This window comes from Thalassobaculum sp. OXR-137 (assembly GCF_034377285.1).
Taxonomy (GTDB): domain Bacteria; phylum Pseudomonadota; class Alphaproteobacteria; order Thalassobaculales; family Thalassobaculaceae; genus Thalassobaculum.
In genome coordinates this window covers 114358-170414 of sequence record NZ_CP139715.1, presented here as the reverse complement: position 1 = coordinate 170414, position 56057 = coordinate 114358, and the positions used below count along the sequence as shown (strand labels likewise).

52 protein-coding genes and 1 other RNA gene (2 of these 53 only partly in view) are annotated in these 56057 nt (G+C 67.7%); 31 read left to right on the top strand and 22 right to left on the bottom strand.

Annotated features, from left to right (window positions below; all coding sequences use genetic code 11):
* The 3 genes from T8K17_RS00790 to T8K17_RS00780 all read right to left on the bottom strand — a co-directional run.
* Positions 1-1801 carry the 5' portion of a tetratricopeptide repeat protein gene (locus tag T8K17_RS00790; protein ID WP_322332629.1) on the bottom strand. The gene continues 65 nt to the left of window position 1, outside the view, so the window shows 1801 of its 1866 coding nt (coding positions 1-1801); its start codon is at positions 1799-1801; the stop codon falls past the left edge of the window.
* Positions 1802-1871: 70 nt separating this feature from the next.
* Positions 1872-2135, bottom strand: a complete 264-nt coding sequence (locus tag T8K17_RS00785; protein WP_322332628.1) for a hypothetical protein — start codon at positions 2133-2135, stop codon at positions 1872-1874.
* 108 nt (positions 2136-2243) lie between these two features.
* On the bottom strand, positions 2244-3245 hold the full coding sequence (locus tag T8K17_RS00780) for an MDR family oxidoreductase (protein ID WP_322332627.1): 1002 nt from the start codon (positions 3243-3245) through the stop codon (positions 2244-2246).
* Between the two features lie 62 nt (positions 3246-3307).
* Between T8K17_RS00780 and T8K17_RS00775 the strand changes: the two genes are divergently transcribed.
* A complete protein-coding gene (locus T8K17_RS00775) occupies positions 3308-5002 on the top strand; it encodes an acyl-CoA dehydrogenase family protein (protein WP_322332626.1) in 1695 nt (564 codons plus the stop codon).
* 150 nt (positions 5003-5152) lie between these two features.
* Here T8K17_RS00775 and T8K17_RS00770 read toward each other — a convergent pair whose 3' ends face one another.
* The 5 genes from T8K17_RS00770 to T8K17_RS00750 form a co-directional block, all read right to left on the bottom strand.
* Complete coding sequence (locus T8K17_RS00770; protein ID WP_322332625.1) at positions 5153-5716, bottom strand: GNAT family N-acetyltransferase; 564 nt, start codon at positions 5714-5716, stop codon at positions 5153-5155.
* Position 5717: 1 nt separating this feature from the next.
* The gene (locus tag T8K17_RS00765; RefSeq protein ID WP_322332624.1) at positions 5718-6884 is read right to left on the bottom strand and encodes an acetyl-CoA acetyltransferase; all 1167 of its coding nucleotides are present in this window, start codon (positions 6882-6884) and stop codon (positions 5718-5720) included.
* A gap of 266 nt (positions 6885-7150) precedes the next feature.
* Positions 7151-7666 (bottom strand): adenine phosphoribosyltransferase, encoded by a 516-nt coding sequence (locus tag T8K17_RS00760; protein WP_322332623.1) that lies wholly within the window; start codon positions 7664-7666, stop codon positions 7151-7153.
* Positions 7667-7871: 205 nt separating this feature from the next.
* Positions 7872-8909 carry a 5-methyltetrahydropteroyltriglutamate--homocysteine methyltransferase gene (locus tag T8K17_RS00755; RefSeq protein ID WP_322332622.1) on the bottom strand — a complete coding sequence of 346 codons (1038 nt, stop codon included), beginning with the start codon at positions 8907-8909 and terminating at the stop codon, positions 7872-7874.
* Positions 8910-8994: 85 nt separating this feature from the next.
* Positions 8995-9729 (bottom strand): carbonic anhydrase family protein, encoded by a 735-nt coding sequence (locus T8K17_RS00750; protein ID WP_322332621.1) that lies wholly within the window; start codon positions 9727-9729, stop codon positions 8995-8997.
* 261 nt (positions 9730-9990) lie between these two features.
* On the opposite strand from T8K17_RS00750, the gene T8K17_RS00745 reads away from it, so the two are divergent.
* The 5 genes from T8K17_RS00745 to T8K17_RS00725 all read left to right on the top strand — a co-directional run bounded on the left by T8K17_RS00745 (position 9991) and on the right by T8K17_RS00725 (position 16041).
* Positions 9991-11130, top strand: a complete 1140-nt coding sequence (locus tag T8K17_RS00745; protein WP_322332620.1) for an MlaE family lipid ABC transporter permease subunit — start codon at positions 9991-9993, stop codon at positions 11128-11130.
* Entirely contained in the window at positions 11127-11942 is an 816-nt protein-coding gene (locus tag T8K17_RS00740; protein ID WP_322332619.1) for an ABC transporter ATP-binding protein, read from the top strand. The genes T8K17_RS00745 and T8K17_RS00740 overlap by 4 nt, the downstream gene beginning before the upstream one ends.
* A gap of 3 nt (positions 11943-11945) precedes the next feature.
* The gene (locus T8K17_RS00735) at positions 11946-12923 is read left to right on the top strand and encodes an MlaD family protein (protein ID WP_322332618.1); all 978 of its coding nucleotides are present in this window, start codon (positions 11946-11948) and stop codon (positions 12921-12923) included.
* The gene (locus T8K17_RS00730) at positions 12920-13549 is read left to right on the top strand and encodes an ABC-type transport auxiliary lipoprotein family protein (protein ID WP_322332617.1); all 630 of its coding nucleotides are present in this window, start codon (positions 12920-12922) and stop codon (positions 13547-13549) included. The genes T8K17_RS00735 and T8K17_RS00730 overlap by 4 nt, the downstream gene beginning before the upstream one ends.
* A 161-nt stretch (positions 13550-13710) precedes the next feature.
* Entirely contained in the window at positions 13711-16041 is a 2331-nt protein-coding gene (locus tag T8K17_RS00725; protein WP_322332616.1) for a xanthine dehydrogenase family protein molybdopterin-binding subunit, read from the top strand.
* A 5-nt stretch (positions 16042-16046) separates the two neighbouring features.
* Here T8K17_RS00725 and T8K17_RS00720 read toward each other — a convergent pair whose 3' ends face one another.
* Entirely contained in the window at positions 16047-16673 is a 627-nt protein-coding gene (locus T8K17_RS00720; protein WP_322332615.1) for a glutathione S-transferase family protein, read from the bottom strand.
* 293 nt (positions 16674-16966) lie between these two features.
* On the opposite strand from T8K17_RS00720, the gene T8K17_RS00715 reads away from it, so the two are divergent.
* Positions 16967-18304: an aspartate aminotransferase family protein gene (locus T8K17_RS00715; RefSeq protein ID WP_322332614.1), complete on the top strand. Its 1338-nt coding sequence runs from the start codon at positions 16967-16969 to the stop codon at positions 18302-18304.
* Between the two features lie 154 nt (positions 18305-18458).
* Here the strand turns inward: T8K17_RS00715 and T8K17_RS00710 are convergent, their stop codons facing one another.
* Together T8K17_RS00710 and T8K17_RS00705 are read right to left on the bottom strand one after the other, a co-directional pair.
* Positions 18459-19286 (bottom strand): SDR family NAD(P)-dependent oxidoreductase, encoded by an 828-nt coding sequence (locus T8K17_RS00710; protein WP_322332613.1) that lies wholly within the window; start codon positions 19284-19286, stop codon positions 18459-18461.
* A gap of 116 nt (positions 19287-19402) precedes the next feature.
* Entirely contained in the window at positions 19403-19870 is a 468-nt protein-coding gene (locus tag T8K17_RS00705) for a DUF393 domain-containing protein (RefSeq protein WP_322332612.1), read from the bottom strand.
* 313 nt (positions 19871-20183) lie between these two features.
* Between T8K17_RS00705 and T8K17_RS00700 the strand changes: the two genes are divergently transcribed.
* From T8K17_RS00700 to T8K17_RS00680, 5 genes are all read left to right on the top strand, one after another.
* Positions 20184-21167, top strand: a complete 984-nt coding sequence (locus T8K17_RS00700) for a TAXI family TRAP transporter solute-binding subunit (protein ID WP_322332611.1) — start codon at positions 20184-20186, stop codon at positions 21165-21167.
* Positions 21168-21293: 126 nt separating this feature from the next.
* Positions 21294-23927 carry a TRAP transporter permease gene (locus tag T8K17_RS00695; protein ID WP_322332610.1) on the top strand — a complete coding sequence of 878 codons (2634 nt, stop codon included), beginning with the start codon at positions 21294-21296 and terminating at the stop codon, positions 23925-23927.
* 11 nt (positions 23928-23938) lie between these two features.
* Entirely contained in the window at positions 23939-24367 is a 429-nt protein-coding gene (locus tag T8K17_RS00690) for a universal stress protein (protein ID WP_322332609.1), read from the top strand.
* 101 nt (positions 24368-24468) lie between these two features.
* Complete coding sequence (locus T8K17_RS00685) at positions 24469-25626, top strand: DUF2336 domain-containing protein (RefSeq protein ID WP_322332608.1); 1158 nt, start codon at positions 24469-24471, stop codon at positions 25624-25626.
* Positions 25627-25752: 126 nt separating this feature from the next.
* Positions 25753-26040 carry a hypothetical protein gene (locus T8K17_RS00680; protein ID WP_322332607.1) on the top strand — a complete coding sequence of 96 codons (288 nt, stop codon included), beginning with the start codon at positions 25753-25755 and terminating at the stop codon, positions 26038-26040.
* A 9-nt stretch (positions 26041-26049) separates the two neighbouring features.
* On the opposite strand, the gene T8K17_RS00675 is transcribed toward T8K17_RS00680, so the two are convergent.
* Entirely contained in the window at positions 26050-26673 is a 624-nt protein-coding gene (locus tag T8K17_RS00675) for an alpha/beta family hydrolase (protein WP_322332606.1), read from the bottom strand.
* A gap of 82 nt (positions 26674-26755) precedes the next feature.
* Between T8K17_RS00675 and T8K17_RS00670 the strand changes: the two genes are divergently transcribed.
* Both T8K17_RS00670 and T8K17_RS00665 read left to right on the top strand, forming a co-directional pair.
* The gene (locus tag T8K17_RS00670) at positions 26756-27340 is read left to right on the top strand and encodes a LemA family protein (RefSeq protein WP_322332605.1); all 585 of its coding nucleotides are present in this window, start codon (positions 26756-26758) and stop codon (positions 27338-27340) included.
* Positions 27341-27346: 6 nt separating this feature from the next.
* Positions 27347-28378, top strand: a complete 1032-nt coding sequence (locus tag T8K17_RS00665) for a DUF3137 domain-containing protein (protein WP_322332604.1) — start codon at positions 27347-27349, stop codon at positions 28376-28378.
* Between the two features lie 4 nt (positions 28379-28382).
* Here T8K17_RS00665 and T8K17_RS00660 read toward each other — a convergent pair whose 3' ends face one another.
* The 4 genes from T8K17_RS00660 to ssrA all read right to left on the bottom strand — a co-directional run bounded on the left by T8K17_RS00660 (position 28383) and on the right by ssrA (position 31432).
* The gene (locus T8K17_RS00660) at positions 28383-28757 is read right to left on the bottom strand and encodes a glyoxalase superfamily protein (RefSeq protein WP_322332603.1); all 375 of its coding nucleotides are present in this window, start codon (positions 28755-28757) and stop codon (positions 28383-28385) included.
* Positions 28758-28764: 7 nt separating this feature from the next.
* Complete coding sequence (locus T8K17_RS00655) at positions 28765-30375, bottom strand: fumarate hydratase (protein WP_322332602.1); 1611 nt, start codon at positions 30373-30375, stop codon at positions 28765-28767.
* Positions 30376-30442: 67 nt separating this feature from the next.
* A complete protein-coding gene (locus tag T8K17_RS00650) occupies positions 30443-30928 on the bottom strand; it encodes an SspB family protein (RefSeq protein ID WP_322332601.1) in 486 nt (161 codons plus the stop codon).
* A 131-nt stretch (positions 30929-31059) separates the two neighbouring features.
* Positions 31060-31432: a transfer-messenger RNA gene (gene ssrA, locus T8K17_RS00645) on the bottom strand.
* 73 nt (positions 31433-31505) lie between these two features.
* On the opposite strand from ssrA, the gene T8K17_RS00640 reads away from it, so the two are divergent.
* Complete coding sequence (locus tag T8K17_RS00640; RefSeq protein WP_322332600.1) at positions 31506-33077, top strand: tetratricopeptide repeat protein; 1572 nt, start codon at positions 31506-31508, stop codon at positions 33075-33077.
* 5 nt (positions 33078-33082) lie between these two features.
* On the opposite strand, the gene T8K17_RS00635 is transcribed toward T8K17_RS00640, so the two are convergent.
* Positions 33083-34621, bottom strand: a complete 1539-nt coding sequence (locus T8K17_RS00635; RefSeq protein WP_322332599.1) for a tetratricopeptide repeat-containing glycosyltransferase family protein — start codon at positions 34619-34621, stop codon at positions 33083-33085.
* A gap of 69 nt (positions 34622-34690) precedes the next feature.
* Between T8K17_RS00635 and T8K17_RS00630 the strand changes: the two genes are divergently transcribed.
* A complete protein-coding gene (locus T8K17_RS00630) occupies positions 34691-35179 on the top strand; it encodes a dihydrofolate reductase (RefSeq protein ID WP_322332598.1) in 489 nt (162 codons plus the stop codon).
* A gap of 144 nt (positions 35180-35323) precedes the next feature.
* On the opposite strand, the gene T8K17_RS00625 is transcribed toward T8K17_RS00630, so the two are convergent.
* Positions 35324-36439, bottom strand: coding sequence for an Mrp/NBP35 family ATP-binding protein (locus T8K17_RS00625; RefSeq protein ID WP_322332597.1), 1116 nt, complete (start codon positions 36437-36439; stop codon positions 35324-35326).
* A gap of 309 nt (positions 36440-36748) precedes the next feature.
* On the opposite strand from T8K17_RS00625, the gene hflK reads away from it, so the two are divergent.
* The 5 genes from hflK (at position 36749) to T8K17_RS00600 (ending at position 41243) form a co-directional block, all read left to right on the top strand.
* On the top strand, positions 36749-37780 hold the full coding sequence (gene hflK / locus T8K17_RS00620; RefSeq protein WP_322332596.1) for an FtsH protease activity modulator HflK: 1032 nt from the start codon (positions 36749-36751) through the stop codon (positions 37778-37780).
* Positions 37780-38670: a protease modulator HflC gene (gene hflC / locus T8K17_RS00615; RefSeq protein WP_322332595.1), complete on the top strand. Its 891-nt coding sequence runs from the start codon at positions 37780-37782 to the stop codon at positions 38668-38670. The genes hflK and hflC overlap by 1 nt, the downstream gene beginning before the upstream one ends.
* Before the next feature lie 48 nt (positions 38671-38718).
* Positions 38719-38904, top strand: coding sequence for a DUF2065 domain-containing protein (locus T8K17_RS00610; protein WP_322332594.1), 186 nt, complete (start codon positions 38719-38721; stop codon positions 38902-38904).
* 176 nt (positions 38905-39080) lie between these two features.
* Complete coding sequence (locus T8K17_RS00605; RefSeq protein WP_322332593.1) at positions 39081-40610, top strand: DegQ family serine endoprotease; 1530 nt, start codon at positions 39081-39083, stop codon at positions 40608-40610.
* 156 nt (positions 40611-40766) lie between these two features.
* Positions 40767-41243, top strand: a complete 477-nt coding sequence (locus tag T8K17_RS00600; RefSeq protein WP_322332592.1) for a rhodanese-like domain-containing protein — start codon at positions 40767-40769, stop codon at positions 41241-41243.
* 6 nt (positions 41244-41249) lie between these two features.
* Here T8K17_RS00600 and serB read toward each other — a convergent pair whose 3' ends face one another.
* On the bottom strand, positions 41250-42146 hold the full coding sequence (serB, locus tag T8K17_RS00595) for a phosphoserine phosphatase SerB (protein WP_322332591.1): 897 nt from the start codon (positions 42144-42146) through the stop codon (positions 41250-41252).
* A gap of 29 nt (positions 42147-42175) precedes the next feature.
* On the opposite strand from serB, the gene miaA reads away from it, so the two are divergent.
* The 9 genes from miaA (at position 42176) to rodA (ending at position 52978) form a co-directional block, all read left to right on the top strand.
* Positions 42176-43141 (top strand): tRNA (adenosine(37)-N6)-dimethylallyltransferase MiaA, encoded by a 966-nt coding sequence (miaA, locus tag T8K17_RS00590; RefSeq protein ID WP_322332590.1) that lies wholly within the window; start codon positions 42176-42178, stop codon positions 43139-43141.
* Between the two features lie 197 nt (positions 43142-43338).
* Positions 43339-45084, top strand: coding sequence for an acetolactate synthase 3 large subunit (locus T8K17_RS00585; protein ID WP_322335004.1), 1746 nt, complete (start codon positions 43339-43341; stop codon positions 45082-45084).
* A gap of 119 nt (positions 45085-45203) precedes the next feature.
* Entirely contained in the window at positions 45204-45770 is a 567-nt protein-coding gene (ilvN, locus tag T8K17_RS00580; protein ID WP_322332589.1) for an acetolactate synthase small subunit, read from the top strand.
* A 121-nt stretch (positions 45771-45891) separates the two neighbouring features.
* Positions 45892-46911 (top strand): ketol-acid reductoisomerase, encoded by a 1020-nt coding sequence (gene ilvC / locus T8K17_RS00575; RefSeq protein WP_028795428.1) that lies wholly within the window; start codon positions 45892-45894, stop codon positions 46909-46911.
* A gap of 371 nt (positions 46912-47282) precedes the next feature.
* The gene (locus T8K17_RS00570) at positions 47283-48326 is read left to right on the top strand and encodes a rod shape-determining protein (RefSeq protein ID WP_028795427.1); all 1044 of its coding nucleotides are present in this window, start codon (positions 47283-47285) and stop codon (positions 48324-48326) included.
* 52 nt (positions 48327-48378) lie between these two features.
* Positions 48379-49299, top strand: coding sequence for a rod shape-determining protein MreC (gene mreC, locus T8K17_RS00565; RefSeq protein WP_322332588.1), 921 nt, complete (start codon positions 48379-48381; stop codon positions 49297-49299).
* 53 nt (positions 49300-49352) lie between these two features.
* Positions 49353-49808, top strand: a complete 456-nt coding sequence (gene mreD, locus T8K17_RS00560) for a rod shape-determining protein MreD (RefSeq protein WP_322332587.1) — start codon at positions 49353-49355, stop codon at positions 49806-49808.
* A gap of 6 nt (positions 49809-49814) precedes the next feature.
* Positions 49815-51821 (top strand): penicillin-binding protein 2, encoded by a 2007-nt coding sequence (mrdA, locus tag T8K17_RS00555; protein WP_322332586.1) that lies wholly within the window; start codon positions 49815-49817, stop codon positions 51819-51821.
* Positions 51821-52978 carry a rod shape-determining protein RodA gene (rodA, locus tag T8K17_RS00550; protein WP_322332585.1) on the top strand — a complete coding sequence of 386 codons (1158 nt, stop codon included), beginning with the start codon at positions 51821-51823 and terminating at the stop codon, positions 52976-52978. The genes mrdA and rodA overlap by 1 nt, the downstream gene beginning before the upstream one ends.
* 8 nt (positions 52979-52986) lie before the next feature.
* On the opposite strand, the gene T8K17_RS00545 is transcribed toward rodA, so the two are convergent.
* The 3 genes from T8K17_RS00545 to T8K17_RS00535 all read right to left on the bottom strand — a co-directional run bounded on the left by T8K17_RS00545 (position 52987) and on the right by T8K17_RS00535 (position 55039).
* Positions 52987-53364 carry an STAS domain-containing protein gene (locus tag T8K17_RS00545; RefSeq protein ID WP_322332584.1) on the bottom strand — a complete coding sequence of 126 codons (378 nt, stop codon included), beginning with the start codon at positions 53362-53364 and terminating at the stop codon, positions 52987-52989.
* Complete coding sequence (locus T8K17_RS00540; protein ID WP_322332583.1) at positions 53361-53816, bottom strand: ATP-binding protein; 456 nt, start codon at positions 53814-53816, stop codon at positions 53361-53363. Before T8K17_RS00540 ends, T8K17_RS00545 begins: the two co-directional genes overlap by 4 nt.
* A gap of 110 nt (positions 53817-53926) precedes the next feature.
* The gene (locus T8K17_RS00535) at positions 53927-55039 is read right to left on the bottom strand and encodes a hypothetical protein (RefSeq protein WP_322332582.1); all 1113 of its coding nucleotides are present in this window, start codon (positions 55037-55039) and stop codon (positions 53927-53929) included.
* A gap of 348 nt (positions 55040-55387) precedes the next feature.
* Between T8K17_RS00535 and T8K17_RS00530 the strand changes: the two genes are divergently transcribed.
* On the top strand, positions 55388-56057 hold the 5' portion of the coding sequence (locus T8K17_RS00530; RefSeq protein ID WP_322332581.1) for a DUF4239 domain-containing protein. Its footprint extends 122 nt past the window's final position; the window shows 670 of its 792 coding nt (coding positions 1-670); the start codon lies at positions 55388-55390; its stop codon lies beyond the right edge, outside the window.

Genomic DNA, 56057 nt, shown 5'->3' with positions numbered 1-56057 from the left:
CTTTGGCGGCAATGTCCGCGCGCAGATGGGCCGCGTAGTCGCGGTCGGCGACCATGCGCTCCACGATCGCCGAATAGCCCTCGGCGCTGGTCGCCACCGTCTCCGCCGCGCCGATCTCCCGCAACAGGCCGGCGGTCTGCCGGCCCCTGTAGAAGCCGCCTTCCAGGGTGACCACCGGCGCGACGGCGGACAGAGCGGCGAAAGTGCTGTCTCCGCCCGAGAAATGCCAGCTGTCCAGCACCGCGTCGGCATGGTGGATCCAGCCGAGATAGGCCCGTGTCGACATAAACGGCAGGAACCGGACCCGTCCCTCCACATCGATGCCGCCGGCCCGCAGCCGGGCGACGAACCGCTCGGTGATCGGCCGACGGCCGGCGGGCAGGCCGATGAAATACAGCAGGGCGGTCGGGATCCGCTCGAGGATCTCGCGGAAGCAGGCATCCATGTCCGGGTGGATCTTGAACACCGCCTGGGCGCAGATCAGCGTCGGCCGCGACCAGTCGCGGTCGGGCCGCTCGATCGATGCCGGGTCGGAGACCGACGCGGAATAGTCCAGCGGCCAGAACGCGGCGGGGATGGTGGGCTCGCTGTAATGCTGCTCGTAGCCGGCCGGCTCGAACCGCGGGCACACCACATAGCCGTCCAGCCGGCGGGTGCCGGTGGTGTCCGGGTGGCCCGACAGCGCGATCTGGCGCGGGGCGAGGCCGGTGCAGGCGAGCGCGCCGGACAGCGGCTCCATCCCGATATCGGCGAAGACCAGCACGTCGAGGTTCAGGGCACGGATCTGGCGCACGGCCTGGGGGTAGTCGCGCACCACCGGCACCACGGAGCAGCCCAGGCTCTCCAGATGCGCGCGTCCCGGCTCCGGGATCGCGGTGGTCGGTAGGGCAATCACGTCCAACCCGTCCCGCCGCGCCATCGCCCGCATCAGGCCGCGCGTGTAGCGCAGGACCGTATGCGCGTTGAAGAACGTCGAGAAAACCCCGACCCGCAGTCTTCCGCCGGATCGCGGCGTCTCCGGACGGTCCTCCTGGAACGCCGGCGTCGCCGCGTGCAGGACGGCGTTGAAGCGTTCCGCCAGGGGCCGGTCGTCGAGACCGTGATAGGCGAGATAGAACGGCGTCCGTCCGATCTGAAGGGTGGGATCGTCCAGCCGCAGCCCGCTTTCCGCGACCCGCTCCAGGCTGTCGGCGAAGCGCCGGCGGGACTGCTCGATCTGCTCGCGGCTCATCGGCACCGGCGGGAACATCAGACCCGACTTCAGGTCGGCCAGCGGATTGTAGGTGCCGGTCAGGCGAACCGATCGGTCGGCCAGCGGCCAGGCCGCCTCCACATCGCCCAGACGGCTCAGGATCGCGGCATGGGCCATCGCCGAGGCCGGGGTTTCCGCCAGGCACCGCGCAAACCGGGCGCAGCGCTCCGCCCCCGTCAGATCGCCCGCGAGCTCCCGCCGGCCGCCGAGCCAGGTCCAGGAGGCCGTGCTCGCCGGATCGCAGAGGGCCGTCATCCGGAACGCCCGCTCGGCCTCCTCTGCGCGTCCCAGGGTCAGGTGGATTTCGGCCAGGCCCTGACGGTAGCTCGCCGTGTCTGGGGCGAGGCGGACCGCCTCGGCCACATGGGGCAGGGCGCGCTCCGGTTGCCGGGCCGTGAGCAGGGCCATGCCGGACAGGAACTGGGCGGGCGCGTGCGCCGGGTCGATCGCCAGGAGCTGCCCGTACAGCCGGGTCGCCGTCGCCATGTCGCCCTGGCGGTGGGCCCTCAGGGCGGTGTTGAACAGGGCGTCTATCCGAAGATCGGCCATGGGCCTCCGGGCTCCGTGGCGGCGGGAGGGGGCATCGTGGCGCCGTCGCCGCGTCTCTGTCGGCGCGGGGTTAGTTCCGCTTGCCGCCGGTCACCATCGGGCCGACCTTTCCGGCCAGGATCGGGAAGCGGACCGTGCCGTCGGAGGCGTCGTAGATCCACTCCTCGATCGGGCCGGCCTTGTTCAGCTCGTCCGGCTCGCCGAGGGCCGTGCGCAGCTCCTCCACGTTGGAGGCGTTCTCCGCCTTCTTGGCGATCTCCGCCTTGCTGTCCTTGAAACAGGCCGAGAGCATCAGAACGCTGGCGAGAGCCAGGGCGGTGGCGAGGCGGGGCATGCGGGGGCTCCTGAAAGCGAGGCGATGGGGGAGTTTATACGATTCTCCGCAGGGAAGGGGTCTTTGGTCGGCAGAGGCACCCTTCCTCGCTGCAAAGGTGTCGATCGCCTACTCCCCGCCCACCGTCACCACGGCGCGGCCTCGGACCTCGCCCTTCAGGATCGCCTTGCCGAGCACCGGCAGCTCGTCGAAGCCGTGGCTGTGGCTGATCGCGTCGAGCTTCTCCATGGGCAGGGTGCCGGCGATCATCGACCAGACCTTCCGGCGCCGCTCGGCCGGGCACATCACGCTGTCGATGCCGAGCAGGTTCACGCCGCGCAGCAGGAAGGGCAGCACCGTCGTGGACACGTCGTTGCCGCCGGCCAGCCCGACCGCCGCGACCGATCCGCCATAGGCGATCTGGGTCAGCAGGTTGGCGAGCGTCGGCCCGGCCACGTTGTCGATCGCCGCCTGGAAGCGCTCCTTGTTGAGCGGCCGGCTTGGCTGCTCGGCCAGCTCCGCCCGGTCGATGAAGGAGGCGGCGCCGAGGTCCGTCAGATAGTCGTGGGTCTCCGCCCGGCCGGTGGCGGCGACCACGCTGTAGCCCTTGGCGGCGAGCAGGGCGACCGCCACGCTGCCGACCCCGCCGGCGGCCCCGGTCACCAGCACCTCGCCCTTGGACGGGTCCATCCCCGCCGTCTCCAGCGTGTCGACCGCGAGACCGGCGGTGAAGCCGGCGGTCCCCAGCGCCATGGCGCGGGACAGGGACAGGCCGTCCGGCAGTTTCACGAGCCAGTCGCCCTTCACCCGGGCGAGCTCGCCGTAGCCGCCCCAATGCATCTCGCCGACCCGCCAGCCGGTCAGCACCACCTTGTCCCCCGGTTTGAAGCCGGGGTTATCCGACGTTTCCACCACCCCCGAGAAATCCACGCCCGGCACATGCGGATAGCTGCGCACCAGCCGGCCGATCCCGTTCATCACCATCCCGTCCTTGTAGTTGACGGTGGAATAGGCGACGCGGACGGTCACGTCCCCTTCCGGCAGGTCGCTCATAGCCACGTCCTCGAAGGCGCCGGTGACCTTACGGTCGTCGCCTTCGCGCAGCAGGTAGGCCTTGAAGGTATCGGTCATCGCTCGCTCCCGGGTGTAGGCTTCTCCCAGCCCCACAAAGAGGGCCGATACGGGAGGAAGCCATGGATCTGTCGCTCACCGCAACACCGCACGGACTTCAGCCGGACACGCGCGGGGTCAACGCCTTCGACGACGATGCGTCCCTGCGCGCGTTGCTGGGGCTTTACCTGGCGCCGTCCGACCTGGAGGCGCTGACCCCGACGTTCCGGCGGCTCGGCGCCCTGGTGCATGGGCGTCTCGACGCGCTGGCGCATGAGGCGGACCGCAACCCGCCGGTTCTGCGTCCCCGCGACCGCCAGGGCCGCGACGTGCAGGCGATCGACAAGCACCCGTCCTATGTGGAGATGGAGCGGATCGGCTTCCAGGACTTCGCCATGGCGGCGATGTCCCACCGCCCGGCTCTCGGCCTCGACCGGCCGGTGCCCCATGCCGCGAAATACGCGATCCAGTACCTCTTCGCCGAAGCCGAGTTCGGCCTGCTCTGCCCGATCAGCATGACCGATGCGCTGACCCGCACCATCCGCCGCTATGCCGACCCGGCCCTGGTCGCCCGCTACCTGCCGGGCCTGACCGCGGAGCGCCTGGAGGATCAGATCCAGGGGGCGATGTTCATGACCGAGAAGGCGGCCGGCTCGGATGTGGGCGCCACCGAGACGGTCGCCCGACGGGACGGCGACGGCTGGCGGCTTTGGGGCGACAAGTGGTTCTGCTCCAACACCGATGCCGGGCTCGCCCTGGTGCTGGCCCGGCCGGAGGGGGCGCCGGCGGGGATCAAGGGCGTGTCGCTGTTCCTGCTGCCGCGCGATCTGCCGGAAGGCGGCCCGAACCGCTACCGGATCGTGCGGCTGAAGGACAAGCTCGGCACCCGCTCCATGGCCTCGGGCGAGATCACCCTGGAGGGGGCCACCGCTTGGATGGTCGGCGAGCCTGGGCAGGGCTTCGTGCAGATGGCGGAGATGATCAACCAGTCGCGCCTGTCCAACGCGGTGCGCTCCGCCGGGATCATGCGCCGGTCGGTGCGCGAGGCGCTGGCGGTGGCGCGTGGGCGCTCGGCATTCGGCAGCCGGCTGATCGACCTGCCCCTGCAGCGCCGGCAGTTGCTGAAGCTGATGCTGCCGGCCGAGCAGGCGCTGTCGGTGACGCTGTTCACCGCCGACGCGCTGGCCCGGGCCGATGCGGGCGAGGCGGAGGGGTTGAAGCTGCGTCGGATCCTGACGCCGCTGGTGAAGTTCCGGGTCTGCCGCGACGCCCGCAAGGTGGCGGGCGACGGCATGGAGGCGCGGGGTGGGGTCGGCTATATCGAGGAATGGCCGGAACCCCGGCTGGTGCGCGACGCCCATCTCGGCTCGATCTGGGAGGGGACGAGCAACATCGTCGCCCTCGACGTGCTGCGGGCATCCCGCAAGGACGCGGCGCATACCGCCCTGGGCGAGGCGCTGTCACGGCGGATGGGGGAGGCCGGGGTGGAGACCGGTCTGCGGGACCGGCTCGACGGGTTGCTCGCGCGGGCGGTGGCCATCGTGGGTGCCGCGGCCGAGGCGGGCGCGGATGAGCGCGCCCGGACCGTGGCGTCAGGCCTGTACCATGCGGCCTCGGCCTGCCTGCTGGCGGCGGAGGGCGCGCTGCTCGAGGATGCCAGGCGCACGGCCCTGGCCGAGCTGGTGATCCGCCACAAGCTCACGCCGCGGGACCCCCTGGGGGACGCGGGGCGGGACGAGGAGGCCGATCAGGCGGCGGCCGATCTCCTACTCACATAGCTCTCCTCCTCACCCACTCCCCGGATTTATTCCGGGGCAATCGGTCGAGCCTGAACGGGGCGTCGAACTGAGAAGCGAGCTTATGGGATCGCCCCGGAATAAATCCGGGGAGTGAGGGAAGGGGGATTGGCAGTCTCGAGCTGCCGGGGTCTAAGCGACCAACGTCAGCCGCATCGCCACCCGGCTCTCCCGCGGCAGGCCGTGGGCCACCTGATCCACCAGCCTCGGCCCGAGATGGGGGTCGGCGTCCGCGTCGGCGTCCGGGATTTCCGTGAAGCCGAGCCGGGCGTAGTACGGCGCGTTCCAGGGCACGTCGCGGAACGTCGTGAGCGTGATTTCGCCGATCCCGCGGCCCTGGTGGTAGCGGATCAGCGCCGCCAGGAACCCGTCGGTCAGCCGGTGCCCGGCATGGTCCGGATGCACCGAGACCTGGGCCAGGTGGAGCACCGTGTCGCTGTCGGTATGGGTATGAGCGAAGGCGACCGGCGCGCCGTCGCCGTCTGTCGCCACCCAGAGCCGCCAGGCATCCTGCATAGCGGCCAGATCGTCCACCTGCACGGGCGCGTAGGTGTCCACGGCGGCGGCATAGGGCGTGGCCTCGAACCGGCGGTCGGCGGCGATGTCGATCGCCGCCAGCAGGTGCAGTTCATCCGGCCGGGCCTGACGGATGCGGTATGTCGGGGCCCGGTCGCCCACCCTCTCGCCGTCCGTCATGTCAGCGCAGCGGCTCCAGGATGGAGACGAAGTTGGCCACCGCGGCCCCGCCCATGTTGAAGACGCCGGCCATCTTGGCGTCCTTCACCTGCATGTCGGCCGCCTCGCCGCGCACCTGCATCGAGGCCATGATGTGCATGGACACGCCGGTGGCGCCGATCGGGTGGCCCTTGGATTTCAGGCCGCCGGACGGGTTGATCGGCAGCTTGCCGTCCTTCTCGGTCCAGCCCTCCAGGATGGCGCGCTTGCCCTGGCCTTCCGGCGTCAGGCCCATGGCCTCGTACTCGATCAGTTCGGCGATGGTGAAGCAGTCGTGGGTCTCGACCAGGGAGAGGTCGTCCAGGCTCACCCCGGCCTGGGCCAGCGCCTGCTTCCAGGCGACCGAGCAGCCCTCGAACTTCAGGATGTCGCGCTTCGACATCGGCAGGAAGTCGTTCACATGGGCGGCGGCGCGGAAGATCACCGCCTTGTCCATGGCCAGCGCGGTGTCCACGTCGGTCAGCACGATGGCGGCGGCGCCGTCGGAGACCAGCGAGCAGTCGGTGCGCTTCAGCGGGCCGGCGACATAGGGGTTCTTCTCGCTCTCGGTGCGGCAGAACTCGTAGCCGAGATCCTTGCGCATCTGGGCGTAGGGGTTGGCCACGCCGTTCTTGTGGTTCTTGGCGGCGATCTTCGCCAGCGCGTCCATGTTGTCGCCATGGCGCTGGAAATAGGCCTGGGCGATCTGGGCGAAGACCCCGGCGAAACCGCCGTCGATGCCGGCCTCTTCCTTCAGGTAGCTGGCCTTGAGCAGGGTGTCGCCGATCTCCTTGCCGCCGAGCGCGGTCATCTTCTCGACGCCGACGACCAGCACGCGCTTGGCCTTCCTGGCCTCGATCAGGTGGATGCCCTGATGCACCGCGGCGGAGCCGGTGGCGCAGGCGTTTTCCACGCGGGTGGCCGGCTTGAAGCGAAACCGGTCATCGGCCTGGAACACGAGGGAGGCGGTGAAGTCCTGTTTCTCGAAGCCGGCGTTGAAATGGCCAAGATAGACGGCGTCGATGTCGTCCGGCGTCAGGCCGGCGTCTTCCAGGGCGGCGGTGGCGACCTGGACGATCATGCTCTCGGCGTCGTCCTCGGTGCGTTTGCCGAAGGGCAGGTGGGACCATCCGACGATGCAAGCGGTCATGGGTTCTCTCCTCATCCAGGCGCCGCGCCGTCACGAGGGGGAGCGCGGGCGATTGACCGAAGGCGTGTGTCCTTGGGTGTATGCGGTGGGCGGATCTGTAGCAGAAACGCCCGTTGCGATCATGGATAGGGCGCGCACGAGACCCGCGCAAGATCACGCAGGGTCAAGATTCGGGGCGTTCTGTTCTTTATTTCTCTGCTTCTCTCGCTCCCCGAACTTGTTCCGGGGAGTGAGAGTGGAGAAAGGGGATGAGAGGGGCCGCCTTCTCAGTCGTCGTACTGCAGCAGGCTCTCGAAGGGGATGTCGAGCTTGTCGCGGCCTTTCAGGAAGCTGAGCTCCATGATGCAGGCGCCGCCCGCGACCTCGCCGCCGACCTTGCGCAGCAGCTCGACCGAGGCGCTCAGCGTGCCGCCGGTGGCGAGCAGGTCGTCGAGGATCACCACGCGCTGGCCCGGCTGCACCGCACCCTCCTGGATCTCCACCGTGTCGGTGCCGTATTCCAAGTCGTAGGTGTAGGGCACGGTCGGTCCGGGCAGCTTGCCCTTCTTGCGCACCATCAGGAAGCCCAGGCCCAGCTCCAGCGCCAGCGGGGCGGCGGTGAGGAAGCCGCGGCTCTCGATACCGGCCAGCAGGTCGGGCTTGAACGGCGCGATGACCTTGGCGAGGCGGTCGACCGTCTCCTTCCAGGCGGCCGGATGGGCCAGCAGGGTGGAGATGTCGTAGAACAGGATGCCCGGCTTCGGGAAATCCGGTACCTGGCGAATATGCGCCTTGAGATCCACGGGGATGTCCTCCGCTCGGGTTTGCCGTCGGGAGAATCCCTTAGAGGAAACCGGCCCGTCTGAGAAGGGCCGGCTCCATACTCTACCCTCTCACCGACGTCCCGGTCCTGAGCCGGGACCCTGGTCCGACGACGAGGGCACGATCCTGGATCGACCTCCGGATCCGGTCCGGAGGCCGTCCAGGAAGTCGGGGAGCGCGGAGAGTCTAGAGCGTCGCCCGCACCAGGGCCGCGCCATCGGCCATCGCCTTCATCTTGCCGAAGGCCACATCGCGCGGCAGGTATTTCAGGCCGCAATCCGGGGCGACGATGATCTTGTCGGCCGGGTGATGTTCCAGCCCGCGGTGGATGCGCTGGGCCACGGTCTCCGGGCTCTCCACCTTCGGGTCGGAGAGGTCGAGCACGCCGAGGATGATCTTCTTCTGCGGCAGTTCCTCCAGCACCGAGCAGTCGAGCCCGGACTGGGCGGTTTCGATGGAGATCGAGTCCACCGTCGAGCGCGAGAGCTGCGGCAGGAAGGAATAGCCGGCCGGACGTTCGTGGATGATCGCGGCATAGCCGAAGCAGATATGCACCGCCGTCTCGCCCTTCACCCCGTCCAGGGCAGCGTTCAGGCATTCGATGCCGTACTGTTCGGCCTTCTGCGGGCGGGCCTGCATGTAGGGCTCGTCGACCTGCACGATGTCGGCGCCGGCGGCGAACAGGTCCTTGATCTCGGCGTTCACCGCGGCGGCATAGGCCATCGCCAGCTCCGCCTCGTCCTTGTAGTAGTCGTTCTGCGCCTGCTGCGACATGGTGAAGGGGCCGGGGACGGTGATCTTGATCCGCCGGTCGGTATTGGCCCGCAGGAACTTCACGTCCTCGACCTGCACCGCGTGCTTGCGGCTGACCGGGCCGACCACGCGGGGGACCGGGTTCGGGTGGCCGGAGCGGTCCAGCGCGGTGCCGGGATTGTCGATGTCGACCCCGTCCAGCGCGGTGGCGAAGCGGTTGGAGTAGCTTTCCCGGCGGGCCTCGCCGTCGGTGATGATGTCGAGGCCGGCCCTTTCCTGGTCGCGGATCGCCAGCAGCGTGGCGTCGTTCTGCGCCTCCTCCAGGTATTCGGGATCGACCCGCCAGAGTTCCAGCGCGCGGGTACGCGGCGGGAAACGCCCGGCCAGCTTGGCGCGGTCGAGCAGCCAGTTCGGCTGGGCGTAGGAGCCGACCAGCGAGGTCGGGAGCAGGGTATGTCCGTTGGTAGCCATGATGTGTCCTCCCAAGATTTTTTTCTTGGGAGGACGCTACCAACGGGTGCCGCCGCCGACTAGGCGGCTTCTCGTCCGGACCGGCTCAACCGCCGCCGAGCAGCAGGAACCGGCGGTTCAGGGGCTGGACCGGACGGGCGTTCATCGGGAACAGCGTGGCGAAGGCCGCGATCTGTTCGCGCGAGGCCTGGATCGGGGTCTTGAAGGTGACCCAGTTGACGATCTCCGAGCAGGGCGGCGTGGTGAGCGAGCCGGCATAGCGGAAAAGGGTCCGGTCGGCCGGCAGCAGGTCCTTCAGCGCGACCGACACGACGGGGCCGTCGCCCGTGTGCGCGGGCATGGCGGCCCAGATCGGTGCCAGGGCCGCGTTCTCGGCGCCTTCGTCGATCAGAACGCCGAGCACCGCCAGGTTTCCGTCGCTGGAGCGGTGGACGAAATGCGCCTCCATCGCCAGCGGCTTGCCGTCGAGCAGGTGTTCGCTGGGATGGTGGAAATGGAACTGCAGCAGCTCGTAGGTCGTCCCGTCCAGCTTGATCGCGCTGCCGTTGGGGACATTTACCTGGATGGTGTGTCCGTTGTTCGTGACCGCCCCGTCGGTCTCCGTCGGCCAGCGGAACGCGACCCCGTCCAGGTCGGCGGAGATCGGCGCGGACAGGTCGATCGGGGACTGGGCGGCACCCTGACTGCACGCGGCGTACTCCTTGCCGAGCGCGCCCCACTCGTTCGGTCCGGTCGCACCCTCGTAGCTCCAGGCGCTGCCGCCGGACGCGTGCGCGCGGGCGGACAGTCCCCCGCAACAAGCGCAACCGATTGCGGCCATTGCCGTGGACTTCAACATCATGCGCCGATCTAGTTTTCCCATGCCCTGCCCTCCCTGCGATCCGGTCCCGACGCCGGTAAACGAAACTATTCTAGAAACTCTAAAGAATTCTCAACAAATCCCAAGAGCAAGCCATTGCGGCGCGCCGACCGTCGCGGCTGCCCTGCCGTCGGACGACGGCTGCGGAACCGGATCCGCGCTTTCCTGTTCCAGAAGGCGGGGACGCACTAGAATGCGCTTCGCATTCACGCGGGAGGGTATGTGACCGACACTGGAGTTTCTGATCCGCTCGACCTGCAGGAGGAGGGCGGAGCCCTGACTCTGCGGCTGTCGGGGCGCTGGACGCTGGACACGGTTCTGCGTCTGGACGGGGAACTCCGATCGTTGGCCCGTCGCCCGGTAGAGCGGCTGGTGGTCGAGGCCGCGGGCCTGACCGGGCTGGACAGCGCCGGAGCCTGGGCGATTCGCCGGACCCTGGATCAGGCAAAGGCCCGGGGCGCCGACACCGAGCTCAGAGGACTGCCGGACTCCTACCGGCCGATCCTCGAGAAATCCGTCGTCCCCGATCCGACCGCGCCGGTGGCGCCGACGAGCGGCGGCGGCCTCTTCGCGCCGCTCGAAGGCGCGGGCCGCGCCGTGCTGCATGCGGCGACGGTCGCCCGCAACCTGGCCGGATTCTTCGGCTACACGCTGGTGGCGCTGGCGGGCGTGCTGGTGCGGCCCTGGCGCCTGCGGTTGACGGCGACGGTCGCCCAGATGGAGGCGACGGGCCTCAACGCGCTGCCCATCGTCGGGCTGCTCTGCTTCCTGATCGGCATCGTGCTCGCCTATATGGGCGCCCTGCAGCTCAAGCAGTTCGGGGCGTCCGTCCTCACGGTGAACCTGGTCGGCGTGTCGGTGCTGCGCGAAATCGGCATCCTGCTGACGGCGATCATCGTCGCCGGCCGGTCCGGGAGTGCCTTCGCCGCCCAGATCGGGACCATGAAGGTGAACCAGGAAGTGGACGCCCTGGAAACCATGGGGCTGTCGGCGGTCGAGGTGCTGGTTCTGCCCCGGTTGATCGCGCTGGTCATCGTCATGCCGCTGCTGACGGTCTGGGCGGACCTGGCAGGACTTCTTGGCGGGTCGGTGGTCGCCCTGTTCCTGTTGGACATGACCTTCAGCCAGTTCCTGATCCAGCTCGATGCGGCGGTGCGTTTCTGGGATTTCGGCACCGGCATGCTGAAGGCGCCGGTCTTCGCCCTCGTGATCGCGCTGGTCGGCTGCTACGACGGGCTGCGGGTCTCCGGCAGCGCGGAGAGCGTCGGGCGCTACACCACCCGGGCGGTGGTGGAATCCATTTTCCTGGTGATCGTGCTGGACGCGCTGTTCGCCGTGGCCTTCGCGGAGATCGGCATATGACCGGCATCGATCGGGAAGGGAACGGCCCGGCGCAGGACGGCCCGTCGATCGAGGTGCGCGGAGTTGTGACCCGCTTCGGCAGCACCACGATCCATGACGGTCTCGACCTGACGGTGAAGCGCGGCGAGATCATCGGTGTGGTCGGCGGATCCGGCACGGGTAAGACCGTGCTGCTGCGCACCATCATCGGACTGCAGAAGCCGGCCGAGGGATCGGTCACGCTGCTCGGCGAAGAGGTTGCCTGGGACGGCTCGTCCACCGCGGCGCTGGCCGGCCGCTTCGGCATGCTCTTCCAGGACGGCGCCCTGTTCAGCGCCCTGACCGTCGGTCAGAATATCCAGGTGCCGATGCGCGAACGCGGCGACATTCCCTCCCGCCTGATGGACGAATTGTCCCGCCTCAAGGTCTCGCTGGTCGGCCTGCCGCCGGATGCCTGCGGCAAGTTTCCGTCCGAGCTGTCGGGCGGCATGAAGAAGCGGGCGGGCCTCGCCCGGGCGCTGGCGCTGGACCCGGACGTCGTCTTCCTGGACGAGCCGACGGCGGGACTCGACCCGATCGGCGCGTCGGATTTCGACGAGTTGATCCTGGACCTTCGCCGCGCGCTCGGGCTCACTGTGGTCATGGTAACCCATGATCTCGACAGCCTGGCCCGGATCTGCGATCGCATCGCGGTCCTGGTGGACAAGAAGATCGTCGTCGGCACCATGGAAGAGCTCATGCGCAGCGACCACGCCTGGATCCGAAGCTATTTCCACGGCCCGCGGGCCCGTGCCGCCTTCGACCGGCCGGCGGAAGCCGGGGCGCGGGGCTAGGCCATGGAAACCCGTGCGTCCTTCGTGACCGTCGGCGCCTTCGCCATCCTGCTGGTGGTCGGCGGTCTGTTCATGGCGATCTGGTTCGGCGGCGTGGCCATCGACCAGGAAACCAGGCCCTACCGCATCGAGTTCAAGGGGGCGGTCGACGGCCTCAGCACTGGCAGCGCCGTGCGCTATCGCGGCGTGCCGGTCGGAACGGTGAGCGATATCCGCATCGACCCGCAGAACGTGGAACTGATCCGCGTGGATATCGAGGTCGACGCCGAGGTGCCGATCAAGAAGGACATGTACGCGGTCCTCCAGGCCCAGGGCCTGACCGGCATCGGCTTCATCCAGATCGAGGGCGGGACGGATGCGGCCGAGGAGCTGGTGGCGACGGAGGACCAGCCGGTGCCCCGCATTCCGGCCCGGTCCTCCGCTCTCAGCAAGGTGTTCGAGACCGCCCCGCAGATCGCCGACCGGCTTGTCGTGGTGATCGCCCGGATCGAGGAGTTCCTGAGCGACGAGAACGAGCAGAATTTCCGCATGCTCCTGGCCAATCTGGCCCAGGTCAGTGCGGCCGTCGCCGACCGGAGCGACGACATCGAAACCGCCATCACCGGGGCGTCGGAGAGCATCGCGAACCTGCGCGCGGCGGCGGCCGAGGTCGGCCCGCTGCTGGAGGAGGCCTCGGCGACCCTGGCCACGGTGCGGGGCACCGCCGTCGGGCTGGACAGCGAGGTGGCCGCCCTGTCCGGATCCCTCGCCAATGCGGGCGACCGCATCGCCGCGACGGCTGGGGAACTGGAAGGCATGCTGGCCGACGCCCGGCCCGGCATGAAGGATTTCACCAATACCGGCCTATATGAACTCACACAGTTTCTGGTGGAGGCGCGGTTCCTGGTATCCAACATCGACCGCGTCCTGCGCCAGATTGACCGCGACCCGTCGCAGTTCCTCTTCGGAAACCGGGACGGACAGGTGGAGGCCGACCAATGACCGAATTGCGCCGACGCACGCTGCTGACCAGGGGGCTGGCCGTCGCCGGTCTCGCCGGGGTGACCGCGGCCTGCGGCCGGCTGCCGATCGGCAAGCCGCCGCCGCAGATGTACACGCTGACGCCGAAGAGCACCTATCCGGACGGCCTGCCCGAGGCGCCCTGGCAGCTCGCCGTCGAGCGGCCGGATGCGCCGGCCGGCCTGTCCTCGGCCCGGATCGCCGTCGCCCGGCAGCCGCTGACCCTGGACTATTACTCCGGCGTCGCCTGGGTCGACGATGCGCCGAACATGGTGCAGCGGCTGATGATCGAATCCTTCGAGAACTCCAATCGGATCATCGGCGTCGGCCGGGACGGCGTCAGCTTCCGCTCCGACTACACCCTCAAGGTGGAGCTGCGGGAGTTCCAGGCGGAGTATTTCGAGCAGGCGGAGATCCCGACCGTCAACGTCCGCATCAACGTGAAGATGGTGCAGATGCCCCAGCGCACGATCATCGCCTCCCAGGGTTTCGAGGCGCAGCGGCGCGCGCCGTCGAACAAGATGCTGGACATCGTCGAGACCTTCGACGTCGCCCTGGGTCTCGTGTTGCGGGACGTGGTGGTCTGGACCCTGCGGCAGAGCGGCTAGCCCGGGCCGACCGGTGGGGCCGCTCCGACCGGCCCGGTCCCCGCGTTGGGCCAAAACTGACTTTCCCACTTCGCGGGGTTTTCACGGCGCGATCCTGCGCTAGCATTCCTGCAACGACATCGGCCGTCCCAGCAGATCCCGAGCCAAAGAGGTAAGCGGACATGAACGTCCTGCACGAGAGCGACCTTGCGACCCTGAAATTCGGCGTCGGCCAGCCGGTGCCGCGCGGCGAGGACCCGACCCTGCTGACCGGGCGCGGCGAATACACCGACGACGTCAATCTCGACGGCCAGGCCTATGGCTATGTCGTCCGCAGCCAGGTGCCGCACGGGGTGATCAAGGGCATCGACCTGGACGACGCCCTGGCCATGCCCGGCGTGCTGGCGATCTATACGGCGAAGGACCTGACCGGCTTCGGCGGGATTCCCTGCGTGGTGCCGTTCAAGAACCGCGACGGCTCCGACATGCACAAGCCGCTCCGCCCCGGCCTCGCCGGCGACGTGGTGCGCTTCGTCGGCGATCCGGTCGCCATGGTGGTCGCCGAGTCCCAGTCCCAGGCCCGCGACGCCGCCGAGATGGTGATGCTGGACATCGACGAGCTGCCGGCGGTCACCGACCCGGTGGAAGCGGCGAAGGACGGCGCCCCGCAGCTGTATGCCGATGTGCCGAACAACGTCTGCCTCGACTACCACTACGGCGATGCCGAGGCGGCGGAGAAGGCCTTCGCCGGGGCGGCGCACGTCACCAAGCTGACTCTCGTGAACAACCGGGTCGTCGTCGCCTCCATGGAGCCGCGCTCGGCCATCGCCAGCTACGATCCGGCGGAGGAGAAATACACCTTCATCGCCGGCAGCCAGGGTGCCTTCGGGCTGCGCAACGCGCTGGCCAACGCGGTGCTGAAAGTTCCGGCCGAGAAGGTGCGGGTCATCACCAAGAATGTCGGCGGCTCCTTCGGCATGAAGGGTGGCCCGTATCCGGAATACTTCCCGCTGCTGCATGCCGCCAAGCAGCTCGGCCGGCCGGTGAAATGGGTCGATGACCGCAGCGGCGCCTTCGTCTCCGACCACCAGGGGCGCGGCCATGTGGTCGATGCCGCCATGGCCTTCGACAAGGACGGGCACATCCTGGCCCTGCGCGCCGACATCCATGCGGATATGGGCGCCTATCTGAGCCCGGTCGGCCCGCAGCCGGCGACCCTTAACGCGGTGAAGAACCTGATCTCGGTCTACCAGACGCCGGTGATCGACGTGAATTCCAAGTGCGTGCTGACCAACACCACCACCATCGGGCCGTATCGGGGTGCGGGGCGGCCGGAGGCCAACTACTACGTGGAGCGGCTGCTGGATACGGCGGCGGCCGAGATGGGCATCGACCGGCTGGAGATCCGCCGGCGCAACCAGATCCGCGCCGACCAGATCCCCTACACCGCGCCCTCGGGCATGACCTATGACAGCGGCGATTTCCCCGCCGTGTTCGACAAGGCGGTGACATTCTCCGACTGGGACGGCTTCGCCGCCCGCAAGGCCGAAAGCGAGGCCCGCGGCAAGCTGCGCGGCATCGGCATGAGCGACTACCTGGAGGTCACCGGCCCCCAGGGCAAGGAAATGGGCGGCCTGCGTTTCGAGGAGGATGGTACGGTGACGATCATCACCGGCACCCTCGACTACGGCCAGGGCCATTGGACCGCCTTCGCCCAGGTGCTGCACCAGCGCACCGGAATCCCGTTCGACAGGATCCGCCTGCTCCAGGGCGACAGCGACGAGCTGATCGTCGGCGGCGGCACCGGCGGGTCGAAGTCGATGATGTCCTCCGGCGGGGCGATCATCGAAGCCGGCGACGTGATGATCGAGAACGGCAAGAAGATCGCCGCCCATGTGCTGGAGACGGCGGTCGCCGATATCGAGTTCGCCGAGGGCACCTTCACCGTCGCCGGTACCGACCGCAGCGTCGGCGTGATGGACCTGGCCGAGCAGATCCGTAGCGGGCTGGAGCTGCCCGAGGACGTGCCGCAGAGCCTCGACGTCAGCCTGGCGCACGAGACCGGTCCCTCGGCCTTCCCGAACGGCTGCCACGTGGCCGAGGTGGAGATCGATCCGGACACCGGCCATGTGGCGGTGGTGCGCTATTCCATGGTCAACGACTTCGGCGTGGTGGTGAACCCGATGCTGGTCGAGGGTCAGGCCCATGGCGGCATCGTCCAGGGCATCGGCCAGGCGCTGATGGAGCAGGTCCGCTACGACGAGAGCGGCCAGCTCATCACCGGCTCGTTCATGGACTACGCCCTGCCGCGGGCCGAGGAGGCGCCGATGTTCCGCTACGACAGCCACCCGGTGCCCTGCACCACCAACCTGGTCGGCGCCAAAGGCTGCGGCGAGGCGGGCTGTGCCGGGGCGCTCGCCTCGGTGATGAACGCGGTGGTGGACGCGCTCGGCGGTAAGCATATCGACATGCCGGCGACGCCGGAGAGGGTCTGGCGCGCGCTGCATTCCTGAGCGCGTCAGAGCTCGGAGAGATCCTCGTATTCGGTGGCGGCCATGGATGGCCGCTCCCGGAACCCGTCGACCCACCAGTCCAGGTTCGGATGCGGCGGCAGGTAGCGGTCGAGGCCGCGGAAGGTGAGCCAGTCCAGGGCGGTGGCCAGCGCGATGGTGCCGATATCGGCAACTTCGTCGCCGGGCGGGCGGGCCATGGGCGGGCCATGCTCGAGAATGTCGTAGGCGGCTCCCAGTTGGGAGATCAGGTCGTCGCGCAGGCCGGGGACGCTGATGCCCAGCGCGTTCTGCTGGACCTCCCAACGCAGGTCGGCGCCGAGTTCGCACAGGCCGGTCGCCAGATGCTGCAGGGTGAGCACCGCCTCGCGCTCGCCGCTGTCCTTGGGGATCAGGGCGCCACGCGAGAATTCGTTGATGTAGAAGCAGATCTCGGCGCTGTCGAACACGCCGCGGCCGTCGTCCAGGATCAGCAGCGGGGCGGTGTTCAGCGGGTTCTCCTCATAGGCGGCCTCGTCCCCCTGGCGCACGTGATCGGCCAGGTGCCGGACCTCGATCTTGGCGAAGCCGGTTTCCAGGAGGGCGACCTCCACTTTGCGGGCGAAGGGCGAATGGCGCTGCGAGAAGAGAATCATGCGCGGAGTATTCACGGAGATGACGGGCGCGCCAAGATTTCTGTGGAGGACTGATATTTCTTCACATTCGACCAGCGCTCACTCCCCGGATTCAGTCCGGGGCCCACTGTTCCGCCTGCTCGACTCTATGAAAGTAGGCGCATCCTTCGGCGTGGACCCCGGAATAAATCCGGGGAGTGCGAGGGAGAGATGAAGATTACGGAGCGGGCAATCCCCTCGCACCGGTACTCCCGCGCTTGACGCCTCCGCCTGCCGGGCGTTCGATACTTCATCCCCGTCCCCGGAGCCGCCCCATGTCCGCACGCACGAGCCACGTCTTCCACCGCAATGCCCGCAGCCTGCCGCCGATCGCCGTGAAGGGCGACGGCTGCTACATCATCGATGCCGACGGCAAGCGCTATCTGGACGGCTCCGGCGGGGCGGCGGTCTCCTGCCTGGGACACAGCCACCCGCGGGTGATCGAGGCGATCAAGAAGCAGCTCGACGCCATCCCCTACGGCCATACCGGCGCCTTTTCCAACGAACCGATGGAGAAGCTGGCGACCCACCTGGCCCAGGCGGCTCCCGGCGGGCTGGACAAGGTCTATTTCGTCTCCGGCGGCTCCGAGGCAGTGGAGGCGGCGCTGAAGATGGCGCGCCAGTACTACATCGAGATCGGCCAGCCGACCCGGCACAAGATCATCGCCCGGCGCCAGAGCTACCATGGCAACACGCTTGGCGCCTTGGCTGTCGGCGGCAACGCGGCGCGCAGGGCCCAGTTCCAGCCGATGCTGATGGAGGCGACCCATATCGCGCCGTGCTTCTCCTACCGCGAGAAGCGGGCGGACGAGACCGAGGAGGAATACGGGCTGCGCGCCGCCAACGAGCTGGAGACGGCGATCCAGCAGGCCGGGCCGGAGACGGTCGCCGCCTTCATCTGCGAGCCGGTGGTGGGCGCGACGGCAGGTGCCGTGCCGCCGGCGCCCGGCTACCTGAAGCGCATCCGCGAGATCTGCGACCGCCACGGCGTGCTGCTGATCTTCGACGAGGTCATGTGCGGCATGGGGCGCACCGGCCACATGTTCGCCTGCGACGAGGATGGGGTGGCGCCGGATCTGATGACCGTCGCCAAGGGCCTGGGGGCGGGCTATCAGCCGATCGGCGCGGTGCTGGTGGACTCGAAGATCTTCGAGGCGATCCGCGACGGCAGCGGCTTCTTCCAGCACGGCCACACCTATATGGGCCACCCGGCCGCCTGCGCCGCCGGCCTCGCCGTGCAGGAGGCGATCCGCGATGACAACCTTCTGGACAACGTGAACGTCCAGGGGGCGGCGCTGCGCCGGGCGCTGGAGGCGCGGTTCGGCAACAACGCTTATGTGGGCGACATCCGGGGCCGCGGTCTGTTCATGGCGATCGAGCTGGTGGCCGACCGCTCGACCAAGGAGACCTTCGACCCGGCCCGCCAGCTCCATGCGGTGATCAAGCGCGAGGCGATGGAGCGCGGGCTGATCGTCTATCCGATGGGCGGCACGATCGACGGCAAGCACGGCGACCACGTCCTCGTCGCCCCGCCCTTCATCGTCGACCAGAGCCACATCACCGAACTGGTGGAGAAGCTGGGCGACGCGGTGGACGCGGCGCTGGCGGCGTAGGGGACAACCCATCGCTCCCGTCATCCCGGGAGACCCCGGACTCGATCCGGGGGCTGCCCGGGACCACGCCTTGGACACCTGGGTCCCGGCCGAGCCCCGGGTCAAGCCCGGTCCTCTCCGGGATGACGGAAAAGGGCTGTCAATCGCCGGCTGCTCATATCCCGTACGGCACCCCGCCGCTGACCGGCAGGTTGATGCCGGTCACGTAGCGTCCCTGCGGGCCGGCGAGATAGGCGACGGCGGCGGCGACGTCTTCGGGCTGACCGGCGCTGCGGGTGGCGACGGTGGCGTAGCGGCGGGCCTGCATCTCCTCGACCCCGATGCCGGCTTCCGCCGCCAGCCGCCGGTTCGCCGCCATATGCATGTCGGTCATGATGAAGCCGGGGCAGACGGTGTTGCAGAGAATGCCGTGCTTGCCTTCTTCGGCGGCGATAGTCTTCGATAGGGCGGCGATCGCGTGCTTCATCGCGGTATAGGCGCCGAAGCCCGGTTCCGCGCCAAGACTGCCGGTGGAGCCGATATTGATGATCCGTCCCCCGCCGGCGGCCCGCATGGCCGGGATCACCGCCTGGCAGAGCCTTACCGGACCGAGCAGGTTGATCTGGAAGCTGCTCTCCCAATGGTCGGGCGTCGTCTCCATGAAATCGGCGGCACCGGCGAGCGAACCGGCATTGTTCACCAGGATGTCGATGGTGCCGAACCGCTCCCGGGCGGCATCGAGGCAGCGGGCGATGTCGTCGGCCCGGGTGACGTCGAGGGGCAGGGCGAGGGCGGTGCCGCCGGCCGCGGCGATCTCGCCGGCCAGACCGGTCAGCAGCTCCATGCGGTCATAGGTGCGGTCCTCGACGCAGAAGGTTCCCGCCATGTCGGTCACGACCACCGCGGCCCCGTCGGCGGCCAGCCGGCGGGCGATGGCCTGACCGATCCCCCGGGGAGCGGAGGCACCGGTGACAAGGGCTACCTTTCCGGAAAGATCGGTCATGGCAGGCTCCATCTGGGGGGGAAGGAGCGGCATCTGAGCGTGTTTCCTTCGGCGTGGCAACCGCGGCTTGCCTCCAGCCACAAGCCTCTCGCCACTCCCCGGAAGTGGGAAGGGTGTCAGGGGGCCGTCATCTCCGGTGGCGGTGGCACCCGGCCTCTGGCCTTGTTCCAGCGGTACAGCGCCGCGGCCAGCACGCGGTCGTAGAGCACCTCCGCCAGCGGCTTGATCCAGCCGACCGCGGCCAGCCGCGCCAGCCAGCCGTAGCCGGGCAGGCGCTTCCAGATCTTGATGAACGCCTCGACCCCGGCCAGCAGGCGTCCGTCGCTCTCCACCACATGCAGCCGGCGCACGATGGCGTCGTCGTCCACGCCCCAGGGGCTCAGCAGGCCGGCTTGGGTCGTGATGTCGATCCACACGATTCCGGTGACGCCCCGACGCTCGGCGATCCCACGGTAGTGATGGATCTCGGTCCGGCAGACCGGGCAGGCGCCGTTGTAGTAGACCTGGATCCCCGAGGGGTCTCGGGGTGCAGTCCGCGCCGAGCCCTGCGGGGAGGTCTCAGGCGATGTCCGGGGCTGTTCCATGCAGGGAAAAATGGGTCGCCCCGGCCGCTCGGCAACGCGGCGGACGGTCGCGCCCACCCGTGATCGGCGAATATGGTTAACGCATCATAACCATCCATTCCCTTGAATTACGCCCCACTCGCGGCGGTACGACTTCGTTGACCTTCTGTGAAACTGCCCCCCATAGTAGGTCCAAGAGCTGCGGCTCTTGGATCACGGCGATGTCCCGTGGGGATGCGGAAAACGCAACCTGGCGGGACCCCGGACGGCTGCTCCCAGAGGAGATCGCCTGATCCGAAAAAGGTTTAACGGGAGAGTCTTAGGAGGACTTCATATGAAGCGGCTTCTTGCCACCACGTTTGCTGTGGCGCTGGGCGCGGGCGCGTTCGTCGCCGGCAGCTCCGCTCCGGCAACGGCGCAGAATCAGCAGTTCATCTCGATCGGTACCGGCGGCGTGACCGGCGTGTACTACCCGACCGGCGGCGCGATCTGCCGTCTGGTCAACAAGGACCGCAAGGAGCACGGCATCCGCTGCTCCGTGGAGTCCACCGGCGGGTCCACCTACAACGTGAACACCATCCGCGCCGGCGAACTCGAGTTCGGCGTCGCCCAGTCCGACGTGCAGTACCACGCCTATAACGGCACCGGCGACTTCGCCAGCGCGGGCGCGTTCGAAGAGCTGCGCAGCGTGTTCTCCGTCCATGCCGAGCCGGTGACCATCGTCGCCCGCAAGGACGCGAACATTAAGAACTTCGAGGACCTGAAGGGCACTCGGGTGAACATCGGCAACGCCGGTTCCGGCACCCGCAGCACCTGGGAAGTCATCGAGGGTGCCACCGGCTGGAAGCGCGAAGACCTGAAGCTGGCCGCCGAGCTGAAGTCGGCCGAGACCGGTCAGGCGCTCTGCGACAACAAGATCGACGCCTATTTCTGGCTGGTCGGCCACCCGGCCGCGCTGGTCTCCGAGACCGTGTCGACCTGCGAGGCCAACCTGGTCAACGTGACCGGCCCGGCCTTCGACAAGCTGGTCGCCGACAACCCGTACTACCGCAAGGCGATCATCCCGGGCGGCATGTATCCGGGCAACCCGGACGACACCAACACCTTCGGCGTGGGCGCCACCTTCGTGTCCTCCGCCAAGGTCTCCGACGACGTCGCCTACATCGTCGCCAAGGCGGTCTTCAGCAATCTGGAAGACTTCAAGAAGCTGCACCCGGCCTTCGCCAACCTCAAGGCTGAGGAGATGGTGAAGGAGGCGTTGTCGGCGCCGCTGCATCCGGGCGCGATCAAGGCCTACAAGGAACTCGGCCTGATGTAATCCGGTGGCCGGGGCGGGTTCTTCCCGCCCCGGCCATTTCTGTCTGCCGTCGACCCGGCGCCCGCGGCGCCGCACGACAAGGATGACCCGGCCCGACGCGGGCCCGCTCCAAGGATCGGGGGGATCATGAGCGACCAGAACGGCACCTCCAAAACCGTCGATCTCGAGGATCTCGTCGCCTCCACCGACACCGGAAACCGGGTGCCGACGGGGATCGTGGCGAAGGTACTGGCGGGGCTTGCGCTCGCCTGGTCGCTGTTCCAGCTCTACTACGCCTCCGACCTGCCGTTCCTGCTGCAGGACCTCACCGGCCTGCCGGTGGTGTTCAACTCGGACGAGGGACGGGCGATCCACCTGGCTTTCGCGTTCGTGCTGGCCGCGCTGTCCTATCCGCTGTTCAAATCCTCGCCGCGCGACCGCGTGCCCTGGTACGACTGGATCCTGGCGGTGCTCGGCGTCGTCTCCTGTCTCTATCTCATTGTCTTCAAGGACACGATCGCCCTGCGCGCCGGTTTGCCGACCACGGCCGACCTGGTGATCTCCACGATCGGCATCGCGCTGGTTCTGATCTGCACCTACCGCGCGCTCGGCCTGCCGCTGGTGATCGTCGCCTCGGTGTTCCTGATCTACGTGTTCTTCGGCGACCAGCCCTTTATCCCGGAAGTGATCCAGTGGAAGGGTGCCTCCTATGGCAAGGCCATGTGGCACTTCTGGATGCAGACCGAGGGCGTGTTCGGCATCGCGCTCGGCGTGTCGGCCTCCATGGTCTTCCTGTTCGTGCTGTTCGGCTCGCTGCTCGACAAGGCCGGGGCCGGCAACTATTTCATCAAGGTCGCCTTCGCCCTGCTCGGCCACCTGCGCGGCGGCCCGGCCAAGGCAGCGGTGGTCTCCTCGGCGATGACCGGCCTGATCTCCGGCTCTTCCATTGCCAACGTGGTGACGACCGGCACCTTCACCATCCCGCTGATGAAACGCGTCGGTTTCTCCGGCGACAAGGCCGGGGCGGTGGAAGTCGCCTCGTCGGTCAACGGCCAGATCATGCCGCCGGTCATGGGCGCGGCTGCCTTCCTGATGGTCGAGTATGTCGGCGTGACCTATCTGGACGTGGTGCGCCACGCCATCCTGCCGGCCTCGATCTCCTATATCGCGCTGCTCTACATCGTCCATCTGGAGGCGCTGAAGGCCGGCATGCGGGGCCTGCCCAAGCCGGGCGGTCCGCGCACCGTGCTGCAGAGCCTGCTCGGCGTGCTGACCGGCTTCCTCGCCATCGCGATCCCGTCGGCGATCATCTACTACACGCTGGGCTGGACCAAGGACGCCTTCGGAGACGCCACCTTCTACGCCGTCTGCATCCTGTTCCTGGTGGCCTATGTCGGCCTGGTCGCCCTGGCCGCCCGCTTCCCGGATCTGGAGATGGACGACCCGAACGCGCCGGTCGAAAGCCTGCCGGAGGTCCGGCCGACGGTGCTGGCCGGCCTGTACTTCCTGCTGCCGATCGTCGTGCTGGTCTGGTGTCTGATGGTCGAGCGGCTGTCACCGGGACTCAGCGCCTATTGGGCGACGGTGGGCATGCTGTTCATCCTGCTCACCCAGCACCCGCTGAAGGCCGTGTTCCGCGGGGGCAGCAACTTCCTGCATGGGTTCGCTCAGGGCTTCGCGGAAATCCTCGAGGGTCTGATCGCCGGTGCCCGCAACATGATCGGCATCGCGGTCGCAACGGGTGCCGCCGGGATCATCGTCGGCACGATCTCCCTGACCGGCGCGCACCAGGTGGTGGGCGAGTTCATCGAGTTCCTGTCCGGCGGCAACCTGATGGCCATGCTGGTGCTGGTGGCGATCTTCTCCCTGATCCTGGGCATGGGCCTGCCGACCACGGCGAACTACATCGTCGTCTCCTCGCTGATGGCCGGCGTGGTGGTCGAGGTCGGCGCGCAGAACGGCCTGATCGTGCCGCTGATCGCCGTGCACCTGTTCGTCTTCTACTTCGGCATCATGGCCGACGTGACGCCGCCGGTCGGCCTCGCCTCCTTCGCCGCGGCGGCGATCTCCGGCTCCGACCCGATCAAGACCGGCTTCACCGCCTTCTACTACTCCCTGCGCACGGTGGCCCTGCCGTTCCTGTTCATCTTCAACACCGACCTGCTGCTGATCGACGTGACGCCGCTGCAGGCGGTCTTCGTCTTCTTCATAGCGACCGTGGCGATGCTGCTCTTCGCCGCCGGGACCCAGGGCTATTTCTTCGCCAAGAACAAGGCTTGGGAGGCGGTGGCGCTGCTGCTCGTCGCCTTCACCCTGTTCCGGCCCGGCTTCTGGCTCGACATGATCCAGGACCCGTTCGAGACCGTGGAGCCGACCCGGGTGGTGGAACTGGCAGGGGAACTGCCCGACGATGGTGAGCTGCGGCTCGTGGTCACCGGACCGGATTTCGACAACCCGAACGCCAGCCACGAGACCACGCTGATTCTGCCGCTGGGCCCCGCCGGCCCGGGCGATCAGCGGCTGCAGGATGCCGACCTGCTGGTGACGGTCGAGGACGGGATGGCCAAGCTTGAAGAGCCGTTCCGCCCCGGTCCGGCGGGCAGCGTGCCGGGCCAGAAACTCGACGACTTCGATTTCTACGGCGACAAGCCGGTGCACATCTCCGAGATCCATGTGGAGGCGCACCGGGTACCCAAGGAAGTCTTCTACATCCCGGCCCTGCTGCTGCTCGGGCTGGTCATCGTCCTGCAGCGTCGGCGCACCGACGTGCCGGCGTTCTGAGGGAGGGCGCGATGTTCTCGGATATCCTTCTCGCCGTCGACCTCACCGCGCCGGAAACCCAGACGAAGGCGGTCGCCGCCGCGGTCGAGCAAGCCAAGGCCTTCGGCAGCCGCCTGCATGTGGTGACCGTGGTGCCGGAGGTCCATTCCGGCATCGTCGCCGGGTTCTTCCCCAAGGATTTCGAGGGGAAGGCGCTGGAGGCGGCGCGGCAGCAGCTTCATGCCTATTGCGAGAAGACGATCCCCGCCGGGCTGAAGGTTCAGCACATCGTCGCCCATGGGACGATCTATCAGGAGATCGTGCGCGCGGCCGAGCAGACCGGCTGCCAACTGATCGTCATGGCGTCCCATCGCCCGGAGCTGTCGGACTTCCTGCTCGGCCCGAACGCCGCCCGGGTGGTCCGGCATGCCGCCTGCTCGGTGATGATCATCAGGGACTGATCCGGCCCGCTCCCGGCCGGCGCCGGCGCGCGGAATCGCAGCGCCCTGCATAAAACGCTGCTATGATCGCCTCGGACTGACATGTCGAGGAGGCTCGATCCATGACCGGTGACAAAGCAGCACCGACCCTGGCGCAACTGATGACCAAGCTGTCGCGCTCCGCCACGGCGGAGGCGCGCGGCGAGGTGGCCGACGCCATCGGTCGGTCGATCGACAGCCCGCAACTCGGTCCGGCGGAACGCGACATCGCCTTGGACATCGTCCGCAAGCTCGCCGGCGACCTGGAACAGCAGGTGCGCCAGAGCCTGGCCGAGGCCGTGCGACAGTCCGTCGGCCTGCCCCATGACGTGGCGCTGAAGCTCGCCAAGGACGTGGCCGATGTGGCGCTGCCGGTCATCAGCGACAGCGTCGTGCTGACCGACGGCGATCTGGTCTCGCTGGTGGAGGAGGGCGACACCGACAAGCAGCTCGCGATCGCCAACCGCGGCGAGGTCTCCGAGGTCGTCGCCGGCGCGCTTGTCGAGCGCGGCAACGAGGACGTCGTGGTCGCCGTCGTCTCCAACCCCGGCGCCGAGCTCAACGAGCCGGCTCTCGGCAAGGCCCTCGACCGGTTCGGCGACAGCCCGCGCCTGCAGGCCCCGATGGTCGGCCGTGCGACCCTTCCGGTCGCGGTGGCCGAACGGCTGGTGTCGATGGTCTCCGAGAAGCTGAAGGACGAACTGGTCCGGCGCCACGAGATCTCGCCGGACATGGCGACCGACCTGGTGCTGGAAGGGCGGGAGCGGGCGACGCTCGCCCTGCTGTCGGACGGCGATGCGAACAGGGTCGAGGATCTGGTGCGCGAGATGGCCCGCAACGGCCGTCTGACGGATTCCATCCTGCTGCGCGCGGCCTGTACGGGGGATCTGGCCTTCGTCGCCGCCGGGCTCGCTGTCCGCGCCAAGATCGCGTTCCGCAACGCCGACCTGCTCGTCCACGACGATGGGGCCAACGGTCTGAAATCCCTGGCCTCCAAGGCCGGGATGAGCGAGCACGACCGGATCATCCTGCGCGCCGCCGTGGATGTCGCACGGACCACCGAGATGGTCGACGCGCCGGACGCGCGGGAGCGGTTCGCCGAGACCGTGCTGGAACGCGTGCTCACCACCTTCGATGCGGACGACGACGGTTTCTCCGAAGAAGACGCGGAGTATTTAATAAAAAAGCTGTCTAAATACACGGGAAAGCATAGGGACAATGCGGTCGCCCATCTTCGGTAATGATGCCTGAAGTGGATGAAGCATTAGATGAAATTTTAGGATCGCGACGTTAATTGAATTTTTACCCCTGATGCGTATGATCTTATTCCAGATGAGACGACCGGCTCTTTTGTGGGGACGAGCTAGATGGCGGTCGATACCTGGAATGATCAGCACCTGAGCTTCGTTGAACGCGCCACGTCGGCGCTTCGATCTGTGGCGATTGCCGTCTTCTGGATGGGCCTCGTCGCCGGACCTCCCTTGGTCGGCGGCGTACTCGGATGGATGGCGACACAGGACGCGGAAAGAACGGGACCGTTGAGCGGACTTCTCGGGCAGCTCTCGGACGATCGGATGGGCGTTACCATCACTCGCCAGGAGGTGGAGGCTGTCGGCCTCGACCCGCGGGAGATCAAGGCGATCCTGACCGAATAACCCGACGGCTCAGAGCGTCCGCAGGAACCGGTCGGTCATATCCGCCGCCCGATCCCAGGCCTGCTCGACGCTCCATCCGCTGGCCTTGCGCGGCGCCAGGTCATGGTTGCCGTCTTCGATCCACTCGATCTCCAGGCCGTCCGGCAGGCCCATTGCGGCAACCTCTTCCTTCGTGCCGAACGGATCCCGGCTTCCCTGAACGATCAGCGTCGGGCAGCGCAGGCGCGCCAGATGCTCGGTGCGCAGCCGCTCCGGCTTGCCCGGCGGGTGGAACGGATAGCCAAGACACAGGCAGCCGCGCACCGCCGTCTCCGCGGCGACGAGAGACGCCATCCGACCGCCCATGGACTTGCCGCCGATCGCCACCGCGTCCGGTCCGCCGAGCCGGTCGATGACCCCCCGCCACTGCTCCAGCAGCGCCGGCGCCCGTTCCGGCGGACGTCGGTGCCCCGTCGTGCGGCGCTCGGCCATATAGTCGAATTCGAACCGCACCACCCGATGGCCCCGCGCCGCGATCCGCTCGGCGATGGCGGACATGAACGGGCTGTCCATCGGCGCGCCCGCCCCATGGGCCAGGACAAGGGTGACGGCCGCCTCGGCGGGACCGTCGGTCAGGAACGGGGTGTCGGACATGCGGCAGCCTGGAACGGTGGTCTGGATCGGTGTGTCGCGCCCCGATTATACTGCCGATCCGGATGGCGCGGGGAGACGCGGAATGGAAATGTCGACCTTGGTCGCCCTGGGCGGCGCGGGGGTGGCCGGGGCTTTCACCCTCTATCGTACCCATCGCCGCATCGTCGTCACCGGCAACGAGGCGGAACAGGCCCTGGCCTCGGTCGACGTGCAGCTCCGCAAGCGACACGACCTGGTGCCGCACGTGGTCGCCACCGCCCGCAAGTTCATGAGCCACGAGGCGGCGCTGCTGGAGAGGATCACCGAGCTCCGCGCCAGGGCCGCCGAACCCTACGACAAGGCGAGCGCCGGGGAGATCGCGGCCCATCTGGACGCCGAGCGCGCCCTGCACGCGGAGGTCCGTACCCTGTTCAGCATGGCCGAGGGCTATCCGGAGCTGAAATCCGACGAGAGCATGGTGCGGGTGCAGGACACGCTGGAAGAGGTGGAGGGCAACATCGCCGCCGCCCGGCGGTACTACAACATGTCGGTGATGCACCACCGCAACGCGATCGAGACTTTCCCGGGCAACCTTCTGGCGGGGCCGATGGAGGTCCGGCCGTGGCCGTATTTCGAGACCGAGAGCGGCACCCGCGGCGCGGTCGACGTCGCCAAACAGTTCGGATAGCACGGCGTGCCGCAGACGCCGACCGGCCGCCTGCCTCACATTGCCGAGGACCGGCCCTGGTTGAAAGGCGTGCGGCCGTTCGTCCGGCAAACCCTCTGGCCGAAGATGCAGGCGCTGCAGGAGCAGTATCCCGGACGCCAGAAGCCCGACTACCGCAAGCGCTATATCCAGGCGGCGACGTTCTTCGGCGGGTTCGTCGTGGCGGTCTTCGGCTCCGCGGCGATCCATCCCTTTCTGGCGTTCCCAGTGTTCATCGGCGGCATCGTCGGCCTGTTCGTCATCGGGGCGGCGATGAGCTCCGGCCAGTCGGCCGAGCGGGTGGCGAAGGCCCGGGCGATGGAGAAACAGGTGGTCGCCGACATCGCCGGCTTCCTCGGCTTCTCCTATCGGCCAGACTCGACGGGCGAGGAAGCGGACGACGCCCGCTCGGACCTGCGCGATGCCGGGATGCTCCCCTATGCGCCGGAACACTGCCACTGGTCCGAAGGACTGCATGTCGAGGGCGAGGGCTACAGCGCCGATGTCTGGGATCTCGTGGTCAGCGAGCACGGGCCGGAGGTCCGCGATCAGAACACGCCGTTCGAGGGGATGGTGGTCCGTATCGCCCTGACCCGGAAGGAGATTGCCGGCGATGTCGTCGGCGTCGGCCGCCGGACCTTCTTCCGCAAGGCCACCGGACCTGTCTGGATCGGCACGGACGAACGCCCGGCGTTCCGGCCGGTGGATCTGGAATCGCTCGACTTCGAGGAGAGGTTCACGGTCTTCGCCACCGATCAGATCGGCGCCCGCTACCTGCTCACCCCGGCCTTCATGGAGCGGCTGGTGAAGATGACCGAGGTCATCGGGTACGACGCGGCCCATTTCGTCTGCGTCGACAGCCACTTGACCCTGCTGTTCGACACACGGGCCGACCCGTTCGAGATCGGCGATGGCAAGACCCTGTGCGAGCCGGTATCGGTGGAGCGGGTCTTCGCGGAATTGTCGGGCATCCTCGACCTGGGCGAGGCGCTCAACCTGGACAGCCGCACCCGGGTGTGAGCCGTCAGGTGCCGGTGTCTTCCCAGAACCGCAGGCGGTTGGCGAAGGGGTCGGTGACTTCCATCAGCAGCCCGCCCCAGGGGGCGGGGTCTAGGCCCGGCCGATTGAACGGATAGTCCCGCGCCATGATCTCGGCATGAAAGTCGGTGAGGGCGGTCGTCTGGACGAAGACGGTCGCGCCGGGGGCGCAGTCGCCATGATGTTCGGTGAGGTGCAACCGCATGCCTCCGCGCGAGACCTGCAGGTAAAGCGGCGCCGCCGGCTCGAAGCGATGCTCCCAGTCGACGGCGAAGCCGAGCCAGTCCCGGTAGAAACCGAGCGCCTTCGCCGGGTCGAAGATCCGCAGGATCGGGACGGCGGCGAAGGCGGGAGCGGTCATCGGAGGCTCAGATATCCTTGAAGAAGTCGTTGCCCTTGTCGTCGACGACGATGAAGGCCGGGAACTTCTCCACCTCGATCCGCCAGATCGCCTCCATGCCGAGCTCCGGATACTCCTGCACCTCGACCTTCTTGATCGAGTTCAGGGCGAGCTTGGCGGCGGCACCGCCGACGGAGCCGAGATAGAAGCCGCCATGCTGCTTGCAGGCTTCGCGCACCACGGACGAGCGGTTGCCCTTGGCCAGGGTGATGAAGCTGCCGCCATGGGCCATCAACGGCTCCACATAGCTGTCCATGCGGCCGGCGGTGGTCGGACCGAACGAGCCCGAGGCGTAGCCCTCCGGCGTCTTGGCCGGGCCGGCATAGTAGATCGGGTGGTTCTTGATGTAGTCCGGCAGCGGCTTGCCGGCGTCGATCAGCTCCTTGAGCTTCGCATGGGCGATGTCGCGGGCGACGATCATCGGCCCGGTCAGGGAGACGCGGGTCTTGATCGGGTACTGCGACAGGGTCTCGCGGATCTCGCTCATCGGCCGGGTCAGGTCGATCTCGACCGCGTCGGCGGTCAGGCTGGCCTCGTCGATATCGGGCAGGTACTTCGCCGGATCCGCTTCCAGCTTCTCCAGGAACACCCCGTCGCGGGTGATCTTGGCGAAGGCCTGGCGGTCGGCCGAGCAGGACACGCCGATGCCGACCGGCACGCTGGCGCCGTGGCGCGGCAGGCGGATCACCCGCACGTCGTGGCAGTAATACTTGCCGCCGAACTGGGCGCCGATGCCCATCTCCTGGGTCATCTTCAGGATCTTCGCTTCCCACTCCAGGTCGCGGAAGGCGTGGCCGCTGGCCGAGCCCTGGGTCGGCAGGTTATCCAGGTATTTGCAGGAGGCGAGCTTCACCGTCTTCATGGCGAACTCGGCCGAGGTGCCGCCGATCACGATGGACAGGTGATAGGGCGGGCAGGCCGCCGTGCCCAGGGTCCGGATCTTCTCGTCCAGGAACTTCTCCAGGCTCTCTGGATTGAGCAGCGCCTTGGTCTGCTGGAACAGGAAGGACTTGTTGGCCGAGCCGCCGCCCTTCTGCACGAACATGAACTTGTAGGCATCGCCCTTGTCCGCGTAGAGCTCGATCTGCGCCGGCAGGTTGGTGCCGGTGTTCTTCTCCTCGAACATCGACAGCGGCGCCAACTGGCTGTAGCGCAGGTTGTGGTTCACGTAGGTGTTCTGGATCCCGCGGGCCAGCTCCATCTCGTCGTCGAAGCCGGTGAAGATGTTCTGGCCCTTCTTGCCCATGACGATCGCGGTGCCGGTGTCCTGGCACATGGGCAGCACGCGGCCGGCCGAGATCGAGGCGTTCTTCAGCAGGTCGTAGGCGACGAAGCGGTCGTTCTCCGACGCCTCGCTGTCGTCGAGGATGTTGCGGAGCTGCTGCAGGTGCGCCGGGCGCAACAGGTGGGAGATGTCCATGAACGCCTCTTCGGCGAGCATGGTCAGGGCCTCGGGCTGAACGCTGATGATCTCGCGGCCGCCGATCTTGTCGACGGACACATAGTCGCTGGTCAGCTTCCGATACTCGGTCGTATCCGGGCCGAGCGGGAACATCTCGGTGAAGTCGAACTCCGCCATAGGGGCATCCTCTCCGGTCTGCGGCATCGCACGGGTGCCGAACCGGTCGGCCCCGGCATGGCTAATGTTATTTCTTCTTGCGGAACTGATCGAGGGAGACCACCTCGCCGCTGCCGGCATCGTCGGTGGCGTCGTCGTCGCCATCGGGCGTGTCGCCGCCGTCGGGATCGTCGTCCCCCGTCGGGGTGTCGCCGTTGGTCGTCTGCTGGAACTGCAGCCCGAACTGCACGGACGGATCGGCGAAGCCGGTCAAGGCCTCGAACGGAATCGTCAGCGGCTCGCGGATGTCGTTGAAGCTCAGCGTGACGGAGAACTGGTCCTCCAGGATTTCCAGATCCCAGAACTGGAACTGCAGGACGATGGTCATCTCGTCCGGATACCGCTCCACCAGATAGGGCGGAATGTTCACGCCCGGGGCGCGGGTCTTGAACGTGATGTAAAAGTGGTGATTGCCCGGAAGACCGCGCTCCGCCGCCCGTCGAAGGGCGTCGCGAACAACGCCACGCAGGGCCGTTTCGACCATGAGGTCGTATCTAAAGAGATCGTCAGCCATCGGCTTCCCGGACATTGGACGTTCGGCCAATGAACACCAGCGCCCTGTGGAGCTTCAAGGGAAAAATGCCACGTCACAGGCGGCAGGGAGTCGGCGGCGGTGGCGGGGCGGTGACGGATGGATCCGGGAGAGGTGCGAGCCTTCTGTTGCTAGGCGGCCCGCGAGCCCCACGTTACGACGCTAACCGCAACGGATTAATCGAGACTACCGAGCTGCTTACGCAGCCAGGCGCGCCTCAGCATAGTTGTCGTTCGCAACTATCATACGGCCCGATAACGGCGGAACCATGCCGGGCAAAAAGCGGTCCTTTACCACGCGCGTCGATCCTGTTTCGCCCCCATGAAACGTTCCGGCTGTTCTTGTGGAGAACAGACGGAGATTTTGGTGGAGGCGCCGGGTACTGCCCCCGGGTCCGCTACGCTTATTCCGAGCGCCGTTTATCGCCATAGTCGACCGAAGCCGACAACGCAGGATATAAGCCCTTCTTAACGGCTGTTAAAGGGTCTTGTGCGAAACACTGCGCAATCGCCGGTACAGAACGATCCCGAACGAATGCCGGATAGTCAGGGCGGTAACGGTGTCCAAAACGGTTGATCCTCTCCAGGAAGCCGAGCGTCTCGCGGCGGCCGGCAACACGAAGGCCGCCTTGGCTCAGTTCAAGGCGGCGATCGACGGTGCGCCGATCACCGCGCGGGCCCGGGCGGCCGACATGGCGCTGGAGCTTGGGGAGGCGGATCAGGCCTTCGCCCTGGCGGAGGAGGCGTGGCGGATTGCGCCGAACGCACCGGAAGCGCTGCTGCTCATGGGACGGGTCGCCTGGCGGGTCGGCGCCGTCGACGACTCCCTGGCCTGTCTCGACCGTATCCGCCGCGGCGACCCGCTGTGGCCGCTCGCCCAGGCGGAGCGCGGTGCGGCGCTGATGGCCGGAAACAAGCCGGTGGAGGCCTATACCGATCTGCGCGTCGCCCTGCGCACGGATCCGCGGGAACCGGCACTCTGGCTGGCGCTCGGCCACGTGCTGATGTCCCTGGACCGGCTGGACGAGGCGGAGGACGCCTATCGCAACACCAACGACCTGGATCCGGCGTCGGTGCGGGCCCTCGCCGGCATCGCCGATGTGTGCCTGAAGCTCGGGCGACCCGACGAGGCGATCGAGGCCGGCGAGAAGGCGCTGGAGATTTCCGGGAACAACCCGGTGGCCCGCACAATCCTGGCCCACGCGCTGCTGGCGATCGGCCGGGACGGCGAAGGCTGGGCCGCCTACGAGGCGCGCTTCGACGCCAACAACATCGATCCTCGGGTCGGCGCCAAGCGCCGCGATTTCGACCTGCCGATCTGGACCGGGGCCCCGCTGACGGGGAAGGGGATGCTGGTCTGGGGCGAAGGCTCTCCGGCGGACGAGATCCGCTTCGCTGCGGTCATTCCGGAGATCATCCGCCGGGGCACCGAGCCGCTAGTCGTGGAATGCGACAGCCGGATGCAGACGCTGTTCGAACGGTCGTTCAACGGCGTGACGGTCGTTGCCCGCACCTCGCCGCCGGACGACGCGATCGGCAAGACCCAGCTCCATTTCCAGTCGGCGGTCGGCAGCCTGGCTCTGCACACCAAGATCTACGAGGACGGCTACCAGTCCCTCTCCCGGGCGTATCTGGAGGCGGATCCGGCCAAGGTGGCGTCCTGGCGCGACCGCTGGTCCAGCGGGGACGAGCGGGTCATCGGGCTTTCCTGGCGGCATCCGGATCCCGGGTCCGCCCGCCGCTCGATCCCGTTGGAAGCCGTGCTCGACGCGGTGGCGATCCCGGGGCGCGTGGTGGTGTCGCTCCAGCGCGGCATGACGGCCGAAGAACGCGACATGGCGGCCGACAAGCTGCTGCTGGAACCGGATCCCGATCCGGCGGATGTGGATGCCATGGCCGCCCGCATCGCCGCCTGCGACGTGGTGGTGTCGATCGATGCGCTTGTCGCCCATCTCTCCGCGGCGCTGGGCATCGACACCCGGCTGCTTCTCGACAGCGGCGCCGACGCCCGCTGGGGGCTCGGCAAGGCACGGACCTCCTGGTACCCGACGGCCCGCCTGTACTGGCAGGATCACGACGGGTCCTGGCGCCGGGCGGTCGAAAGAATGAAGCAGGCGCTGGACGGCGGCTGAGGCGCTCAGGCCGACGGGTCGAGAATGTCCTTCAGTTCGCCGAGGGCACGCTGCATGGCCTGGGGCCAGTCGCCCGGCCGGTCCGGATAGGCCGCCACGATCGAGCCGATCCAGGCGTCCCGCCCGCCGACCAGTGGCACCCAGGTCCGTTCCGGGGTGACCTCCACGGTCGGGGTGCCGACCGCCCCAGCCATCGCCGCCACCGAACTCGACACCCCGACGACCGCATCCATGGCGTAGGCGAGGCAGGCGGCGGTGGCCAGGTCGTTGCGCTTGTCCAGGTCGTCGGTGTCGATGATCTCCACCCCGCACAGGTCCCGGAACGTCGCGCGATCCTCCGCGGAGGGGATGTACTGAAGGTCGACGAAGGCCGCATCCAGCCCGGTCAGCACCGGCGCCCAGTCCCGCAACAGGGGATAGAAGCGCTGGCGCGGCCGTTCGCCGGCCCCGCTGCCCCAGCAGAAGCCGATCAGCGGCCGTTGCGACGCTTCCGCCTTCAGGCGCGCCCGCATCAGGTTCGCCCGCGGCTGGTCCGGCGTCATGTAGCCCAGGGTCGCCATCGGCACCCGGCCCGGCAGGCCCAGCCGGTGCGGCAGGCTCCCGATCTCGATCCAGGCGGCGGGGCGGACCGGCAGGCCGGCATAGTCGAACACAGGACGCTGCCCGTCGCGCCGGCGGTCGAAGGGGATCACCCGGACGGTCGGCAGGCTGGCGGCCAGAAGGTCGACCAGCCGCGGGTCGCATTCGACCACCACGTCGCCGGCCCGCGCGATCAGGTCGGGCAGGGCGGCGGCGAACCGGATCTCGTCCCCGAGCCCCTGTTCCGCCACCACCAGCAGCGGTCCGTCCAGGGGCAGGGCGCCGGTCCAGCGCGGCGCGGTCAGGTTGGTGCGCACCGGCGCGGTCGCCAGGGCCGGGTTCAGCCGCGCCTCGTACTCGGCGAACCCGCCGCGCATGTCGCCCATGGCGAGGCGGCTGAAGGCCCGGTTGCGCACGATGTTCGGGTTGGACCGGTCCAGCGCCGCCGCCTTGTCGAGGGCGGCGATCGCCTCCGCGTGGCGGCCGAGCCGGGCCAGGGCCTCGCCACGGTTGGCATGGACCGGCGCATAGCCGGCGTAGCGGGCGGCGAGGTCGTCATAGGCGGCCAGGGCTTCCTCGATCCGGTCGTCGGCGAACAGCGCGTCGGCCAGGGAGATGTCGACGATCGCATTGCCCTGCACCACCGACTGCACGTTGCGCAGGATGGCGATGGCGGTGTCGGCCTGACCCTTGGCGCTCAGCACGTTGGCGAGGTTGGTCGCCGCCTCGATCGAGCCGGGATAGGTCTTCATGACCTGGCGGAACGCCGCCTCTGCCTGGTCGTACAGGCCGGCCGCCTTGGTCAGATTGCCGATCTCGAAGATCGCCGGTGCGGGGTCGGCGCTGCGCCGCGCCAGAGCCTCCAGTTCGCCGATTGCCGTTTGCAGGCTGCCCCGGCGCGCCAAATCGCGCGCCCGCGCGATCCCGCCGGAGAGCTCGTCCGTTGTCTGTTGTCCCGACGCCATCCTGCGATCTTGCCCGATCCGGCGCGGCGGTGCCACGGTGGGAGGAGTGAATAATCGCAAGGTTCAGGGATGGTCGACGTCACACTCATCGCCGCGGTCGCGGACAACCGGGTCATCGGCGACAGCGGGCGGGGGCTGCCGTGGTCGCTGCCGGCCGATCTCGCCCATTTCAAGCGCCGCACCCTGGGCCACAGCATGGTGATGGGGCGCCGCACCTGGGACTCCATCGGCCGGCCGCTGCCCGGTCGGCGGTCCATCGTGGTGACCCGCGACGCCGGGTGGTCGGCCGACGGGGCGGAGCGGGCCGGCGACCTGCACGCCGCCCTCGCCGCCTGTCCCGGTGAGGCGGAGGTCTTCGTCATCGGCGGCGGCGAGATCTTCGCCCTGGCCCTGCCGGGGGCAACCCGCCTGGCGCTCACCTTCGTGCATATGGAGGCGGAAGGGGACGTGCTGTTCCCGGAGCTCGACTGGTCGCGGTGGCGCGAGACCTGGCGCGAGGCCCATCCGGCGGCGGACGGACGCCCGGCCTTCACGTTTGCCGATTGCGTACGGCGGTAGGGCCGGGACGCTCCCCACATAAGCTCTTCACTCCTCGGATTTATTCCGGGGCAATCCGTGGGGCCTGGACCAAACTCGTCCGGGTTGGAGCAGCGTTCGGGATTACCCCGGGACAAATCCGGGGAGTGTGGAAAGAAGGAACAGCTATTCGAACACGATGCTCGGCGCTGCCTTGCGCTGGGAGGGCCCGGAGATCGCTGCCGCCACCTTCTCGGCGATCGCGGCGAAGGCCGCGGCATGCGGTCCCGTCGGGTCGGCCGCCACGATGGGGGTGCCGCCATCGCCCGCTACCCGGATGTCGAGATGCAGCGGCACCTCGCCCAGGAACGGCACACCCAGCGTCTCCGCCTCCTGGCGCGCACCGCCATGACCGAAGATGTCGCTGCGCTCGCCGCAATGGGGGCACAGGAAATAGCTCATGTTCTCCACGATCCCGAGCACCGGCACGTCGACCCGGCGGAACATGTTGAGCCCCTTGCGGGCGTCCAGCAGGGCGATGTCCTGCGGCGTGGAGACGATCACAGCGCCGGCCAGCGGCACCCGCTGGGCCATAGTGAGCTGGGCGTCGCCGGTGCCCGGCGGCATGTCGACCACCAGCACGTCGAGCTCGCCCCATTCCACGTCGCGCAGCATCTGCTCCAGCGCGCTCATCACCATCGGGCCGCGCCAGATGGTCGGCGTGTCCTCGGCCACCAGGAAGCCGATCGACATGCATTTGATGCTGTGGTTCTCCAGCGGGATCAGCGTCTTGCCGTCCCGGCTCTCCGGCTTGCGGTTGATCCCCATCATCCGCGGCAGGGACGGCCCGTAGACGTCGGCGTCGAGCAGCCCGACCTCCAGCCCCCGCCCGGCCAGCGCCAGGGCCAGGTTGGTGGCAACGGTCGATTTGCCCACCCCGCCCTTGCCCGAGGCGACGGCGACGATCGCCTTGATGCCGGGCAGGTCGGGGCGCGACGGCATGCGGCCCTGCTGCGGCTGGGCGGCGCGCGGCGGCTGCGGCGCGGCTCCGGCGCGGTGGGCGGTGAGAACGGCGGTCGCCGAGGTCACGCCGGGCAGCGCCAGAACGGCGGATTCCGAGGCTTTGCGGAGGCCTTCCAGGCCCGGCCCCTTGGCCGGATCGACTTCCAGCGAGAAGCCGATATTGCCGTCTTTGATCACCAGCCCGGACACCGTCGCCAGCGCCGACAGGGCGGCGCCGGAGCCCGGATCGACGACCTCGGCCAGGGCTTTTCGGACAGATTGCTCGGAAACCGTTGTCATCGCTTGAAATCCCCGCGATTTCGCCAACATACCGGGAACCTTAAAAGACTTCCCGCATGCAAGCGGGACATAGAGTGCTGGGCTGCGCTTTGCAACGCGCTGGTGGCATGCTAGGTCCCCTGCGGTAGTGAACAGAGAGGATGAGCCATGCCTTGGAGCGATCAAGGGGGACGCGGGCAGGGCCCATGGGGCGGCGGCGGTAACGGCGGAGGCAACGGCGGCGGCCGCGGCAATTCGCCTTGGGGTCGTCCACGGGGCAATGGTGGCGGCGGCGGCGGCCAGGGGCCGAGCCCGAAGGATATAGAGGACATGCTGCGCCGGCAGCAGCAGCGCTTCAAAGGCATGCTGCCGAGCGGCTTCGGCGGCCCGAAGCTGATCGTGCTTGCGGTGCTCATTCTCGCCGGCCTGTGGGCGGCGAACGGTTTCTACCGCGTTCAGCCGAACCAGCTCGGCATCGAACTGGTGTTCGGCAAGTATGACGGCGTTCCGAAGGAACCGGGTCTGCAGTGGAACTGGCCGGCGCCGTTCGGCGAGGTGTTCCGCCCCGACGTGACCCGTGAAAACCGGATCGAGATCGGCTTCCGCTCTGGTGGCGACTCGCGCACCGGTACCGGCCGGGATGTGGCGGAAGAAAGCATGATGATCACCGGCGATGAGAACATCATCGACATCGATTTCGTCGTGTTCTGGATCATCCGCAGCCCGGGCGACTTCCTGTTCAACCTGCAGAATCCCGAGCAGACGGTGAAGGTGTCCGCCGAAGCCGTCATGCGCGACATCATCGGCAACACGCGCATCCAGGATGCGCTGACCGAACGCCGCGGTCAGATCCAGGTCGCGGCCCAGCAGCAGCTTCAGGCTCTGGTGGACGAGTACGGCGCCGGCATCGAGATCCGGTCCGTGCAGCTCGACCAGGTCGACCCGCCGACACAGGTCATCGACGCCTTCAACGAGGTGCAGCGCGCCCGTCAGGACCTCGAGCGACTGAAGAACGAGGCCGAGGCGTACCGGAACGACGTGGTGCCGCGGGCCCGAGGCGAGGCGGCCCAGCTCATCGAAGGGGCCGACGCGTATCGCCAGGAGGTGGTCAATCGGGCCCAGGGTGACGCCAACCGCTTCAATTCGGTCTACGAGGCCTATGTCCAGGCGAAGGACGTCACCACCAAGCGGATCTATCTGGAGACGCTGGAGGACATCCTGAGCAACGTGAACAAGGTGATCATCGACGATGACGCCGGCGGCAGCGGCGTGGTGCCGTATCTGCCCCTGCCGGAGCTTCAGAACCGGTTGAACAACAACCGCCCGGCGGGCGCGTCCAGCACGCAGAAGGGAGGCAACTGATGAACCGGACCCTAGCCGTTCTCGGTATTATCGTCGTCATCATCGGCATCGTCCTGTCGCAGTCCTTCTTCATCGTCGATGAGACGGAGCAGGCGCTGGTCGTACGCTTCGGTGAGCCGGTGCGTGAAATCCGCGAGCCGGGACTGAACTTCAAGATCCCGGTGGCGGAAAACACGATCTACTACGAGCGCCGGGCGCTCGACGTCGATCCGCCGCGCCAGCAGGTCATCCTGTCGGATCAGAAGCGTCTCGATGTGGACAGCTACGCCCGCTACAAGATCGTCGATCCGCTGCAGTTCTTCCGGGCCGTGCGGACCGAGCGGGAGGCGTCGTCGCGGCTCTCGGTGGTCATCAACTCCTCGCTGCGTCAGGTGCTGGGCAACAAGACCCTGATCGACGTCCTGTCGGAGCAGCGCGCGCAGATCATGACCGACATCCGCGCCGAGGTGAACGAGAGTGCCAAGCGCTTCGGGATGGAACTGATCGAGGTGCGTATCCGCCGGGCGGACTATCCGGACGCCACCAAGCAGAACATCTTCGACCGCATGACCTCCGAGCGTGAGCGCGAAGCCCGCGAGTTCCGCGCCCAGGGTAACGAGCAGGCGCAGAAGATCCGGGCCGATGCCGACAAGCAGCGCACGGTCATCGTCGCCGAGGCCCAGAAAGAAGCCGAGACCCTGCGCGGTGAAGGCGACGGCCAGGCGATCAAGATCTACGCCGATGCGTTCGGTCGCGATCCGGAGTTCTTCGCCTTCTACCGGTCGATGCAGGCCTATCGGACGATGGTCAACGAAGGCTCGGGCGACACCACCATGGTGCTCTCGCCCGACAGCGACTTCTTCAAGTACTTCAACTCCATCACCGGCGGGGTCCCGGCGCCGGTCCAGTGACCGGCCGATCCGGCCCTGCACGATAACGACAAGGCGGCGAGCGAGATCATGAGCGATTTCCTCGCCGCTTTTGCGTTGGTCTTGGTGATCGAGGGGCTGCTCTACGCCGCAGCCCCGGAAGCCATGCGGCGGGCGATGACGGTGGTCCTGGCGCAACCGGCGGGCGCCCTGCGGATCGCCGGCCTCGCCGCGGCCATCATCGGCGTCCTCCTGCTCTGGCTGCTGCGCGGCTGATCGCCGGATTGTGACCGCCGCCGCAATCGAGCCACACCATACGTATACGAAAGTCTGAACGGAGACCCGGCCGGGCGTTGACTGTCGCCCCCGACAGCCCACCTGTTGTGCGGTGGGGCGATAGTCGCGATGCTGTCTTCCGAAGCCGGTTCGAGAAGAGAGGGACAAGACAAGTTATGGGCCTGAAGACCTCTGCCACCGCAGTACGCGTCCTCGCGGAAGACGGTCGGTCGGAAGCCGCCGCCAATCTGTATCGGATGGCGCTGGCGGCTGCACTGGCGACCATGCTGGCGTTCGGCATGGCGCTGTCAAACCCGGCGCATGCCAAGGCGCCGCCTGAAAGTTTCGCCGATCTCGCCGAGCGGCTGCTGCCGGCCGTGGTGAACATCGCCACGACGCAGACGGTCGATTCGTCGCGTATGCCGGACATGCCGCAGTTCCCGCCGGGCTCGCCGTTCGAGGAGTTCTTCAAGGACTTCTTCGAGCGCAATCAGGGCCAGCGGCCCTCGCGTCCGCGCTCGGCCCAGTCTTTGGGCTCCGGGTTCATCATCGATCCCGCCGGCATCGTGGTGACGAACAATCACGTCATCGCCGACGCGGACGAGATCAAGGTCCGCCTGCAGGACGACACCGAGTACGAAGCGACGCTGATCGGCAAGGACCCGAAGACCGACGTGGCCGTCCTGTCGATCAATCCGGGCAACCGCGAGCTGCCCTATGTCGAATTCGGCGATTCCGGCGCCCTGCGCGTCGGCGACTGGGTGGTGGCGATCGGCAACCCGTTCGGCCTCGGCGGTACCGTGACCGCCGGTATCGTGTCGGCCCGCGGCCGCGACATCGGCCAGGGTCCGTACGACGACTTCCTGCAGACCGACGCCTCGATCAACCGCGGCAACTCCGGTGGCCCGCTGTTCAACCTCGAGGGCAAGGTGGTCGGCATCAACACCGCCATCTTCTCGCAGACCGGCGGCTCGGTGGGCATCGGCTTCGCCATCGCCTCCGACCTCGCCAGCGGGGTTGTCGATCAGTTGCGCGAGTTCGGCCGGACCCGTCGCGGCTGGCTCGGAGTGCGGATCCAGCAGGTCAGCCCCGATATCGCCGACAGCCTCGGGCTCGATACCGCCCGCGGCGCCCTGGTCGCCGATGTGACCCCGGACGGCCCGGCCCAGGCGGCCGGCATCCAGCCGGGCGACATCATCACCGGGTTCAACGGCCAGCCGGTGGACGAGATGCGCACTCTGCCGCGCATCGTCGCCGAGACCCGGGTCGGCCGCGAGGTTCCCGTGGAGGTCTGGCGCGACGGTGCGTCCATGACCGTCATGGCGACCCTCGGCGAGCTGGAACAGGCCGAGGAAGCGCGGATGCTGACCACGTCGGCCACTCCGGGACCGGTGGAAGAAGGCCGCGTCGACTCGCTTGGCCTCGGTCTCGCCACGCTGACGCCGCAATTGCGAGAGCAATATGGCGTCACGGAAGAGGTCGAAGGCGTTGTCGTCACCGAGGTGGACGACACGGTTGACGCTGCCGACAAAGGCCTGCGTGAGGGCGACGTGATCGTCGAAGTCGCCCAGGATGAGGTTCGTTCCCTCGAGGATGTGCGCCGTCTCGTAGAAGATCATCGCACCAATGGGAAGAAAACCATCCTTCTGCTGGTCAATAGACAAGGGGAGCAGAGATTTATCCCGCTCCGTATCGACAAGGGCTGATCCCCCCGCCCCCCAGGCCCTTATCGCGGAGCGAGGAGGCGGCGCCGGTTCCCAAGGAACCGGCGCCGTTCCTATTTCTGGCGGGTCCCGTTTTATCCAGTTTCATCATTTGACGAATTTCGCTCACGTCGACGGGGGAATCAGGTAGCCTTGGGCATGCCTCAGCGTCTGCCTCTCGATTTCGTCGTCCTTCTCTCCCTCGCTGCCGTGCTGGGCCTGGGCGGAATCTATGGGTTTGCCAGGGCGATGCCGCCGGATGGCAGGATCGACGCCTCCGAGGCTCATGCCATGGCGGCCCGGGGCGAGATCAGCATCCTCGACGTCCGGGCCGAGCGGGAATGGCGCCAGACCGGCCTCGCCCAAGGCGCCGTCGGGGCCAGCATTCACAATCCCGACGGCCGAGACGGGTTCATCGCCGCCGCCCTGGTGGCCGTGCGCGGCGACCTGGACCGCCCCGTCGCCACGATCGCGGAAACCGGCGTGCGCTCCACCAAGGCCCAGGCCTGGCTCGTCGCCGCCGGGTTCACCCAGGTCTACAATATCAAGGAAGGCATGTTCGGCCGGTACGACGAGACGGGCGCCGAGCCCGGCTGGCTGAACCGCGGCCTGCCGGTGGTCAGTTATCCGAACTGAGGCCGGTCAGCCGGGACTGACGATATCGGTTTCCGTGTAGCCCTGGAGATAGAGCAGGCCGCGCAGGTCCGAATGCTCGATCCTGAAGCCGGCCGCATCGCGCACCGCCGGCTTCGCCCGAAAGGCGACCCCCATCCCTGCGACTTCGAGCATCGCCAGATCGTTGGCGCCGTCGCCGACCGCGATGGCCGCGTCCAGGCCCAGCCCGTGTTTGGCGCATAGTTCCTTCAGCGTGGCCAGCTTGGCGTCGCGGCCGAGGATCGGTTCCCCCACCGTGCCCGTCAGAGCGCCGTCCGCCACATGCAGGATGTTGGAGCGGTCCTCGTCGAAGCCGACCCGCTGGCGGATCGCCCCGGTCATCGGCTTGAACCCGCCGGAAACCAGCGCGCAATAGGCGCCGGCCGCCTTCATGGTCGCCACCAGCTCGGTCGCGCCGGGGGTGAGCTGCAGACCGTCGATCACGGTGTCGATGGTCGAGGCCGGCAGGCCCTTCAGCATGCCCACCCGCTCCCTCAGGGCGCCCTCGAAATCCAGCTCACCGCGCATGGCCCGGGCGGTGATCGCGGCGATCTGCTCGCGGATCCCGGCGAACTCGGCCAGCTCGTCCAGGGACTCGCCGAGGATGATCGTGCTGTCCATGTCGGCGATCAGCAGCCGCTTGCGCCGGCCCTCCGACGGGGCACCGTTCACGTCCACCGGCACCGTCTCGAGCCCGGCACGCACCCGGGCCAGGGCGTCCACGGGCCGGTCGGCGTCGAACGGAATGTCGGCGGCCTCCTCGCGGGCCAGCCAGCGCGGGTCGCCGGTCCGGGCATCGGCTTCCGCCAGAAGGCGGGCGGCGGTGACGAGGGTGTCGGCGGCGAGGGCGCCGGGGGCGGCGCAGAGTGTCAGAACCTGTTGCATGAAGCGCACTTATCGCGTAGCGGCGAGCCATGTCCAGCGCCGCCACGCCTTCCGCGTCAAATTCCGTGCTCGTCATCGCCGGGCCGACCGCCAGCGGCAAGACGGCGCTGGCCCTGGAGCTGGCCGAAGCCCTGGGCGGCGTGGTCATCAATGCCGACAGCATGCAGGTCTATCGCGAGCTGCGGATCCTGACCGACCGGCCGTCGCCGCAGGACGAGGCGCGGGTGCCGCACCGGCTGTTCGGCGTGCTGCCGGCCGCCGAGCGCGGGTCCGTCGCCTGGTGGCGCGACGCTGCCTCGGCGGAGATCGACGCGGCACTGGCCGCCGGGCAGGTGCCGATCCTGTGCGGTGGCACCGGGCTCTACCTGAACGCCCTGATGCAGGGCATCGCCGAGGTCCCGCCGGTCCCGCCGGCCGTGGTGGAGGAGGCGATCGCCCGGTACCGCCGGCTCGGGGGCGAAGCCTTCAGGGAAGAGCTCCGCCCCCTCGACCCGGTGCTCGGCGCCCGGTTGGATCCGGGGGATTCCCAGCGGCTGCAGCGCGCCTGGGCCGTGGCGACGGCGACCGGCCGCGCCCTGTCGGACTGGCAGGCCCAGCCGACCGGCGGGCGCGACGATCTGGCGTTCTGCCGGGTGCTTCTGTTCCCGCCGCGGCCGGTTTCGGCCGAGGCGGTGGAGGTCAGGTTTCGAAAGATGATTGCGCAGGGGGCGATCGAGGAGGTCCGAGGGCTCGCCGCCCTCAACCTGGACCGGTCTCTGCCGGCGATGCGGGCGATTGGTGTGCCGCAACTTATTGATTATATTGATGGAAAAATCGACCTGGATAGGACGGTCGACGCGTCGGTCATTGCCACGCGGCAATATGCCAAGCGCCAGCGGACCTGGTTTCGTCATCAATTCCTGTCTGATATCCGAATGGACGCGCAATTTTCGAAAAGCGGTTTTGAGAAAATCTTTTCGGAAATTCGCTCCTGGCTGTTGACGCCCAAATCCTGAGCGACTAGGTTCCGGCCGTCCGGCGCGGAAGGTTTCCGCGCCGGTTGTGTCTTTATCAACCTTGATCCTCTCTGGCGCCCCTCAGGAACCGGGCGCCGACAGCGAGATCGCAACAATGAAGGAGCGGAACGGTGGCTGATCCCCGCAAGACGTCCTCCCGTACCCCGTCGTCTCCCCAGGCGGCTAAACCCGAAATCATGTCGGGTGCCGCTGTTGTCCTCCGCGCGCTCAAGGATCAGGGTGTAGAAGTCGTATTCGGGTACCCCGGCGGGGCGGTACTACCGATCTACGACGAGATCTTTAAGCAGAACGCCATCCGGCACATTCTGGTGCGCCACGAACAGGCGGCGGTGCATGCGGCCGAGGGCTATGCCCGGTCGACCGGCAAGGTCGGCTGCGTGCTGGTGACCTCGGGTCCCGGCGCCACCAACGCGGTGACCGGCCTGACCGACGCGCTGATGGACTCGATCCCGATCGTGTGCCTGACCGGCCAGGTGCCGACGCATCTGATCGGCAACGACGCCTTCCAGGAGGCCGACACCACCGGCATCACCCGGCCCTGCACCAAGCATAACTACCTGGTGAAGGACCCCGAGAAGCTGGCCGACGTCATGCACGAGGCGTTCTACGTCGCGCGCAGCGGCCGCCCGGGCCCGGTGGTGGTGGACCTGCCGAAGGACATCCAGTTCGCCGACTGCCCCTATACCAACGCCAAGGACAAGGAGCCGAAGAGCTACCGTCCGCAGGTGAAGGGCGACGACAGCGCCATCGAGAAGGCGGTCGAACTGATCGCCAAGGCGAAGCGGCCGATCTTCTACGGCGGCGGCGGCCTGATCAACGCGGGCCCGAAGGCGTCCAAGCTGTTCGGCGAGTTGGTGCGCAAGACCGGCTATCCGGCCACCCTGACCCTGATGGGCCTGGGCGCGTACCCGTCCTCGGACAAGCAGTTCCTGGGCATGCTCGGGATGCACGGCACCTACGAAGCCAACCTGGCGATGCATGACTGCGACGTCATGGTCTGCATCGGCGCGCGCTTCGACGACCGGGTGACCGGCACGATCTCCGGGTTCTCGCCGAACTCGAAAAAGATCCACATCGATATCGACCCGTCCTCGATCAACAAGAACGTGGCGGTCGACATTCCCATTGTCGGCGACGCGGGCAGCGTGCTGGAGCAGATGCTGGCGGTGTGGAAGGCCAAGGCCTACAAGCCGGACGCCAAGGCGCTGGCTTCCTGGTGGCGGCAGATCGACGGCTGGCGGGCGCGCAAGTGCCTCGCCTTCACGCAGGGCACCAAGGAGATCAAGCCGCAGCAGGCGATCCAGCGGCTGTTCGAGAAGACCCGCGGCATGGACTGCTACATCACCACCGAGGTCGGCCAGCACCAGATGTGGGCCGCCCAGTATTTCGGCTTCGACGAGCCGAACCGCTGGATGACCTCGGGCGGGCTCGGCACCATGGGCTACGGCTTCCCGGCGGCGATGGGCGTGCAGATCGCCCATCCGGACTCGCTCGTCATCGACATCTCCGGCGAGGCGAGCTTCCTGATGAACATGCAGGAGCTGTCGACGATGCGGCAGTACAACCTGCCGGTGAAGGCGTTCATCATCAATAACCAGTGGATGGGCATGGTCCGCCAGTGGCAGGAGCTGATCCACGGCAAGCGCTACTCGGAGAGCTATTCCGAGGCCCTGCCGGACTTCGTCAAGCTGGCGGAGGCGTTCGGCGGCGTCGGCCTGCGGGCGACCGAGGCGAGCCAGCTCGACGACGTCATCGACGAGATGATCGCCGCGCCGCACCCTGTTCTGGTCGATGTGTGCGTGACCAAGGATGAGAACTGCTTCCCGATGATTCCGTCGGGCCGGGCGCATAACGAGATGATCCTCAGCCCGAGCGATCAGGAGCAGCAGACCGTGACCGACAAGGGCATGGCCCTCGTATGACGGCGCGCGGCCGCCGGGGCTTCCCGGCGGCCGCCCTGCCTGCCGTCCCTGCCATTCCCTTCCGGGCGCCGGCTCCGGCATGAACCCCCGAGCCCCCGCCCGTCTTTCGGAGACCCGACGTGACACCCAATGATCAACCGAGCGCCCGGCACACGATCGCCGTGCTGGTGGCCAATGAGCCGGGCGTCCTGGCCCGCGTCATCGGCCTGTTTTCCGGCCGCGGCTACAATATCGAGAGCCTGACCGTATCCGAGGTCGACGAGGTCAACGCCCGCTCGCGCATCACCATCGTGACTTCCGGCACGCCGATGGTGATCGAGCAGATCAAGGCGCAGCTCGCCCGCCTGGTTCCGGTCTACGACGTCCACGACCTGACCATGGAAGGCCCGCATGTGGGCCGCGAGATGGCGCTGGTGAAGATCCGCAACGGCGGAGAGAAGCGGATCGAGGCCCTGCGCATCGCCGACACCTTCCGCGCCCGGGCCATCGACAGCACGCTCGGCAGCTTCGTCTTCGAGCTGACCGGCGATACCGGCAAGATCGACGCCTTCATCGACCTGATGATCTCGCTGGGTGAGGTGGAGGTGTCGCGCACCGGCGTCGTCGCCATCGCCCGGGGCGAACACGTGCACATGCCGCTGGTCCGCAAGGCCAAGCGGAAGGCGAAGAAAGCCGCCGACGACTGACCCTAGACTGAACCAGCCATCTGGACTCGGCGGCGGCTGCCCAGCTAAACCGTCGCCGGGTCCATGGAAATTTTCGAAAACCTGTTCTGAGAACCGCAAGACCCGAAGGAGGGAGACACCCATGCGCGTGTACTACGACCGCGACGCCGACGTGAACCTGATCAAGACCAAGAAGGTCGTGATCGTCGGCTATGGCAGCCAGGGCCATGCCCATGCCAACAACCTGAAGGACAGCGGCGTCAAGGACGTGGTCGTCGCGCTCAAGGAGGGCTCGCGCTCCCGCGCGAAGGCCGAGGCCGCCGGCTTCAAGTGCATGACGCCGGCCGAGGCCGCCAAGTGGGGCGACATCCTCATGATGCTGACCCCGGACGAACTCCAGGGCGACATCTATAACGAAGACCTGAAGCCGAACATGCGCGCCGGTGCGGCGATCGCCTTCGCCCATGGCTTCAACGTGCACTTCAACTTCATCGAGCCGCGCGACGACATCGACGTCTTCATGATCGCGCCGAAGGGCCCGGGCCACACCGTGCGCTCCGAGTACCTGCGTGGGGGCGGCGTGCCGTGCCTGGTCGCGATCGATCAGGATTCCTCGGGCAACGCCCTGGAAGTCGCGCTGTCCTATTCCTCCGCCATCGGCGGCGGCCGGGCCGGCACCATCGAGACCACCTTCAAGGAAGAGTGCGAGACCGACCTGTTCGGCGAGCAGGTCGTCCTGTGCGGCGGTCTGTGCGAGCTGATCAAGGCCGGCTACGAGACCCTCTGCGAGGCCGGCTACGCCCCGGAGATGGCTTATTTCGAGTGCCTGCACGAGGTGAAGCTGATCGTCGACCTCATCTATGAGGGCGGCATCGCCAACATGAACTACTCGATCTCCAACACCGCCGAGTACGGCGAGTACGTCTCCGGTCCGCGGATCGTGACGGAGGAGACCAAGGCCGAGATGAAGCGCGTCCTGGCCGACATCCAGTCCGGCACCTTCGCCCGCAACTGGATGCTGGAGAACAGGGTCAACCAGTCCTCGTTCAAGGCCATGCGCCGCCGTGCGGCCGAGCACTCGATCGAGCAGGTCGGCGAGAAGCTGCGCGCCATGATGCCGTGGATCGCGGAGAACAAGCTGGTCGATCAGACCAAGAACTGATCGAGCTTATTCGTTGAGCGGACGGGCGGGTCGGCCGGTGCTGACCCGCCCGTTTCGCGTTCGGAATGATGTCCGTCATCAATCCGCCGGATTCGCCCGCGACTCTTTAACGAATCGCGGTGAAGAGCGCTTTGTAACTGTCTGCGAATCCTGATATTGTCACCGACATAGCGTATCGGAGCAGCGCAGAGCGGTAGGGGCGGCGCGGCCAGGCCGGTGATTAAGGCCGAAGCGTCGACACGCGAAATACGAGCCGGGCCTAAAGGCCGTCCGGGTCATAAACCCGGGACGGAGGCCCTGACGGGATTCGATCGGCCAGTCCCATGGGAGACATGGACCGGGCCGCAACATCGACGGGACTGAGAAAAACGATGTTCTTCGCCAATCTCCTCGGAATGCTGTCTGCCGATATGGCCATTGACCTCGGCACGGCCAATACCCTGGTCTACGTCAAGGGCCGCGGCATCGTGCTGAACGAACCGTCGGTGGTCGCCATCGCCACGGTTCGCGGCAAGAAGCAGGTGCTGGCCGTCGGCGACGAGGCCAAGCAGATGCTCGGCCGAACGCCCGGCAACATCCAGGCGATCCGCCCTCTGCGCGACGGCGTCATCGCCGATTTCGAAGTCGCCGAGGAAATGATCAAGCACTTCATCCGCAAGGTGCATAACCGGCGGTCCTTCGCCAGCCCGCAGGTCATCGTCTGCGTGCCGTCGGGGTCGACCGCGGTGGAGCGCCGCGCCATTCAGGAAAGCGCGGAAAGCGCCGGGGCCCGCCGGGTGTTCCTGATCGAGGAGCCGATGGCCGCCGCGATAGGCGCCAACCTGCCGGTGACCGAACCGACCGGCTCCATGGTCGTCGATATCGGCGGCGGCACCACCGAGGTGGCCGTGCTGTCGCTCGGCGGCATCGTCTACTCGCGTTCGGTGCGCGTCGGCGGCGACAAGATGGACGAGGCGATCATCGCCTATATCCGCCGCAACCATAACCTTCTGGTCGGTGAGGGCAGTGCCGAGCGGATCAAGAAGGAGATCGGCTCCGCCTATCCGCCGGAAGACGGCACGGGCAAGGGCCTGCAGATCAAGGGCCGCGACCTGATGAACGGCGTGCCCAAGGAAATCATCATCGACCAGTCGCAGATCGCCGACAGCCTGGCGGAGCCGGTCAGCCAGATAGTCGAGGCGGTGAAGGTCGCGCTGGAGCAGACCCCGCCGGAACTGGCGGCCGATATCGTCGACAAGGGCATCGTGCTGACCGGCGGCGGCGCGCTGCTGGGCAACCTGGACTTCGTCCTGCGCCATGCCACCGGCCTGCCGGTCATGATCGCCGACGACCCGCTGTCCTGCGTGGCGCTCGGCACCGGGCGCTGCCTGGAAGAGATGAAGGTTCTGCGGAACGTTCTGATCGGCGCCTACTGACATCGGCTCGCGCGTTCGAGATATCTGTCTACCCTTGAGGTGACCGTTCACCATGGCGAAGCGACCCGGATCGTTCAGCAGCGTGGCACAACCCGTGCGCTCACTGTGGAGCCGGTTCGCCTTCGCCACGCTGATCGCCGCCGCCTTCGGGCTCATGCTCCTGGGCAAGGCCGACGTCCTGCTGGTGGAACGGGCGCGGGTCGTCGTGCTCGACGCGCTGGCGCCGGTCATCGAGGTGGCGTCCCAGCCGGCCGAGGCGCTTACCGACCTGATGAACAATGTCCGTGACCTGCGGTATCTGCGCGCCGAGAACGCCCGGCTGTCCGTGGAGAACGACCGTCTCGACCGCTGGCAGCACGTCGCCCGGCGCCTGGAGGCCGAGAACCGCGCGCTGCGGGCGCTGACCAACTTCGTGCCGCCCAAGGACGTCGACTTCGTCAGCGCCCGGGTGATCGCCGATGGCGGCGGCGCCTTCGTGCGCAGTGTGATGATCACGGCAGGACAGAAGAACGGCATCGCCCTGGGCAACGCGGCGGTCAGCGGCGAGGGGCTGGTCGGCGGCGTGGTCGAGGTGGGCGAGGCCTACAGCCGCGTCCTGCTGATCACCGACCTGAACTCGCAGATCCCCATCGTGATCGAGCGCACCCGCGACCCGGGCGTGGTGGCCGGCGACAACACCCGGTCGCCCCGGATCGTCTATCTGCCGCAGAACGCCCAGGTGGTGCCCGGCGACCGGATCGTGACGTCCGGTCACGGCGGCGTCTTCCCTCCAGGTCTCGCGGTCGGCATGGTGACCACGATCACCGACGGTTCGATCCGGGTCACGCCCTTCGTCGACTGGGAACGGCTGGAATACGTGCGCATCCTGAAGACCGGCTCCGATGGAGTCGTGCAGCCGGAAAGCGCCCATCTGCCGCCCTTCTCGGTCATGGGGCCGGAGCCGGCCTCCCGCTCCGGCGGGGCAAAGCAGTGATGCGTCCCTCCGCGGCCCAACGCCTCGATACCTGGATCCGACAGTCGACGCCGATGGTACTCACCGCGATGCTGGCGGTGCTGTCGGTGGTGACCATCGGGATTCCCGGCTATGCGACGGTGGTCCCGGGCTACACGGCGATGGCGACCTTCTACTGGGCGGTCTTCCGGCCGGACCTTCAGCCGGCCTCCGCCCTGTTCCTGATCGGCGTGCTGCAGGACATCCTGACCGGCACCCCGCTGGGCCTGACCGCGGTCAGCCTGCTGCTGCTGCACGCCCTGGCCCTGTCCCAGCGCCGGGCGCTGATCACCAAGCCCTTCCTGCTGACCTGGGTCGGGTTCATGGTCATCCAGCTTCCGGTCTCGATCCTCGCCTGGCTCATGATGTCGGTGCTGCAGTTCCGGCTGATCGGTCCCGAGCCGGCGATGTTCCAGTATCTGGTCACCGTGCTCGGCTTCCCGGTCGTGGCCTGGCTCTTCGTCCGTCTCCACCGCTACGTGGTCCGGTAGGCGTCCATGCTGAAGGCAAGCGAACAGGACGTCCAAAAGGTCTTCACCCGGCGAGCGCTGGTGCTGGCCGGAGCCAAGCTCGGCCTGATCGGCGCGCTGGGCGCTCGGCTGTATTATCTGCAGGTGGTCGAGGCCGACCGCTACGAGCTGCTGTCGCGCGGCAACCAGTTCAACCTGGAACTCCTGCCGCCGATCCGCGGCCGGATCCTCGACCGCAACGGCGTGGCGCTGGCCGACAACCAGGACAATTTCCGCGTCGAAATCGTTCGCGAGCAGACCGACGACGTGGCCGCCACCCTGTCGGCCCTGCGCTCGATCATCGAGGTGCCGGACTGGGACGTCCGCCGGGTGCTGAAGGATGTGAAGCGCAAGCGCGCCTTCGTTCCGGTCACCGTGGTGGAGAACCTGACCCGCGAGGAGATCGCCCGGGTGGCGGTCAACGCGCCGTACCTGCCCGGCATCCGCATCGAGGTCGGCCGGTCCCGCCGCTATCCCTTCGCCGACACGGCGGTCCACATCACCGGCTATGTGGCGGCCGTGTCGGAGAGCGAGCTGACCGGCGACCCGGTGCTGGAGCTGCCGGACTTCCGCATCGGCAAGAGCGGCATCGAGAAGCTGCACGACCTGAGCATGCGCGGCACCGCCGGCCGCCGCCAGGTCGAGGTCAACGCCCTGGGCCGGATCATCCGCAAGCTGCCGGGCGAGGACGGGGAGCCGGGGCGCGACGTCAAGCTCGCGCTGGACATCAACCTGCAGCGCTTCGCCACCGAGCGGCTGGCGCGGGGCAATGCCGAACGGTTGCCGACCGAGGATCCGCGGGCGCAGCTCGCTCTGGCGGAGGCGGAACCGGCCCTGAGGGACCTATATGCCGACCGGCAGACCGTCCTGATCAACGAGAAGGGCAAGGTGATCGAGGCTGAGAGCGGGTCCGTCGTGGTCATGGACGTCCATACCGGCGAATTGCGGGCGCTGGCCTCGGCCCCCGGCTACGATCCGAACCCGTTCAACCGCGGCCTGTCCGCGAAGGACTGGGAAGAGCTTCTGACCAATCCGCGCGGCCCCCTGAACAACAAGGCGGTGGCCGGCCAGTATCCGCCGGGCTCCACCTTCAAGATGCTGGTGATGCTGGCGGCGCTGGAATCCGGGTTGGCGGGGCCCGACACCAAGTTCTTCTGTCCGGGCCACCTGGAACTCGGCGATACCCGGTTCCACTGCTGGTCGCGCTACGGCCACGGCTGGGTCGACATGAAGCAGTCGATCGCCCAGAGCTGCGACGTCTACTACTACGAGCTCGCCAAGCGCATCGGGATCGACCGGATCGCGGCCATCGCCAAGCGCTTCGGCCTCGGCGACGTGACCGGGGTCGATATTCCGGGCGAGCGGCGCGGACTGGTCCCGACCCGCGAGTGGAAGCTGGCGACCACCGGCGTGCCCTGGCAGATGGGCGAGACGCTGGTGGCGGCGATCGGGCAGGGGTTCAACCTCACCACGCCGCTGCAACTCGCCTTGATGACGGCGCGCCTCGTCAATGGCGGCAAGGCGGTGGTGCCCCATCTTGAGATTCCCGACGGCCCCCTGCCGCCGGCCGAGGACATGGCCGTCGACAGCCGGCATCTGGATGCCGTCCGGGCGGCGATGTCGGAAGTGGTCAACGGTCCGCGCGGCACGGCGCGCAAGATCCAGGGCGACAAGGACGACATCAAACTGGCGGGCAAGACCGGCACGGCCCAGGTCCGGCGCATCACCATGGCCGACCGGGCGTCGGGCGCCTACAAGGACGAGAAACCCTGGCGCTACCGCGATCACGCGCTCTTCGTCGGGTTCGGTCCGGTCGAGGCGCCGCGTTACGCCGTGGCGGTGGTGGTCGAGCATGGCGGCGGCGGGTCGTCGATGGCCGCACCGATCGGGGCCGACGTGCTGCGCGAAGCGCTGCGGATCGATCCGCCTGCCCCTCCGGGGCCGACCGCGTCCGACAGCAAGGACGACGACGAACCGGCTCGGCGGGACGGGTGATGGCGATCTCTTTCCGTTCCGACGGCCTGAATCCACCCGAGTTGACCATCGGTCAGAAGCTGGTGGCGATCAACTGGCTCCTGGTTCTGCTGGTGGTCACCATCGCCGGCGTCGGCTGCCTGATGCTGTATTCCGCGGCGAACGGATCCTGGTCGCCCTGGGCGTACCGCCACGTCCTGCGCTTCAGCATCGGTCTGGGGATCATGCTGGCCATCGCTCTGGTCGATATCCGGTTCTGGATGCGCACCGCCTATCTCGGCTACATGGTCGCGCTGCTGCTTCTCGTCGCCGTGGAGATCATGGGCGAGATCGGCATGGGCGCCCAACGCTGGATCGACCTCGGCCTGTTCCAGCTCCAGCCGTCCGAGGTCATGAAGATCTGTCTGGTGCTGGCTCTCGCCCGGTACTTCAACGGCCTGACCTACGAGGAGGTCGGCAATCCGCTGAACCTCATCATTCCGCTGCTCATGGTCGGCCTGCCGGCGATGCTGGTCCTGAAGCAGCCCGATCTGGGCACGGCGCTGATGATGATCGCCGGGGCCGGGGCGATCTTCTTCCTGGCCGGCGTGCGGATCTGGAAGTTCCTGGCGCTGATCGCCGCCGGGGTCGCCGCGGTGCCGATCGTCTGGCAGTTCCTGCGCGAGTACCAGCAGAAGCGGATCCTGACCTTCCTCAACCCGGAAAGCGATCCGCTCGGCTCCGGCTATCACATCCTGCAGTCGAAGATCGCGCTCGGCTCGGGCGGGATCTTCGGCAAGGGCTTCCTGAAGGGCAGCCAGAGCCATCTGAACTTCCTGCCGGAGAAGCAGACCGACTTCATCTTCACCATGCTGGCGGAAGAGTTCGGCATGATCGGCGCGTCCTGCCTGATCGGGCTCTACGTCCTGGTGCTGGCCTACGGCTTCGCCATCGCGATCCGCTCGCGCAGCCAGTTCGGCCGACTGGTGGCGCTGGGGGTCACCACGACGCTGTTCCTGTACCTGTTCATCAACGTCGCCATGGTGATGGGGCTGATCCCCGTGGTCGGCGTGCCGCTGCCGATGATCAGCTACGGCGGCACGGCGATGCTGACGATGATGATCGGCCTGGGTCTGCTGCTCGGCGTCTCGGTCCACCGCGACGTACGGATCGCCCGCGCCGGCGTGGAAGAGGACTGAGGCGGCGCTCAGCCGGCGGCGAGTACCGCGTTGAGATCCGGATAGACCTTCAGGATCGTCAGGAACCCGCTGATCTCGAAGACCTCGCGGATCTCCGGCGACATGGAATGGATGGAGAACTGTCCCTTGGTCGCCGCGGTCCGCTTTGCGGCCACCAGCAGAACCCGCAGCCCGGCGCTCGACACATAGTCTATCCCGCCGAAATCGACGGTGATCTTCGGCTGTCCGCTGCCGATCAGCTCCAGCAGGGTCTTTTCCAGCACCGGGGCCGTGTTGCTGTCCAGCCGTCCCTTGGGGGCGACTTCCAGCACGTCGCCATGGGTCGCGGTATCGATCTGCATAGTTCCGGGTCCTTCCAGGTCGGTCTTCAGGGTCGTGTCTGTCACGCCGGCGCGGCGATCGCCAGGATCATGTCGAGAATGTTGCGGTCGCCGGCGCGGGTATAGCGTACCTCGGCCATCACCGTCTTCACGATGTGGACGCCGAGACCGCCGATCGGCCGGTCCTCCACGCTGGCGTCGATATCCGGGAGCGGCGCATCGGCCAGCGGATCGAAGGGGCGACCGCTATCGGCGATGCGGATGGCCAGCCGGTCGTCCTCCAGCGTCAGGTCGATGGACACCGCATCGTCGCGGATGTCGCCGGCATCGAAGCCGTATTTGATAACGTTGGAGACGATCTCCTCAACCGACATGTCGAGGTGCATGGCGCTGCGCATGGGCAGGTCGTTCTCCTCGGCGAACCGGCCGAGCTCGCCGGCGATCCGATCGAGCTCCTCGCTCCGGTTGGCGGCGATGATCCGCAGGGTGGGTTTGGTCGGCACGCCGGTGTCCGCCATCGCTCAGAGCTCCAGGGCCGGCACCGCGGTCGGTCCGGCGGCGTCGGGGGGCACCGCGGAGGCCGAGCGGCCCTCGCCGGAACGGGGCGGCAGACTGCGCATGGGGAGCCTCATCCGGCCGCGTCGCGTCCGTCGGCTGCACCGGGTATCGGGTCCGCCGACAGGGCTTCCAGGGCGGAGATGATGCGCGCGGCCAAGTCCGGGTCGTCGCTGGCTGTGATCAAGAGTTTCCCTCGCAGTTCTGCGACATCGGCGGCGATCTTGTTCGCCGCGTCCGCCAGACGGCCATCGTGAAGATGGTAGTGAAGAATCCGGATCAGCCGGGTGATCTGGAGCAGGACCCGTAACACGGAGAACCCGAACTCCGGGACTGCCTTGCCGACGCCGGAAACCGTATTCTTCAGCATTCTCACATAGTTCGGCGCCAGCCGCATCAATCCAGACGCGAAATCGCGCACGACGGGTTCACTGACCGTCTCCACGTGCGGGTGGGCGTGGGCCCGTTCCTCCTCGACGGCGTCGAGCGTGCGCGAAATGACGACCACCACGTGCTCCACGGAGACCAGCATGGCGGCGATGTCGAAATGCACGAACATGTCGGCGTTATCGGTGCCGCGCTGGATCACGGCCAGCGCCGAGATCAGCGCGACGCGGCCGTAATGGTCGCGCAGCCGCCCGATCTCTGCGGCGGACTGCGGCCGGTTGAGATGACGGGCGACACGGATCGTCTCGTCCAGGAAGGCGAGATCGGCCGCGACGGCCCGATAGTCCGGGGCGTCCTCCGGCGACTGCTGGGCCTTGAACCGATCGACGCGGCGTTTCGCCTGCTGTGCCAGCGCCGCGCCCACCCGGGCGGCCAGTGCGCCGGCCTCGGTCCCGCTGCCGCTGGCGTGCTGCCAGGACGCGATCGCCGCGAGCAGGGTCGCCGCTTCGACGGCGGAGACAGGCTCGCTCCCGTCGGGACCGGCCGCGGTCAGGGACGGGGAGCTTTCGGTGTCCTCGAAAAGCTTGGCGAGGGCCGGGAGCGCCGTTCCGGTGATCTGCCGCTGCAGGCGGACCGCCCCCTGCTGGGCCGCGCGTCGGAGCTCGCCGCCCTCGGCCATGGCGCGGCGGTGGTCGTCCGCGAACCGCGACAGGCAGGCGATGGCGTTGCTTATGGCGACCGGTCCCGCCAGCGGGTGGACGAGGCTGCGTTCCACCGCCCGCAGACAGGCGTCGAACATGTTCGCGCTCAATCGCGGGTGCGCCGGCATGGCTTGGCGGGCCTCAATCGTGTTGTGTTGATGCGGCAAGGCTACTCCCTCCGCCCGGTCGATCCAACTGTCCAGGCAGCTATGTCGCGCCCGCAGCGATTGTCGTCACAGTCGACGGGGAACGGCCGGATGGGGTAAATGCAGTCCTCGGGATCAGGACCGGGGACGGCAAGGGCGGATCAACGGCGAGCGCCATTGACCGCGGGCTGAGATCCGGGGGAGGGTCACCGGGCGGGCGGCGCGATGCCGACCGGTGTTGAATGGCATGGGGCATGATCGTTCGAGCCGAACCGATCATGTTCCTGGGAGGCGGCGGCGATGACATACGATCTCGGTCTTCAACTGGCCGCCATTCCGTTGAGCACGTCGGTGCCCTTCATGATCGCGTTGGGCATCCTGCTGTCGATCATCGGATCCTGGCTGGTGAACTCCGTGTTCACGCCGTTCGAGCTGGAGCCGAACAACTCCGTCGGCGGGGCCAAGTTCGGCTTCCTGGGCGAGGTTTATGCGGTCACCCTGGGCCTGGCGATGATCGGGGCCTTCGACCATTTCACCACGGCCCAGACCAACGCCCAGCGGGAAGCGGCGACCCTGTCGTCCCTGTCCTGGGCTGCCGATACCTACGACCAGCCGGGGCAGGAGGTGGACCGCGCGGCGATGCGCCGGGCCGTGCAGGAATACGCGCGCGCGGTGGTCGAGAAGGAATGGCGGGTGATGAGCTACGGCATCGCCGATCCGGACGTTTCCTCCCGATTGGCCGACATGAACACCGTGTTCATGCGGGTCGAACCGGTCACAGAAGCCCAGAAGTCGCTGCAGCAGAACACGGTCGAGTGGGTGAACCAGATCAATGAGTACAGGTCGCTGCGGCTCACGACGGTGTCGCGGTCCCTGATCGCGCTGGTCTGGGCCGTGCTCATCAGCGGCACGCTGATGGCGATCATCTTCCCGTGGTTCTTCGGTACGGTGAACGTGGTCTCGCAGACCG

Excerpts from the sequence above, each read along its gene's own strand:
- T8K17_RS00785 (WP_322332628.1), bottom strand. The coding sequence starts at position 2,135 with ATGCCCCGCCTCGCCACCGCCCTGGCTCTCGCCAGCGTTCTGATGCTC.
- T8K17_RS00780 (WP_322332627.1), bottom strand. The coding sequence starts at position 3,245 with ATGACCGATACCTTCAAGGCCTACCTGCTGCGCGAAGGCGACGACCGT.
- T8K17_RS00775 (WP_322332626.1), top strand. The coding sequence starts at position 3,308 with ATGGATCTGTCGCTCACCGCAACACCGCACGGACTTCAGCCGGACACG.
- T8K17_RS00770 (WP_322332625.1), bottom strand. The coding sequence starts at position 5,716 with ATGACGGACGGCGAGAGGGTGGGCGACCGGGCCCCGACATACCGCATC.
- T8K17_RS00765 (WP_322332624.1), bottom strand. The coding sequence starts at position 6,884 with ATGACCGCTTGCATCGTCGGATGGTCCCACCTGCCCTTCGGCAAACGC.
- T8K17_RS00755 (WP_322332622.1), bottom strand. The coding sequence starts at position 8,909 with ATGGCTACCAACGGACATACCCTGCTCCCGACCTCGCTGGTCGGCTCC.
- T8K17_RS00750 (WP_322332621.1), bottom strand. The coding sequence starts at position 9,729 with ATGGCCGCAATCGGTTGCGCTTGTTGCGGGGGACTGTCCGCCCGCGCG.
- T8K17_RS00740 (WP_322332619.1), top strand. The coding sequence starts at position 11,127 with ATGACCGGCATCGATCGGGAAGGGAACGGCCCGGCGCAGGACGGCCCG.
- T8K17_RS00735 (WP_322332618.1), top strand. The coding sequence starts at position 11,946 with ATGGAAACCCGTGCGTCCTTCGTGACCGTCGGCGCCTTCGCCATCCTG.
- T8K17_RS00730 (WP_322332617.1), top strand. The coding sequence starts at position 12,920 with ATGACCGAATTGCGCCGACGCACGCTGCTGACCAGGGGGCTGGCCGTC.
- T8K17_RS00725 (WP_322332616.1), top strand. The coding sequence starts at position 13,711 with ATGAACGTCCTGCACGAGAGCGACCTTGCGACCCTGAAATTCGGCGTC.
- T8K17_RS00720 (WP_322332615.1), bottom strand. The coding sequence starts at position 16,673 with ATGATTCTCTTCTCGCAGCGCCATTCGCCCTTCGCCCGCAAAGTGGAG.
- T8K17_RS00715 (WP_322332614.1), top strand. The coding sequence starts at position 16,967 with ATGTCCGCACGCACGAGCCACGTCTTCCACCGCAATGCCCGCAGCCTG.
- T8K17_RS00710 (WP_322332613.1), bottom strand. The coding sequence starts at position 19,286 with ATGACCGATCTTTCCGGAAAGGTAGCCCTTGTCACCGGTGCCTCCGCT.
- T8K17_RS00705 (WP_322332612.1), bottom strand. The coding sequence starts at position 19,870 with ATGGAACAGCCCCGGACATCGCCTGAGACCTCCCCGCAGGGCTCGGCG.
- T8K17_RS00700 (WP_322332611.1), top strand. The coding sequence starts at position 20,184 with ATGAAGCGGCTTCTTGCCACCACGTTTGCTGTGGCGCTGGGCGCGGGC.
- T8K17_RS00695 (WP_322332610.1), top strand. The coding sequence starts at position 21,294 with ATGAGCGACCAGAACGGCACCTCCAAAACCGTCGATCTCGAGGATCTC.
- T8K17_RS00690 (WP_322332609.1), top strand. The coding sequence starts at position 23,939 with ATGTTCTCGGATATCCTTCTCGCCGTCGACCTCACCGCGCCGGAAACC.
- T8K17_RS00685 (WP_322332608.1), top strand. The coding sequence starts at position 24,469 with ATGACCGGTGACAAAGCAGCACCGACCCTGGCGCAACTGATGACCAAG.
- T8K17_RS00680 (WP_322332607.1), top strand. The coding sequence starts at position 25,753 with ATGGCGGTCGATACCTGGAATGATCAGCACCTGAGCTTCGTTGAACGC.
- T8K17_RS00675 (WP_322332606.1), bottom strand. The coding sequence starts at position 26,673 with ATGTCCGACACCCCGTTCCTGACCGACGGTCCCGCCGAGGCGGCCGTC.
- T8K17_RS00670 (WP_322332605.1), top strand. The coding sequence starts at position 26,756 with ATGGAAATGTCGACCTTGGTCGCCCTGGGCGGCGCGGGGGTGGCCGGG.
- T8K17_RS00660 (WP_322332603.1), bottom strand. The coding sequence starts at position 28,757 with ATGACCGCTCCCGCCTTCGCCGCCGTCCCGATCCTGCGGATCTTCGAC.
- T8K17_RS00655 (WP_322332602.1), bottom strand. The coding sequence starts at position 30,375 with ATGGCGGAGTTCGACTTCACCGAGATGTTCCCGCTCGGCCCGGATACG.
- T8K17_RS00650 (WP_322332601.1), bottom strand. The coding sequence starts at position 30,928 with ATGGCTGACGATCTCTTTAGATACGACCTCATGGTCGAAACGGCCCTG.
- T8K17_RS00635 (WP_322332599.1), bottom strand. The coding sequence starts at position 34,621 with ATGGCGTCGGGACAACAGACAACGGACGAGCTCTCCGGCGGGATCGCG.
- T8K17_RS00630 (WP_322332598.1), top strand. The coding sequence starts at position 34,691 with ATGGTCGACGTCACACTCATCGCCGCGGTCGCGGACAACCGGGTCATC.
- T8K17_RS00625 (WP_322332597.1), bottom strand. The coding sequence starts at position 36,439 with ATGACAACGGTTTCCGAGCAATCTGTCCGAAAAGCCCTGGCCGAGGTC.
- hflK (WP_322332596.1), top strand. The coding sequence starts at position 36,749 with ATGCTGCGCCGGCAGCAGCAGCGCTTCAAAGGCATGCTGCCGAGCGGC.
- hflC (WP_322332595.1), top strand. The coding sequence starts at position 37,780 with ATGAACCGGACCCTAGCCGTTCTCGGTATTATCGTCGTCATCATCGGC.
- T8K17_RS00610 (WP_322332594.1), top strand. The coding sequence starts at position 38,719 with ATGAGCGATTTCCTCGCCGCTTTTGCGTTGGTCTTGGTGATCGAGGGG.
- T8K17_RS00605 (WP_322332593.1), top strand. The coding sequence starts at position 39,081 with ATGGGCCTGAAGACCTCTGCCACCGCAGTACGCGTCCTCGCGGAAGAC.
- T8K17_RS00600 (WP_322332592.1), top strand. The coding sequence starts at position 40,767 with ATGCCTCAGCGTCTGCCTCTCGATTTCGTCGTCCTTCTCTCCCTCGCT.
- serB (WP_322332591.1), bottom strand. The coding sequence starts at position 42,146 with ATGCAACAGGTTCTGACACTCTGCGCCGCCCCCGGCGCCCTCGCCGCC.
- miaA (WP_322332590.1), top strand. The coding sequence starts at position 42,176 with ATGTCCAGCGCCGCCACGCCTTCCGCGTCAAATTCCGTGCTCGTCATC.
- T8K17_RS00585 (WP_322335004.1), top strand. The coding sequence starts at position 43,339 with ATGTCGGGTGCCGCTGTTGTCCTCCGCGCGCTCAAGGATCAGGGTGTA.
- ilvC (WP_028795428.1), top strand. The coding sequence starts at position 45,892 with ATGCGCGTGTACTACGACCGCGACGCCGACGTGAACCTGATCAAGACC.
- T8K17_RS00570 (WP_028795427.1), top strand. The coding sequence starts at position 47,283 with ATGTTCTTCGCCAATCTCCTCGGAATGCTGTCTGCCGATATGGCCATT.
- mreC (WP_322332588.1), top strand. The coding sequence starts at position 48,379 with ATGGCGAAGCGACCCGGATCGTTCAGCAGCGTGGCACAACCCGTGCGC.
- mreD (WP_322332587.1), top strand. The coding sequence starts at position 49,353 with ATGGTACTCACCGCGATGCTGGCGGTGCTGTCGGTGGTGACCATCGGG.
- mrdA (WP_322332586.1), top strand. The coding sequence starts at position 49,815 with ATGCTGAAGGCAAGCGAACAGGACGTCCAAAAGGTCTTCACCCGGCGA.
- rodA (WP_322332585.1), top strand. The coding sequence starts at position 51,821 with ATGGCGATCTCTTTCCGTTCCGACGGCCTGAATCCACCCGAGTTGACC.
- T8K17_RS00540 (WP_322332583.1), bottom strand. The coding sequence starts at position 53,816 with ATGGCGGACACCGGCGTGCCGACCAAACCCACCCTGCGGATCATCGCC.
- T8K17_RS00535 (WP_322332582.1), bottom strand. The coding sequence starts at position 55,039 with ATGTTCGACGCCTGTCTGCGGGCGGTGGAACGCAGCCTCGTCCACCCG.